This window comes from Parabacteroides sp. AF17-28, assembly GCF_003479205.1.
In the GTDB taxonomy this organism is placed as follows: Bacteria; Bacteroidota; Bacteroidia; order Bacteroidales; family Tannerellaceae; genus Parabacteroides; species Parabacteroides acidifaciens.
In genome coordinates, this window is record NZ_QUGV01000025.1 from 1 (window position 1) to 57671 (window position 57671).

Sequence of the window (57671 nt, forward strand, 5' to 3'; positions counted from 1 at the left end):
GTCGTAATTGGGGAAAACGCTCAAAAAAGAGGAAAAAGTCCCTTTTTGACGGCAAAAAAGCGGATTAACATTTGTTCGCTTTTGGAGGCCGAGCGAGAGGCAAAAATGAGGTTTTTACAATAAGCCCCGGATAATTGATAGATGAATAAGAAAAAAGAAATGAACAAATATATCTGCCAGTTGTTCCTAAAAAGCATTTAAGCGCTATACATACTAAACTAAATTTTACAATCATGGCAAAAGAAAGTGTTAAGATCCTTAAGGACAAATTAGACGTAGACAGCCTGTTGATACAGATGAACGCAGCATTATCCGAAGAATGGTTAGCTTATTACCAATATTGGATCGGTGCTCTGGTCGCAGAAGGGGCCATGCGTGCAAACGTTCAAGCAGAATTTGAAGAACACGCAAAAGAAGAGTTGGGACATGCTAAATTGTTGGCAGACCGCATTATCGAACTGGAAGGTGTTCCTGTATTAGACCCGAAAAAATGGTCTGAACTGGCCAGATGCAAATACGACATCCCGACCGACTTCGATGTTGTCAGCCTGTTAAACCAGAATGTTTCATCCGAACGTTGCGCGATCGTACGTTATCAGGAGATTGCCGAATTTACAGATGGCAAAGACTTCACTACTTGCGATATAGCCAAACACATCCTGGCTATGGAAGAAGAACATGAACAGGATTTACAAGATTACCTGCGAGATATAGCAAGAATGAAACAGTCACTCTTAGGTAAATAAACATCAACGCCTTACCGTGTCCTGATAAGCTCATCCCGTCATCTCATTCTAATCACTGGAAATCAGTTTAGTCCGAAGTTGCAGGTCAAGCCGTTATGACACGCTAAGGCGTTAACGGTTACTTTTTATTTTCAACTGATCATTGATGTTCCTGGCGCAGCAGGTCGTTCACCGTCTTAACCGGGTTGAAGGTTTCGATGGGGACTTCAACGAAGACCGTATTCCAGTCGCTCATCGCGCCGTTCCACAGGCCGGGCAGTTCCAACGCTTTCAATTCGCGGCCGTCCTTACTCTTATAGGAGATAAAGCCCGTGTTCTTGTCCACATAATCCGGCAAGTTGAATTTCTCGCCTTTATAGTTCTTCAGCGCACAAACCAGGTCTACGGGGTTGAAATGCGTGCCTTGTTCGAACATAGCTTTCTTCTCGGGATCTTTCAGGTCAACCTGCGAGCTTTCGAGGATTTGCAGGGAAACAGTTCCGTCCTGATTTACCGCCAGGAACGGACCACCGCCGGGCTCACCCACATTCTTCACCATGCCGCATACACGCAACGGGCGGTTCAGTTTGCTCTTTATATAAAGAATCAACTCGACATCTTCCAGCAACTTCGTTTCCGGATTCCTTACGCACAAGTCTTCCTGCAGGAAGTGGATCATCTCTTCCACCTGGTCGTGCGAATACTTGCCGCTGTCGATCAGTTCCAGATATTTGAAGATACGTTCCTGCAAAGAAACCAGCACGCCGGCAATCACCTTCTTGAAGATGACAGTCGAACATTTGAAGCTGTCCGGCACCACATTGTCGATATTCTTCACAAACACCACATCGGCATCGACATCATTCAGGTTTTCAATCAAAGCCCCGTGGCCGCCCGGACGGAACAACAGGTTACCGTTCTTGTCGCGGAACGGATTGTTTTCCATATCGGCAGCAACCGTATCCGTACTCGGTTTTTGGACACTGAAAGAGATATCGTATTTTACGGAGAACTTCTCTTCGTAATCGCCCGTCTTGTCAGCCACCAACTGTTCGAACAACGCCTTGTGTTCCGGCGATACCGTGAAATGGATATTCACCTCGCCGGCATTGTTCTTGGCGTACATCGCCCCTTCCGCCAGATGTTCCTCCATCGCCGTGCGGGCAGTCTGCGGATAAGAGTGGAAAAGCAACAGACCTTTCGGGAGTTGTCCGTAGTTCAGCCCTTTCGGTTCCAATAAGGTGGCGACAATCGTTTTATACTCGCCGTTCGCCATCAAAGCGGGAATATCTTTTACTTCGTTATGAATACAAGCCTTATTCAACGCATCATAGAAAGCGAATTTCTTGATTTCGTCGAAGAACTTCTTTTCAAACGCATTCTGAGGCTCGTTGTAGTCGACAGACAGGAACTCATACAGGTTCTTGAACATACGGCTTGCCGCACCGGATGCAGGCACGAACTTCACAATCTTCTTATTCTTTGCCAGATAAGCATCCCAGGCATCCATATAAGTCGCCTGTTTTTCCTGCGGGATCACCATGATTCCTTTCTCCACCGAGGCCGAAGCCGTAATTTCCAGGAACGGGAATCCTTTTACGAAGCATGCCAACTGCTCTTCGATCTGCTGCTCGCTGATGCCTTTAGCTGCCAGTAACTCTAAGTCTTTTGCGTTTAACATAGTATATCGTTTTAATGAGTTAATAATCAGATACGCGACAAAGCCCTTCCGGACTTTGTATATCGCAAATGTATAAAAATACCATTAGAATTGCGCTGATATTCGCAGAAAAACTTACTTTTACGGTATGTTTTACGGACCGCTCCCGAAAAGGCGGTAAAAAGACAGACAACTATGGATATACAACCGTTCTTTACCGAAGAGGAGAAAAAGCAGCTTTTCTGCAAGTATAAGCAACTACTACGCCATCTATACTCTTTCCTGCAAAAAGAAGACCTGAGTAAGATGAAGGAACTGATGCAGCGTGTTGTGGCCCTGGATTGTTACGGACGAGACAAAAACGGCATTAACGGCCTGTTACGCAATATCGACACGGCACTGATCGCCACCGTAGAGATCGGGCTGAAACGCACATCGGTCATCGCCCTGCTGCTTTACCGCCCGGTGCTGAAAAAGATCATTACGCTGGACGAAGTAAAGGATACGTTCGACGACGACGTCGCCCTGATCATCAGGCGGCTGCTGAAGACATCCGACCTTTACGCCCGCAACACGGCGGTCGACTCGGAGAACTTCCACAAGCTGCTCTTCTCGTTTGCCGAAGACGTACGCGTGATCCTGATTATGATTGCCGACCGCCTCTGCCTCATGCGCCTCGGCAAACAGCTCAGGAATGATGAGGACCGCAAACGGTTAGCGACGGAAGTGTCTTACCTCTATGCGCCGCTTGCCCACCGACTGGGACTTTATACGATCAAAAGCGAACTGGAAGACTTGTCGCTGAAATATACCGACCGCAAGCAATACGACTTTATCAAACGGAAGCTGAACGAGACGAAGCGTTCGCGCGATGCCTACATCGCCGAGTTCATCGCCCCGATCCAAAAGAAGTTGCAGGAAGCCGGCCTCCGGTTCGACATCAAAGGGCGCACCAAGTCTATCCATTCCATCAACAACAAGTTGAAGAAGCAGGACATCCCGTTCGAAGGCATCTACGACCTGTTTGCCATCCGCATCATCCTCGACACGCCGCTTGAAAAGGAACGTTCGGAATGCTGGCAGGTTTATTCCATCGTCACCGATATGTACCAGCCGAACCCGAAACGCATGAAGGACTGGATCTCCATCCCAAAGACAAACGGTTACGAGAGCTTGCACATCACCGTCATGGGCCCGCAGAACAAATGGGTGGAAGTGCAGATCCGCACCCGCCGCATGGACGAGATCGCCGAACGCGGCCTGGCTGCCCACTGGAAATATAAAGGCGTGAAAGAGGAGAACGGCCTGGACGAATTTCTGAACACCGTCCGCGCCGCATTGGAGACGAAGGAGAATAATCCGCTCGACCTGATGCAGGACTTCAAGATGGACCTCTACAAAGACGAAATATATGTCTTCACCCCGACCGGCGAACTGATCAAGTTAGCCAAAGGGGCGACAGTGCTCGACTTCGCTTTCGCCATCCATACCAAGTTAGGCTGCAAATGTGTCTCGGCAAAGGTAAACGGGAAGAATGTCCCTATTAAATATGTATTGAACAACGGCGACTCGGTTTCCATCGTCACCGCGCCGACCCAGACGCCGAAACGCGACTGGCTGAACATCGTCGTCACCTCCAAAGCGCGTGTGAAGATCAAACAGGCGCTCCGCGAAGAGACGGCCAAAGCGGTAGACTTTGCCAAAGAGATGCTGCAACGCCGCTTCAAGAACCGGAAGATCGATATGGACGAACCGGTCCTGATGCGTTATATCAAGAAGAAAGGTTTCAAGACCGTCACCGACTTCTACGTCGAGATTGCCGAGGAACGCCTCGACCCGAACCAGGCGATCGACGAATACCTGGAACAACTCCGCCGCGAAACGGAGATAAACGACCATACCGAAGTCCGGAGCGCCGAAGAATACATCACGACAACCGAGGCGGAAGAGATCGCCTCCAACAAGGATGTCCTGGTAATCGACAAGAACCTGACGGGCATCGAATACAAGCTGGCGAAATGCTGCAACCCGATCTACGGGGACGAAGTCTTCGGTTTCGTCTCCACGCAAGGCATCAAGATACACCGCATGGATTGCCCGAACGCACAGGAGATGTTCAGCCGTTTCGGCTACCGCATCATTCAGGCGAAATGGAGCGGCAAGGGAGATAACGGCTACATCGTAACGCTCCGCGTGATCGGCCGCGACGACATCGCGATTGTCACCAACATCACGTCCGTCATCAGCAAAGAAGCCGGCGTTTCGCTCCGCTCCCTCAACATCGACTCGGTAGACGGCATCTTCCAGGGGAACTTCACCGTCACTGTGCGCGACACTACGACGTTGAACATGCTGACCAAGAAGATCAATGCTGTAAAGGGGGTAAAGACGGTGGAGAGATTGAACTCCTGACACTTTTCCCCACAACCATTTCAACTACCTGTTCCCGCGCTTGACGCGGGATCGCAAAGGGGCAATCCCTATCAATCAGCTATTTATACTGCCGGTTCTACTGCGATCCCGCGTCAAGCGCGGGAACAGGCGTTTCTATCCTCCTATCTGTTAACTTTTTCATCCTTGCATCTTAGCTCTTTCACTTCTATCCTTTAGCACTTTCTATGTTGTCCGCAAGTTGTCCGCTTGGCGCCGAACGATCGTTCGCTTGCCGCCGGACGATCGTTCACCGCCAAGCGGACGATCGTTCACTGGGCGGCGGACGATTAATTGTATGCCAGAAAAGAGGTAATGGAATGTGATGGATGAGTTAAAATATAAGGAAGAAACGGTTAGAGGGTCGGAATAATAAACTATCTTTGTTGTAATCGGATAGCTAATTTAGAATCATGCAAGATCGACAAGACGAAATACTAATTTACCAGTCCCAGGATGGGACCATCAAAGTTGATGTTCTGTTTGAAGGAGAAACCGTATGGCTGACACAAGCACAGCTTTGTACGTTGTTCGGGAAATCCAAAGCGACAATAAGCGAACACATTAAACATATCTTTGAAGAGGGAGAACTAAATCCAGATGCAGTTGTTCGGAATTTCCGAACAACTGCCGAAGATGGAAAAGAATATAGTACTAACTTCTACAACCTTGACGTCATCATCTCCGTCGGCTACCGCGTAAAGTCACAACAAGGCACACAGTTCCGTATCTGGGCTACACAAAGGCTTCGCGAATACATTATCAAAGGCTTTGCCCTCAACGACGAGCGTTTCAAAACGGGCTCTTCCATGAATTATTTCCGGGAGTTGCTGGAACGTATCCGGGAGATCCGGCTTTCGGAACGGATGTTTTATCAGCAGATCAAAGACATTTATGCAACAAGCATTGACTACGACCCATCCGACGAAATAACGCTTTCTTTTTATAAAGAAGTACAAAACAAGCTGCTTTGGGCGGTCAGCGGAAAGACTGCGGCAGAACTGATTTACTATCGGGCAAACGCTTCGCTGCCGATGATGGGATTGACTTCCACAAGCCATCCGGACAAAGTGCTTAAATCTGACATCGCCATCGGCAAGAACTATCTGAACGAGGAAGAAATCAACATGCTAAAACTAATCGTCGAACAATTCCTTGCCTTTGCGGAGGCACAAGCGATAGCCCATAAGCCGATGTATATGAAAGACTGGGTGGAAAAGCTGAAGTTAGTCTTGACGATGAATGAGAAAAGCATTTTAGAAGATGCCGGACGCATTTCCCATCAACTGGCTGTACAAAAGGCGGAACACGAATATACCCAATATAAAGAGGTACAGCGCGCATTGGAGCATTTGAACAGCATTAAGGAATTGAATGAAGACCTTAAACGGCTAAAGGGAAAACCGGGGAAGAAATGAGGCTTTGCCCTCACTTCCCAACCGGTTTAAGTCCCATCTTCTCCGCCCTCTGAAGCATAAAAGCATGGGCGGCTTCGTGTTCGTTAGGGATCACGCCGTCGAGGATCGCGTTCTTGATCGCTTCTTTCAGCACACCGACCGGCTGCGAAGGCGGCAGGCCGAAAGTTTCCATGATCTCCTCTCCCGTTACAGGCGGCTGGAAATTGCGGACGCGGTCTTTCTCTTCGATCTCGGCGAGCTTGCTGCGGACTTTCTGGAAGTTGGCAAGGAAGCGGCGCACCTTTTCGGGGTTCTTGCTGGTGATATCGGCTTCGCAGAGCTTCATCAAGTCGTCTATGTCGTCTCCCGCATCAAACAGAAGGCGGCGGATAGCGGAATCCGTCACTTCGTCGTCCGACAAGGCAATCGGACGCATGTGCAGGCTGACCATCTTCTGAACATATTTCATCTTCTCGTTCATCGGCAGCTTCATCTTGCGGAAGATACCGGGAATCATCTTTTCCCCGATGAAATTATGGTTGTGGAACGTCCAGCCTAAACGCGGATCGAAACGTTTCGTCGCCGGTTTGGCTATGTCATGGAAAAGCGCACTCCAGCGGAGCCACAGGTTATCGGTCGTCTTGCTCAGGCGGTCGAGCACCATCAGCGTGTGGGCGAAGTTGTCTTTATGCCCGATGCCTTCTTTCGTCTCCACGCCTTTCAGGGCGCAAAGTTCCGGGAAAATCAAAGGCAACAGGCCGCAACGGTCCAGCAGGTCAAAGCCGACAGAGGGCTTGGGCGAGAGGACGATCTTATTCAATTCATCCACAATGCGCTCCTTGGAGATGATAGAGATACGCTCCTTGTTACGCTCGATCGCATCAAACGTGTCGGGATCGATAAAGAAGCCTAACTGGGTGGCGAACCGGACGGCACGCATCATGCGCAGCGGGTCGTCGCTGAATGTGATATCCGGGTCGAGCGGCGTGCGGATCAGCAGGTTATCCATATCGGTCAGCCCGTCGAACGGATCGACAAGCTCGCCGTAGCGGTCTTTGTTCAGGCAAAGGGCCAGGGCGTTGATCGTAAAGTCGCGGCGGTTCTGGTCGTCCTCGAGCGTACCGTCTTCGACAACCGGTTTGCGGCTGTCGTGCGTATAAGACTCCTTGCGTGCACCGACAAACTCCAGTTCCAGATCGCCGGCTTTCACCTGTGCCGTGCCGAAATTCTTGAATACGGAAAGGTGGGCGCCGCGTCCCAACTTCCTGGCCACTGCTTTTGCCAGTTCGATACCGCTGCCTACGGCTACAACATCGATGTCTTTGGACGGACGGCGCAGAAAAATATCCCGCACATAACCGCCTATCACATAAGCCTCAACCCCTAACTCGTCCGCCGCTTCCGAAACCAACCGGAAGGGCTTCGCTGAAATATGTTTTAATATGTCTTCTTGCTCTATATACATAAATACTATTATTTATCCTTTTCCGATAAATTGCCTGCAAAGATAATCAAATTCTTGCGGGGAGAGTAGTATATTTGCGCCCCGTTAGATACAAATAACTTATACATACATGAACACAACAGTAGCCATTATATTCGGAGGGAAATCAGCCGAACATAAAGTTTCATTAAAGTCCGCAACAAATATATTCAATGCCATAGACAGGACTAAGTTCACCCCATTATTGATCGGGATCGACAAAGCCGGCAATTGGTTCTATAACACCAGTTACGAAACCGGGAACATAGACCTGGCCAATCATGATTATTTCACAGACGCAACGCCGGTTTACCTGTCTCATTCCGCCAATGATTCCACTCATGTTGTCAGCCTCGAAGCCAACACTGTCCTAACCGGTTTTCATCTTGCATTTCCAATCATACACGGAACAAATGGAGAAGACGGAACCTTGCAAGGATTACTCAAATCCATGAATATTCCTTTTGTCGGTCCCGATGTATTAGGTTCTGCCATAGCAATGGACAAGGATGTAACCAAACGCCTGCTGAAAGCGTCCGGTATCCCTGTCGCCAACTCCTATACATTATATAAACATATACCTCTTGAACATTCATTTACTGAAATCACATCCACTTTAGGACTTCCCCTTTTCATCAAGCCGGCGAACGCAGGTTCTTCGGTAGGAGTAAGCAAAGTAACGGACGAAAATGAGTTCAAGGCTGCTTTATCGACAGCTTTTCGATATGATAATAAAATCCTGGTAGAAGAGGCCATTATAGGAAAGGAAATCGAATGTGCCGTTTCAGGCAACGAACAACTGCGCGCATCTGTTGTCGGAGAGATTGTAGCGACTAAAGATTTCTATTCTTATGACGCCAAATATATAAGTTCGTCCGGAGCCAGACTGCAAATACCTGCCGAAATAGACGAAGCTCTTTCCAATGAGATCAGAAAATGCGCAATAAAAGCCTGCGAAACAATTTGTTGCGAAGGGATGTCACGAGTCGACTTCTTCCTTACAAAAGATAATAAGTTTGTATTGAACGAGATTAACACTTTGCCCGGATTCACTGAAATCAGCATGTATCCGAAGCTCTGGGAACAAACCGGCATTTCATATACAAATCTGATAACAGAACTGATCTCATTAGCTCAGCAAAGACACAGCCGTGATTGCAGGCTTTCAATAGAAATGTAAGATCGAATCTACTCTTTTTCAGTTTTTATGTCTACTTTTGAAACGGATTAAGAGAATAAGAAATAGACAATTAAGATTTATCATAATGAAGAAGTCAGCAATCTGTATAGCACTTGCAGCCGTAACACTGACCGGTTGCAACAATGACGAAAAGAAAGCGCAGGCGCGGCTGGACAGTGCCCGGAATATGTATGAACGGAACGAACTCTTTGCCGCCAAGAGCGAGATAGACAGTATCCGCATCCTGTATCCGAAAGAATTCAAGGTTATCCGAGAAGGTCTGACCTTGATGCGCCAGGTGGAACAAAAAGAGGCGGAGCGCAACCTGGCCTTTTGCGACAGTCTGATTCCGATCCGGCAACAGGAGTTGGAAGGCCTGAAGAAAGGCTTCAACCTGGAGAAAGATTCCGCTTACAACGAGATCGGCAACTACGTCTCCAAACAGCAGACTATCGAACGTAACATCCAACGCTGTTACATCCGTTCGGGTGTAAACGAGAAAGGCGAAATGTATCTGGCAAGCGTCTATTTCGGAGCCAACCCGCTCAACCATACTGGCATCAAGCTGAGTACGAAGGACGGACTTTTCGCCGAAACTCCCGCTATCCCTTATGACGGTGGTTTGAACTACCGATTCAAGGATTTGGGAAATACAACGGAAGTTGTCACCTATCAGGGAGAGAAATGTGAAGATGCTGTCAAGTTCATCTTTGCCAACCAGAAAGAGCGTATCAAAGTGGAATATACCGGCGGCAAACCTTATGTTCTCTATATAGCCGATGCCGATAAGAAAGCAATTGCTTCGACTTATGAACTGGCAACAGTATTAAGCGACATTGAGAAACTGACGAAAGAGAAGGAAAAGGCGATCAAAAAACTGGCATATCTGGAAAAGAAACTTTCGGGCGGGGAATAAGAGTTCCCGTTCTATCATAGCCATAAAGAAAGGCGGCTCCCGTTACCGGAAGCCGCCTTTTCTATTATCGGATTACAATTCTTTACTTTACAATTACTTTATAAGTGGTATCACCTTCCACTGTTACCAGTACAATGCCTGATGTTGCCGGCATAGAGAAGTATTCGGAACTTGCTCTGCGAACACCGATTGTCTGACCCAGGATATTAGACAGCGTAATCTTTTTGCCGGAAGCATTCGTTACGATTACCTGGCCGTCACTGCTGATTACCTTAATTTCAGAAACGTTTATTTCTTCATTAGGAGTCGGAGCGGAAGCAGTTTCAACTTCAAATGCTACGTGCGGGAATTGTTCCAACACAACAAAACCATTCACCACGCCAACATACGGCTTGCCCCCATTCTTCAATTCCTTGTAGTTTTCCAAGAGATATCCACCATGCTCATTAACTTTGAAAGCAAATAAAGCCGGACTGTCTTTCATTGTCTTGATTGTGTCATTATCCTCTACGAACATCGCATACTTATCATAGTTTATCCCTGTAAAAGAAGTATCTTTTACCGACATATAATAGCGTGTTCCTGTCTCGCTACCTGAAGAGATGAGATAGAGTTGCTTGCCGGCAACCATCGTATCCGGTTCAACCCACAAACTGAAATTATCTTTTTCGTAAGTAGCTTTCGTGATCTCACTACCTTCCGTTTTCATCTGTGCAAAAAGATTAAGCGGATTCATGACCAAAGAATTACCATCAGAAACCAACCGCTTATGTCCGGCTTCGAATGTTGCATATTCGGGCGCATCTACAGGTGCTATATTCACAATTGTCTTAGTGCTCGTCAATTGCAGGTTGGAAGTGTTGACATCAATTCCTACATACTTGTTGTCAGCATCTGTTGCCATTGAATAGAATTGTCCGTTGGCATCAGACAGGAAACGGAAAGAAAGAGGAGTTGATGTCGTCGAGAACTTCAATACACCCTTTTCTTCGTCTTTAGCCACTTTACCATCCAGGAAATAGCCGCCCAATTGATAAGGAATCACCGAAACTGTATCTCCCAATTGTTTGGCTCCAGCCACTTTTACAGGTTTCATCGGGAACAATTTAAAGAGCTGCATATCTACTGCACTTCCCTTCAATATAGAATCGCTTGCATACATAAACAGTTCCGGTACACCAGGAGTTGCGGAAAAGAGGCTCAGGTAATATCCCTTATTCACCAAATCCTGTTCGGATGCGACAAACGAACCTAAATATTTATTCTTCAGATCAACATTCATCTGTTCAACTGTGATGGAATCGCTTCCAATCAAGTAAGTGTCCTCCATCCCTTGCACTGCGAAAACTTCCTTATCTAAAATCAGGTCAGAATCCGACTCACGGTCCACAATAGAATATTTGCCATTGTTTTCTTTAATATACCATTGCCCTCTCACTTGATTGACCGACGGAACACTGTCACCTCCCATAAAGGCCTTCTTTGCAACATAATACTTGCCATTGTCGGCACCCTTACTTACTTTCTTCAAGAAATAAACGCCGGAACCTGTCGGAATCGTAACAGGAGTGCCCTTTGCAACTCCAATCATAGGAAGTTTTCCCTGTATAGGCTGGGCATTTGCTCCAAACTTAGAAACAGTTAAAACCTTGGTATTACCGGTTTGAGCATAAACAACACGAACTGTATCACCCTCTGCTTCTTTAACTTTTAAATCGTCATCAAAATCAGGAGCACCTGCTACAAACATAGCAATTGAATCATTCTGCAAATTAACAACAAATTTAAAATGCTGACAAAGTTCATTCGGACGCAAAACTTTGCGAGTTGAATCCAAAGCGAACCCTGCACCAAACACATTCTGCTGATTGTTAATTGTTGTTTTGAGTGTATCAACACCTAAAAACTTCTTTACTCCATTTGAATAGGCTTCATCACCTTTCACTTGTAGAGTCATAAAACCGTTATTCCCTACAGAATTGGCTATCAAATCTTTGCCAGTAAAGATATTTCCTTCATATTTATCATCAAATATTAGTTGGAATGTGCTGAAGCCATCACCAAGATCTTGTGGAGTCATGGTCATTGTGTCAGGCTCAGTGACTGTCAGGTCCAAAGCTTCCCCAGTAAAAGCAACACTGCCATCATCATTTAAAGCTAATATCATTTTACTGCCGTCACTTAGTGAAGCACTTAAACCTCCTCCATCTGTAAACGTCCATTTATCTACTCCTGCCGCTAAAACAGGTTTAGCCTCTTGAGATGCAGCAAATGACAAAACAGCATTCGTTTTTTTATTTTTAAACTGATAAACAGTTCCTGCCGTTTCATTTATTCCTACAATTTCCCATAAAGCAGAATCACGAGCAGCTTTGTTTACATCAACAAATGAAGGGATTGCTTTTACGACAACAGAATCAGACTTATTTCCATCCAGCGACAAATACTTGTCACTACCATTTTTCAAGTAATAATAATTACCTGCAGTCCAATCTTTACTTGGATTATCATCTGCCGCATTCGCCGCAGTAAAAGTTCCTACTGTCATCAAAGCCGCAGCTAAAAGTGTAAAATGTTTATTCATATGCAAATTGTTTAATCATTCAATTACTTAACAGTGACAAAGATATAAAACTTCAGTTTCATAAGCTTATAATAAAAGCCAAAAGATACTTATCATAGGACATACTGTACAAAAACACGATTATTCATGCTATAAATAAAAAAAGCCCGTCATCGGAATGACGGGCCAGGAATTGTTTTTCTCTTATAATCAAATAATAATACTAAAGCAATGAAATAAAGTTCTAAATATCTTGTATTCATTAAATCATTAATGATTGCTTTCTTTTTTATTGATTGACAAAGATAAATCTTTTTGTTTAAAATTGCGTCTTCCCTGAAGACACCGAACCAAACCTATCGATTATTGAACAAATCCTTTTCTTTTAAGGACAAATCAGTTATTAGCCCGATGTACAGTGAGTTGCGGGAATGGGAAGTTGATACCTTCGGCATTGAATGTCTCATAAACTGCCTGATTTATCCCGAAATAAACATCCCAATAATCCGAGCTTTTCACCCACACACGGACGACAACATTCACACTGCTATCTGCCAAAGCGTGCAAAGCAACAAAAGGTGCCGGATCAGTCAAAACGCGGGAATCACGTGAAAGGATCGTTTCAATCACCTGCTTTACTTTATTATAGTCTTCCCCATAATCGACACCGAATGTCCAATCGACGCGACGGGTATCCTGCCGGCTGAAGTTCGTAACCGCTCCACTGCTCAACGAACCATTCGGGATATAAACCGTTTTATTGTCCGGCGTCGTCAATATAGTGTGAAAGATCTGTATCTCTTTGACAGTCCCTCCTATCCCTTGCGCCTCGATATAATCTCCGACTTTAAAAGGCTTGAACAGAAGAATAATCAATCCTCCCGCGAAGTTGGCCAGGTTACCGCTTAAAGCCATACCGACAGCGACACCGGCAGACGCCAGCAAAGCTGCAAACGAAGTCGTCTGAACACCTAAAGCCCCGACAACCGAGATTATCAAAAGAATAGTCAGTACGACATTCACCAGACTCCCGACAAAACTCTTTACCGAAGGCTCGATATCGCGCTTCAATAAGACTCTTTTAATCAGTTTATTCACCAGATTAATCAGTAGTCGTCCGACTATAAAAACTAAAAACGCCTTAATCAGCGTCCATCCTAATGCCGCCCCTTGGGTCATCAGGGAATTTAAAATACCTTCCACTCCATGTGAAAAGTCAATGGCTGCTAAAATCATAATTATTTATATTTATTGAATTTCTTACTATTCATACAACAATCAAACGTTCAAAAAGTATTAGAATTTGTAGCAAAGGTATAAAGTTTTTTTATTCAGACGAAGAACCGATTTAATTACGTAGTTTTGTACCCGGTCAAATAACAGATATAAACAATAGAGAATGAGGACTTTCTTGATTATTATAGGTTTGTTCCTATTTATGGGAAACAGCTTTGCACAGTCTTATGAAGAGCTGATTGAGAAAAGCTATGATTTTGTCGACAAAAATGATTTGGTATCCGCAGAAGAAAGTCTCAAAGCCGCTATGCGCAAAGAACCGGCAAACCCGCTGAATTACGCCTTGCTCACCAACTTAGGAACTATACAGCGCCGGCAGGGGAAGTTGGAGGATGCACTCATATCCTATACCTCCGCATTGAGCGGCCATACCAATAACATCACCATTCTGGAAAACCGGGCATCCCTCTATACGGAATTAGGCGAAACGGAAAAGGCTTTGAACGACTACAACACGCTGCTGATTGAAAATCCCGAGCATCAAGAAGCGCTTTATTGCCGCGGATTACTCTATATCCAACAAAAGAATTACATGTGGGCGGAACAGGACTTCGACAAGATTCTACTGATAAACGAAAAATCCGTCCGTGCCCGTCTTGGTCATGCCATTCTGGAAAAGATGCGTGGCAACTATACCGAAAGCGAACGGATCTTCAATTACCTGATCGGTGAAATGCCTCGCGACTGGGTCTTGTACGAAGGACGGGCAGACCTGTATTTTATGATGGGAAAGAATGCACGTGCCATGGCGGACATCGAAAAAGTATTTACTGAAAGCGAACCGAGTGCAGCTCTCTACGTGCTGAGAGGCAAGATTAAACTGGCACAGTACGAAAAGGAACGGGCAGCCATCGACTTTAAGAAAGCCGAATCGATGGGATATGATAAAGAGGTCATCAAAGAGTTAATGAAACTTGCCAAATAATAAATAAAAAGGACGCAGACTCTGAGAAATCTGCGTCCAATAGAAAATACTTATTTCTTTGCAATATAGTCGGCAATCCAATCGCCCACTTCGCTTGTTGAATAGGATTTTGCACCGTCGGCAATATCTTCGGTAACGAAACCTGCATCCATAGAGGCAGCAACCGCTTCACGAATCAAAGCTCCTTCTTCCATCAGGTTGAAAGCATATTCAAGCATCAGGGCACCGCTCAGAATAGTAGCCAACGGATTGGCAATGTTCTTTCCGGCAGCCTGCGGCCATGAACCATGAATCGGCTCGAATACGGAAGTATGGACGCCGATAGAAGCGGAAGGCAGCATACCTAACGAGCCGGTGATAACCGAAGCCTCATCCGTCAGAATGTCTCCGAACATGTTTTCCGTAACCATCACATCGAAGCTCTTCGGCCACTGAACCAACCGCATGGCAGCGTTGTCGACAAACATAAATTCGGTCTCCACATCCGGAAACTCCTTTGCTATTTCCTGTGCAACCTGGCGCCACAAGCGGGAAGTAGCCAAGACATTCGCCTTATCTACAACCGTCACCTTCTTACGGCGTTTCTGCGCATACTGATAAGCCAGACGAACGATACGGTCGATTTCCTCACGGCTGTAAACGCAAGTGTCATAGGCTGTATTCCCATCTTCACTCCGGCCCTGCGGACGTCCGAAGTACATGCCGCCTGTCAGTTCACGGATACACATAAAGTCCGCACCTTCCACCAGTTCGGCACGCAACGGAGATTTATGCAGCAGTGAAGGGAATGTTGTGACCGGGCGGATATTGGCAAACAGACCCAGTTTTTTGCGCATCCCCAACAGTCCCTGTTCGGGACGTACTTTGGCAGACGGATCGTTATCATATTTAGGAGAGCCGATAGCGCCGAAATAAACAGCATCGCTCTGCATGCAGAGTTCGTGCGTTTCGTCGGGATAAGGATTACCTACGGCATCAATCGCGCAGGCACCTACCAACGCTTGTTTGTAACTCAGGTCATGGCCATATTTCTGGCAAATGGCCTTAACGGCTTTCATTCCTTGCTCGATAATCTCGGGACCGATTCCGTCACCGGGGAGCAGTGCAATATTCAATTTCATATAAATAATTTATTAATTTGCGAATATGCCAATGTGCCAATGAAAAGCCAATGCACCCACTAATTGGCACATTGGCATATTGTTTATTGGCACATTCTTATTCTCTTTTAAAATAGACATATTTCGGTTCTGTGGGGACATAGCTGTCATCATCCCACAGTGTGCTTGTGATCATCAGATCGGCACTGTAACGGTTACAGGCAATAGGTACGTTATGAACGCGGCATTGGCGAAGCAACATCTGGATATCGGCTTCGTGCGGCTGTGGGTTCAGGTCGTCGATCAGGAATACGGCAAGGTCGATTTCTTTACGCACTACCATTGCTGCGATCTCAGCATCGCCACCGAGCGGCCCGGAATGCATACAGGTTATTTCCGACTGTACACCTTTTTCTTCCATAGCCTGCCGAACCAAACCTCCGGTTGTTCCGGTACATACAATGTAATGATGGGACAGAAATTCAGCATTGTGAACAGCCCATTCTACCATGTCAGCCTTACGGTTGTCGTGCGCTACAAGCGCGATTGTTAACTTCTTCATAACTTCAATAATTTATTAATTTGCAAATATGCCAATGTGCCAATGAAAAACCGATGTAACCACAAATTGGCACATTAGCACATTGATCTATTGGCACATTATTCATTGCTCTATCTTGTTCAGCATCTTCAATGTCGCCTTGATAGCTGCTTCCGTCTGGTCGGCATCGAGTCCGCGTGTCTTAAAGTCTACTCCGGCATAGTTCCAGCTGATGATAGTCTGCACGAATGCATCGGTTCGTCCGCCGGGCGGGATGGATACGGAATAGTTGGTCAGCATCGGGAATGGACGGCCCAGATCGGAATATATTTTCCGGAGGGCACGCACAAAGGCGTCATATTGCCCATCGCCGGAAGCCGATTCCTGATAGGCTTCCCCATTGATCTCTATCTTCAGGGTTGCAACAGGTTTCAGCCCCTGCGCCAAAGATAAAGAATAATTTAATATGCGGATGCGCTGATCGGCAATAGTATCATGATGAAGCACATCGCTGATGATATACGGCAGGTCTTCCGTCGTAACCATTTCCTTCTTATCGCCCAATTCGATGATCCGCTCGGTCACCTTACGCATGGAGTTTTCGTCGATGTCAATCCCCAGCGATTCGAGGTTTTTGCGGATATTTGCCTTGCCGGATGTTTTTCCGAGCGCATACTCGCGGACGCGGCCGAAGCGTTCGGGCAGCAGGTCGTTACAATAGAGATTGTTCTTGCTGTCGCCGTCGGCATGTACACCGGCACATTGCGTAAAGACATGTTCGCCGATGATCGGTTTGTTTGTGGGGATATGGACGCCGGAGAAAGTTTCCACCAGGCGACTGGCATAGTTGATCTTCTCTTCCCTGAGCGTTGTTTCCACTCCCAACTGGTCTTTCAGAACGGCAAGCACACTGCTGAGAGGAGCGTTTCCTGCACGTTCGCCCAAGCCGTTCAGCGTGGTATGAACGCCATTGATTCCGGCACGGACGGCAGAATAGACATTGGCAACGGCCAGGTCATAATCGTTGTGAGCGTGGAAATCAAACTTCAGATCCGGATAGCGGGTCACCATATCCTTGCAATAATCGTATGTATTACCGGGATTCAGGATGCCCAACGTATCGGGCAACATGAACCGGCGTACCGGCAGGTCACGAAGCGAATCGACAAACTGATAGACATATTCCGGCGAATTCTTGATACCGTTCGACCAGTCTTCCAGATAGACATTCACTCCTATCCCCCGTTCCGTCGCCAGGTTGATGACGCTGCGGATATCGGCAAAATGCTGTTCGGGAGTCTTACGCAGCTGCTCCGTCACATGCTTGTAAGAGCCTTTGCAAAGTAAGTTCACAGTCCGGCAACCGGCAGCCTCGATCCAGTTCAGCGAGACATCGCCATCGACGAAGCCGAGCACTTCGAGCTTCTGGATATTTCCGGTACGTTCCGCCCAGGAAGCCACACGCTTCACGGCCTCAAACTCGCCGTCTGAGACACGCGCAGATGCGATCTCGAGGCGGTTCACACCCAAGTCGAGCAATGCCTGGGCAATACTCAGTTTCTCATGCGCCGCAAAAGAAACTCCCGATGTCTGTTCCCCGTCACGCAGGGTGGTATCCATTATTTCTATCATAATTAATTCTATTTGTCAGTATTTACCGGACGCAGACTACGCAGATAACGCAGACTTACGCAGATTATTTATTTTTATTTATGAATATCTTCCGTTTTACTTGGGGATGAACTCCAAAATTCAACAGAAGTCCCAATTCTATTTTAGTTGCTTTCAGATAATTCAATAGTTGAGCTTCATGTTCATCGCATAACTCTTTTACAGCTTTCAACTCCAATATTATGGAATCGTTCACTATGATATCGGCGATGTACTCTCCTACTAATTTCCCTTGATAATAAACAGGAATAGGATATTGAGCTTCGCATTTAACCCCCATCTCCTGCAATTCAAAGAATAACGCGTTCTGATACACTCTCTCCAGAAAGCCATATCCTAAAGTTCGATATACTTTATAAAAAGCACCGATGATCTTATCCGTCTCTTCCTTAAATAAAAAATCTGCGTCCGTCTGCGTATTCTGCGTCATCTGCGTCCCTTTCTTTCAAATTCCTCTATCTTGGATTTATTAGACAGGAGGTAGTCGATGTCGTCGAGACCGTTGACCAGGCAATCCTTTTTGTAGGCGTTGATGTCGAAATGTTCGCTTTTGCCAGTTGCCTTGTTGGTGATCGTCTGGGCGGGCAGGTTGACTTCTACTTCTGTTTTCGGATCGGCATAGATGGAGTCGAAAAGTTCTGCCAGGAATTGTTCGCTTACAACCACCGGAAGAACAAAGTTGTTCAACTCATTGTTTTTGTGGATGTCGGCGAAGAAGCTGGAGACAACCACCCGGAAACCGTAATCGGCTATTGCCCAGGCTGCATGTTCGCGGCTGGAACCGGAACCGAAGTTTTTTCCTGCCACCAGGATCTGGCCGCCATAAGTCGGATCATTCAGGACAAACGATTCGATTTTGTTTCCCTGCTTATCATACCGCCAGTCGCGGAACAGGTTTTCGCCGAAACCTTTCTTGTCAGTCGCTTTCAGGAAACGGGCCGGGATGATCTGGTCTGTGTCCACATTCTCCAAAGGGAGTGGAACACAAGTAGATGTTATGATATTGAATTTCTGTTTCATATCTTTGATATTTTATCGTTTTACTATTTGATTTCGTACGACTACATGAACTGTCTCGGATCAGTAATCTCGCCCGTCACGGCGGCTGCGGCGGCTACCAGCGGACCGGCCAGAATCGTGCGTGCACCCGGCCCCTGACGTCCTTCGAAATTACGGTTGCTGGTCGAAACGGCATACTTACCTGCCGGGATCTTATCATCGTTCATCGCCAGACAAGCCGAGCAACCCGGTTGACGGAGTTGGAAACCAGCCTCTTCAAATATCTTATCCAGACCTTCCTCGCGTATCTGAGCATCTACCATCCAGGAGCCGGGCACCAACCAGGCAATCACATGATCCGCTTTCTTCCGGCCCTTCACGATAGAGGCAAAAGCGCGGAAGTCTTCGATACGTCCGTTCGTACAAGAACCCAGGAAGACATAGTCGATCTTCTTTCCAAGCAACGATTCACCCGGTTCGAAGCCCATATAAGCCATCGATTTCAGGAAAGAAGTCTTAGCCACTTCGCTCATGCCCTCGACAGTCGGGATATGCTGTGTGATACCCATACCCATGCCCGGATTGGTTCCATAAGTCACCATCGGCTCGATATCGGCAGCATCAAACCGGATTTCTTTATCGAAGACGGCATCATCGCCACTCTTCAGCGTCTTCCAGTAAGCGACAGCCTTCTCCCATTCTTCACCTACCGGAGCATTTTCACGTCCTTTCAGATAGGCAAAAGTCGTTTCGTCGGGGGCGATCATACCGCCACGCGCACCCATCTCGATCGAAAGGTTACACAAAGTCAAGCGTCCTTCCATCGACAGACTGCGAACAGCCGAGCCGGCATATTCCACAAAATATCCGGTAGCTCCGCTGGTCGTCACCTTCGACATAAGGTAAAGCGCCACGTCCTTTGCTGTTACGCCTTTGCCCAATGTGCCTTCCACACTGATACGCATGGTCTTCGGTTTTGCCTGCAAGATACATTGGGAAACCATCACCATCTCCACTTCGCTGGTTCCGATACCGAAAGCGACAGCTCCGACAGCTCCGTGCGTGGAGGTATGGGAGTCGCCGCAGACGATTGTCATGCCCGGCAAGGTCAGGGCGCGTTCGGGGCCGACCACATGGATGATACCGTTTCGTTCATTCAGCATTCCGTAGTGGGTCAAGCCGAAATCGGCGGCATTCCGTGCCAGCGTGTCGACCTGGTTCTTCGAGATCGGGTCTTCTATCGGTTTGTCCTGGTCGTGTGTCGGCGTGTTGTGGTCCGGCATACAATAGATACGTTCCGGGCGAAGCGGTTTCAAACCACGTGCACGCATACCGGCAAAGGCCTGCGGGCTGGTTACTTCATGACAGTAAAGTCTGTCTATGTAAAGCTGTGTGGGTCCCTCTTCGATCTTCGTGACCACGTGGGAATCCCAAATCTTGTCAAATAGTGTATTCATAATTTCTTTTATTTTACAAATTTGTTGATTGCATCGATAAATGCTTCTACCGAAGCGGCAATGATATCGGTATTGGCGGCAAAACCGTAATAACGGTTTCCTTCATATTCCACCTGCATGTGCACTTTACCCATATCGTCACTGCCCTTATTAATAGCTTGGATCAGGAATTCCTGGATAGTCATCGTGCGGTGGATAATCGATTTCACCGCTTTGATAGCCGCATCGACAGGTCCATTTCCGGAAGCAGCAGCTTCAAACTTCTCACCTGCGATATCCAGGCAAACGCTGGCAACGGATTGCAGGCCGACGCCAGATGTCACTTGCAAGTAATCTAATTTGATACGGTGCATAGCCGTACGGTCTTTGCCGGCAAGCATCAGGACGTCGTCGTCGTTGATATCTTTTTTGCGGTCGGCCAGCTTCAGGAATTCTTCATAGACCTTATCCAGCTTTTCCTGTAACAGTTCGACGCCCAAGACCTGCAGGCGATGTTTCAGGGCAGCGCGTCCGCTACGAGCGGTCAATACGATTGCATTATCGTCGATACCCACATCTTTCGGGTCGATGATTTCATAACTTTCGCGGTTCTTCAAGACACCGTCCTGGTGAATGCCGGAAGAGTGGGCGAAGGCGTTACGTCCGACGATCGCCTTGTTCGGCTGGATCGGCATATTCATCAGGCTCGACACCATGCGGCTGACACCGTATATCTTCGTCGTATTGATATTGGTGATGATTTCACGTTCCTTATGACTCTTGAAAATCATGGCGATTTCTTCTAAAGAGGTGTTACCGGCGCGTTCACCGATACCGTTCATGGTGACCTCCACCTGGCGGGCTCCGTTCAACACGCCTTGTACGGTGTTGGCGGTTGCCATTCCCAAGTCATTGTGGCAATGGGTAGAGATGACTGCCTTTTCGATACCATCTACGTGCTCCATCAGGTATTTGATTTTCGCACCATATTCGTCCGGCAAGCAATAACCGGTCGTATCGGGAATATTCACAACCGTAGCGCCAGCCTTGATAACTGCTTCTACCACACGCGCCAGATATTCGTTGTCCGTACGTCCGGCATCTTCGCAGTAGAACTCGATGTCTTCCACATACTTCTTGGCATATTTGGTTGCCGCAATGGCACGTTCCAGAATCTCTTCCTGGTTGGAGTTGAATTTATATTTAATATGATAGTCGGATGTACCGATACCCGTATGGATACGTCCGCGTTTCGCGAACTTCAGAGCTTCGGCAGCCACATCGATATCTTTTTCAACCGCACGGGTAAGCGCACAGATAGTAGGCCATGTTACGGCTTTCGATATTTCAACAACGCTATTAAAATCACCCGGGCTCGACACGGGGAAACCGGCTTCAATCACATCGACACCCAGTTCTTCCAGCGCTCTCGCAACCTGAATCTTCTCAATGCTGTTTAACTGGCAACCCGGCACCTGCTCGCCGTCGCGTAATGTAGTGTCGAAAATAAATAATCTGTCTGACATAGTTCTATCCTCTTTAATTTTATTATAACTTACTATTCCTTTAATAAAAAAAGCCTCTCTCACAAGGAAGTGAGAAAGGCTCTTTAATATCTTTATGCCCAGCAAAGCATATACAGTCTCACTTCCTATCCCGTTCCCAGAGTAGAATAATATTTAGAGAAATAATGAGACTATTTAGCATTTCCTGTTTCATGTTGTTCTTTTCGTTGTTTCTGTTTGAACGCTGCAAAGATACAGCCTTTTTCCAAACCACCAAATATAAATCGAAGTTTTTTATATATATTTTCTTATAAAACGTAAGTAAGATAAGTAAAAGCAAAATCAATTCATAACTAAATCATTGCCTCACATAAACGGAAGCCTTAATGCCGAACGGCGCTTTCTTATACGTGTCCAATGAAACCGAACGATGCAAGCTGCTGGTTGAATAGAGCGGGAAGAAAAGTTTGCCTTTGCCATAGACGCGAACAATCTCAAATCCAACCCGGATATTTCCTGCCGGAATCAAGGGAGGCGTATCGTAGGTAAACAAGACTTTTTCTTTCTTTTCCATTTTCCGGATTGTTTGGTAAATAGGCTGAACCGGCAGTAATTCCGGGTTCATCTCATCAGAAAGATGATACAGATTTATACGTACCAAAACACTGTCATACCCGCATCGAGAAATGGGTAACCGGATTTGTTCCAACAGCCCTTCCTTGTCCAATTTCACAGAAATACCGATTTCTTCCCCCAAACTGCCGATGCTATCGGTAGCCATTACACCTCCCGGCACCCGTATTCCTTTATTACTGATCCACTTTCCTTTCATGGGAGAAATAGAGACTTCCGGGAGAACCAGCAGGCTATCCTCCAATACAACGGTAACAGGCGAACCGGCAAGTTCCCGGAGGCGGGAAGAGTACTTTTTATATGCAATATGGGATATGGTCAATTGATCGTCCAACAAGGAATCCGGCACAAACAGGCAGAATTTTCCAGCCTCGTCAGACATTCCTCCAAAGCCTTTTCCCATGACACCGATATTGACAAAAGCAACAGGTTTCCCCTTTGCATCTTTAACCACACCGTTTATCTCTGTCTTATGCTCTTGCGCATTGGCAGCAAACAATGAAAACAACAGAAAGAAAAGCAGACATTTCATGATATTACTTTTTTATAGAGAATTGATCCAGTACTTTACCATCCACATCCACCACCTGTATCTTCATTTCTTTCGGATCGGCTGTCGCTTTCAGGACAGCGGTATTGGAGTTGACAATTATCGGGAACGGGGTTTGGGCCGTTGCATCCTGATGTATGAAACGGTGCAGGTGGCCGCAAAGCATCACATCGGGTTTGGCCTCACGAAGCAAAGGCATGAACTTATTTTCCACTTCCAGGTTTCCATGCCAGCCACCCATCGGCGGGATATGGGCTACGATAATCTTGAACGGAGCTTCCTTATATTCCTTGCTGTTCAGGACCTGGCGCAACCATTCGGCCTGTTCCGTCCGGTATTCGTCATAGACCGTAATGCCGGCATACTCGATATCTGAATCCGGTTTATCTTCCCCGGTATCCAGAATCACGAAACAGATCGGACCTTGCCGGAAAGTATAATAGATATTCTCCTCTTTCGGTGAGAAGTAACGTTGGAACTCGGTAGCAAAAGCACCGCGCGTTTCATGGTTACCCCGCGTGTAATACATCGGGATTTCGGAGGCAAACAATTTTACCGCCGTGTCCATAAAACCGTCGAAGATATGGTTTTCCTCGTTAAAGACAGAAACCATATCACCGTTGAAAATAAAGAAGTCAGTCTTTTTCAAATCACATTTGGAAACCAGATTGGACAGGACATCATTTTTTCCGTGTATGTCATTCACCATCGCGAACGATACGATATTATCAGCCGGATTACTTGTCTTGAAGACCAACGGCTTCTTCGAATAGACATCCGTTGAGGCATAGTTCCCGTAAATGATTTTATGGCCGATATGGCTCAATACCTCCTGTGCAAACACCCGGTAGCGATAATTGGTTCCCGGCTTAAGCCCTTTGACCCTCACCGTATGGATCGTCGAGGTATTCTTAACGCCATTGCGGGCATCGAAATAGCGGGGACGTTCCGTCGCATAGAAATCGGAACCATCATCCGGCGCTAACTCCACCCAGCCGACAGAAGGCTGATCCGACAGCCATACGATTGTCACCTCATCAGGTCCCAGATTCTGCAAATAAGGCCCGTGCACCAATTGGATCTTCGACTCGACCGCCCCCGTAAGGGAAACAGAAAGCCAAAGAAACATGATCAAGACTTGAAACTTCTTCATGATATAGATAATTTAAGTTATTCAGTTACCGAATCAAAACCTTGCTGCGTGTCCCATTATCCAAAAGCACAATATAGACACCACCCGGCAAACCGGAAATCTCACTTGTTCCGACAGCAAGGCGACCTGTACGGACCGTACGCCCGGTAATGCTGACAATACGCATTCCGACCGGTTCATCCGTTGTAATACAAATGCAGCCATCGAGCACACGGATACCACTTGAGGAATCAGTGACCTTATCGAGAGCAGTCGGATCGTCCGCCTTTTCCCAATGCGCATAAAACGTCCTGTCCGCCGTACCGATCGAGGATGGAGAAGCCAGTTCCGTCCCGCCTTCCTTCTGATCGAACCAACCGACAAACGAATATCCTTCACGGACGGGCACGTTGGCCAACGGACGGATAGTTCTGCCTGTATTGCCGTAGATCGTATCGAGGGCTGCTGCGCCTTCATAATTCAAGTCGTAAATGACAGAATAAACTTTCAAAGCGGCTTGTTCCTCCGCCGGATAAAAAGCCAGAAGAACGGGTGTCGATTTCAAGCCGGCGGCTTTTGTTCCGGACAGCGACTGACCGTAAGCATCGCCCAAGAGATCAGCAACTTTACCACTGTTGAACAAGTCGGCAGACATGGGATATAGATCGCGAACAACACTTTCATTTTTACCGACTCCAATGGTAGCGACTCCTTCTAAATAAAAACAGTTGGAAACAGAAACCGCATGTTCATAATTCTGCTTCCAATTATGGCCGCATATACCACCCACGAATGTTTCGCCTGTCGCATCTGTAGCAATGACTTGCCCCACATTATAACAATTGATGATAGAGCCTTCGCTACGGCCACATATACCACCGATACAACCGTTTTTACCTTTCACGATTCCAAGATTATAGCAATCTATATTCTTTGCCGCATCGTCATTTTCTCCGCAGATACCGCCGACATATGCACCATCGCCTTTACCTATTACCGTACCGGAGAAGTAACAGTTGCTGATAAGCGTACCGTTTTCTTCCAAATGGTCTTCGCCATCCGCCCTGCCGCAAACACCTCCGACATATTGTACGGCAGAGATATAACTGTTCACAACCCCTAAATTCCTGATTTCCGCTTTACAGGCTGTTCCACCAAAGAATCCCATCGAACCGACTTCATCCGTATCGATATAGACGCCACTGACAATATGTCCCTGCCCGTCAAAAATGCCTTCGAACTTCGGTGAGTTTCCACCATCCAGATAGATGCCGATCGGTTTCCATTGCTCCGACGGCGCATTGCCTTTTATACTTCCGTCTTCGTTCAATTCCAGATCGGAAAGTTTGATGTCCGCCGTCAATTTCCCATTTATCTTAGCTTCACCGGCAAGAACCTGGTCGCGGAACCACTTCAACTGTTCCGCATTCCCAATCTGATAATACCCGTCGACCAATTCGGGAATGGATACGTTTTGTCCCCGGACGGGTAAAGCCCCCATCAGAAGAAGGGCAGCCAAACAAATGTAAAGTATTTTTCTCATCGACAAATAGTATTTAATATTTAACCCGTTCAAATGTAGTCAAAAAACAAACACAGGGATACAAAACAAAGGGAAATTCAATTCCCAGAGCTTTGTATCCCTGTGAGATATTCATCCGAAGTTCCTTGTCCCCGCGCTTGACGCGGGGCCGCAAAAAGTATTAGTTGTTTTCCGGACGCAGTTTGCGGACAACGGCACCGGCACGCCACATTTCGCTGTTGCGCAGGGCTTCCAGTTCCTTGTTCAGACCTTCGCGATAGTCCGGTTTGCTGTTGGTGTCGATAGAACGCTGTGCTTCATTACCGGCAGCCACTTCGTTATACAGTTTTTCGAATACCGGTTTAGTTGCATCGTGGAACGGGCCCATCCAGTCCAGAGCACCACGCTGGGCGGTAGTGGAACAGTTTGCATACATCCAGTCCATACCGTTTTCTGCGAACAGCGGCATCAACGACTGAGTCAGCTCTTCCACTGTTTCGTTGAATGCTTCGGAAGGTTCGTGTCCGTGTTCGCGCAATGTCTCGTACTGAGCCAGGAGCAGACCCTGGATAGCACCCATCAGCGTACCGCGTTCGCCCGTCAGGTCGGAATACACTTCCTTCTTGAAAGTTGTTTCGAACAGGTAACCTGAACCGACGCCGATACCCAGTGCGATTACACGGTCCCATGCTTTGCCGGTTGCATCCTGGAAGATTGCATAGCTGGAGTTCAAGCCGCGTCCCTGCAAGAACATACGGCGCAGAGATGTACCGGAACCCTTCGGAGCGATCAGGATTACATCGACGTCTACGGGAGGAATGATGTTTGTACGTTCCTTGTAAGTGATTGCAAAACCGTGAGAGAAATACAACGCCTTACCCGGAGTCAGGTATTTCTTGATACGCGGCCAGCATTCGATCTGGGCGGCATCAGAAAGCAGAACCTGTATGATAGTTGCTTTTTCGCAAGCTTCTTCGATACCGAAAAGTGTCTCACCCGGTACCCAACCGTCGGCAACAGCCTTGTCATAGGTCTTGCCCGGACGCTGTCCTACGATCACGTTAAAACCATTGTCGCGCAAGTTCAAGCTCTGTCCAGGGCCCTGAACACCGTAACCGATTACTGCGATTACTTCATCTTTCAACACTTCTCTTGCTTTTTCCAACGGAAACTCTTCGCGGGTTACTACGTTTTCGTCAACACCGCCAAAATTCATTACTGCCATTTTCTTTTTACTTTAAAATGTATTTAATAATAATTCTCTATTCTCTAACTCCACGTAACGGCTGCACGGCAAATCGCCTTGCCTTCGTTACAAATTGCCATATTATATTTTTCAGAACCGGCTTCCTGCTTATGCAACATGAGTTCCATCCCATATTTGCCTTCAGCCTGGTAAGCGATTTCGAAACGTTTGATATCTTTTGTCTTAAACATCTCCAGGTCGAACAGGTCCAGGAGGTGTTCCATATATTTGATACTGTTCAGATGTCCGTTGATGTCCAGGTCGCTGTATTTGATCGAGTAAGGAACACCTTCCGACTCGCTTTCCGCAGCCGCAATCTTGCCCGGCTTCTCGATCGGACAGGAACGCTCGGTTATATAAGAACTCAGCCCTGCCACATCCAACAAGGTCGGACGGCGTGTCTCGACGTCGATAGCCGCCCAGATGGAACGGGCGTAACCGAAGGTCTTCCCGTTGCTGTCCGCCAGCTCGAAACAACGGCTGGTGAAGAGGCGGCCGACTTCGTCTATCCAGGTATATAGCGTTATAGGCTCCGACATGGCAGGATATTCAATCATCTCGATCGCCAGACGGGAAAGCACCCAGGCAGTATGCCGTTCGGACATGTCGTTGAAGCCGAATCCACGTTCGGCGGCATGAGTGGACGCCACGTGTATCAGGTAGTTTCCGATCATCGGGATCGTGACGCGTCCACGGAAATCCAACAGATATGGTTCTGTGACGAAATGAAATTCTCCTACTTTGTTTTTCTCCATAATTCTATATTTTAAGAGGGCAGGCAGACCCCGCCCCTACGTTATTGTCCGTTTCTTTCCTGCAGCTTGCGTTCCATATCGGCCAACATATCACTCAACCGCTCTACGCGGCTTTTGGTGATGGCGATACGTCCGGAACGGATAAACTGCAAGACGCCGATCGATTCGCTCAGTTCTTTGAAAAGCGCCTGCGTCTCGTCGTAATGACCGCTCTTTTCCAGCACGACACACGTCTCGTTCATCTCCAGGATACGGGCGTTGTACTTGCGGATCAGGTCCTCAACCGTGCCCATCTTGATGAACAGTTCTGTGCTCAGCTTATAAAGGGCGATCTCCTGGAAGACCAGGTCTTCATCCGTATTATAATAAGCCTTCAGGATGTCGACGCGCTTGTCGATCTGTTTCACCACCTTGTCGATCATATCCTCATCGGCAAAGGTCGTGATCGTAAACTTGTGGATACCCTGTATCGCAGACGGAGAGACGGAAAGCGTCTCGATGTTCAACTGCCGGCGCGTAAAGATAATCGTAATCTGGTTCAGAAGACCTACTGTGTTCTCTGAAAAGATAATAACGGTATATAATTTTTTTGTTGTCATAGCTTCGCCTCCTTACTTATCTCCTAATATCATGTTTGTTACGCTTGCTCCGGCAGGCACCATCGGTAATACCATACCGCAAGTCTCCACATTGGCTACCAACACATATGCGCCGTCGTGCGCGAGCATCTCGGCAATGGCATCGTCCAGCTCTTCCCGCTTGTCGACTGCCCGGCTGGCGATACCGTAAGCCTTGGCAATTGCTACGAAGTCGGGATTCTCCATCGTCGTGTTGGAATAGCGTTCGTGGAAGAACAGTTCCTGCCACTGGCGTACCATACCGAGGAAATTATTATTCAGGATGATAATCTTTACATCGAGTTTTTCCTGCATGATGGTTCCTAACTCCTGGATCGTCATCTGCATACCTCCATCGCCGGTAAAGAAGCAGACCGTACGGTCGGGTGCGCCAAACTTAGCTCCCATAGCAGCCGGAAGGCCAAAGCCCATCGTGCCGAGACCGCCGGATGTAACCACACTGCGGGTTTGTTTATATTTAAAGTAGCGGACGCCCATCATCTGGTTCTGGCCTACATCCGTCACCAGGATGGCGTCGTTGCCTGTCGCCTCGGATACTTTCCGGACCACTTCGCCCATCTTCAGCTGGCCACTGACCGGAGACAATTCTTTTTCAATCACCTTCTCGTATTCTTCCCGGGCATCCGGCTCAAATTCGGCATTCCACTCCGGACGCTTCCGTTCTTCCAACAGTTCTGTAATCATCGGGATCGTGTGTTTGGCATTACCCAGCACTTTCACGTCTACCGGAACATTCTTTCCGATTTCGGAGTTGTCGATATCCAGATGGATGATCTTGGCCTGCTTGGCATACGTATTCAGATCGCCCGTCACACGGTCGTCGAAGCGCATCCCGATGGCGATCAGGACGTCACATTCGTTCGTCTTCCGGTTCGGTCCTACATTTCCATGCATACCCAGCATACCTTTATTTAAAGGAAAATCGGAAGGCATAGCCGACAAGCCCAAGACTGTCGAACCGGCCGGTATATCGTTTTTCAGCAGGAATGCTTTCAGTTCTTCTTCAGCCCCTCCCAGCAAAACACCTTGCCCAACCAGGCAGAACGGTTTCTTTGCACTGTTGATCAGAGCGGCAGCCGTCTTAATCCGATCCCGGTTGATCTCCGGTTCCGGCTGATAGCTGCGGACAAAGTCCACCTTCTTATATTCGTAATCGACCAAACCGACTTGCGCATCTTTTGCCAGGTCAAGGACAACAGGTCCCGGACGGCCGGTAGAAGCGATATAAAAGGCACGCGAGACAGCCCAGGCGATCTCTTCCGGCCGGCGGATCTGATAAGCCCACTTCGTTATTGGCTGGGCAATACCGATCACATCGACTTCCTGGAAAGCATCCGTTCCGAGCAGCGGAGAAGGCACCTGTCCGGCTATGACTACCATAGGCGTACTGTCCATCAAAGCATCGGCAATACCGGTAATGGTATTAGTTGCGCCGGGACCGGAAGTAACCAAGGTCACTCCCACTTTGCCGGATACGCGTGCATATCCCTGGGCAGCATGCGTCGCTCCCTGTTCATGGCGGACCAGGACGTGTTTCAACTGATCTCTGTAATCATACAAGCTGTCGTAAATAGGAATTGCCTGCCCTCCCGGATAACCGAAGATAGTGTCTACTCCTTCAGCGATCAGCGTCTTCAGCAAAGCTTCCGAACCGGTTATCTTTTGTTTCTCCATATCTCTCTATTTTAGTCTGATGTTTAATCTTCTACAATTCTTACTCCCCCTTTGTCGGCCGATGAAACCATCTTGCCGTAAGCCTTTAAGGCTTTCGAGACGACTCGCTGGCGGTAAGGAGGCGTAAAGGCTTTCGTTCCGCGGGCTTCTTCCGCCTTGCGGCGTTCTGCCAATTCCGTATCGCTGACCTTCACATTGATGGTACGTTCCGGTATATCGATCTCGATGATATCGCCATCCTTTACCAGGCCGATTGCTCCGCCGGCTGCCGCTTCGGGAGACACATGGCCGATAGAAAGGCCGGATGTGCCGCCACTGAAACGTCCGTCCGTTATCAGGGCGCATTCCTTACCAAGATGGCGGCTCTTTATATAAGAGGTAGGATAAAGCATTTCCTGCATACCCGGACCGCCTTTCGGTCCTTCGTGCGTGATCACGACCACGTCACCCGAAACGACTTTTCCACCCAGGATTCCTTCACAAGCGGCATCCTGCGAATCGAAAACTTTGGCAGGGCCGGCAAATTTCCAGATACTCTCGTCCACTCCGGCGGTCTTCACCACGCAACCGTCCAACGCGATATTTCCTTTCAGGACAGCCAGGCCGCCATCTTTGGAGTAAGCATGTTCGACGTCGCGGATACATCCTCCGGCACGATCGGTATCCAGTTCTTTATAGTAAGTTTCCTGCGATCCCATCTGAATACTGAAACGATGGGCCGGGGCGCTCTTATATTTCTTGATTGCCTCATCCGTTACGTTCGGCGAAGTGATTGCGAATTTGTCTACAGCCTCGGCCAGTGTCATGCCATCCACACGTTTCACACCGCCGTCTACCAGTCCGCCCTTCAGCAACTCATTCATAATCCCCATAATACCACCGGCACGGTTTACATCCTGAACATGATAGGTATGTGTATTGGGAGCGACTTTGCAAAGGCAGGGAGTCTTGCGTGAGAGCATATCGATGTCGTCCATCGTGAAATCGGCTTCCGCTTCCTGTGCAACAGCCAACAGGTGAAGTACCGTATTGGTCGATCCGCCCATGGCGATATCCAGCGACATGGCGTTCAGGAAAGCCTGACGGGTAGCGATACTGCGGGGAAGAACCGAGTCGTCGCCATCGCGGTAATACTTATAAGCATTTTCTACAATCTGTTTGGCTGCATCGCGGAACAGCTGCGTACGGTTAGCGTGCGTAGCGACAATCGTCCCGTTACCCGGAAGCGCCAGACCGATCGCCTCGTTCAGGCAGTTCATCGAGTTTGCCGTAAACATACCGGAGCAGCAACCGCATCCGGGGCAGGCGTTCCGTTCGACCTGTGCGATCCGTTCGTCGCTCACCGATGTATCGGCCGATTCAATCATGGCATCGATCAGGTCGAGGTGGCGGTTATCCAACTCGCCGGCCTCCATTGGACCGCCGGAAACAAAGATGGTCGGGATATTAAGCCGCATGGATGCCATCAGCATACCCGGCGTGATCTTGTCGCAATTGCTGATACAAACCATCGCATCGGCCTTATGCGCATTTACCATATATTCAACGCTGTCCGCAATGATGTCGCGGGAAGGGAGCGAGTAGAGCATCCCGTCGTGCCCCATCGCGATACCGTCGTCGATGGCAATCGTATTGAACTCGGCTGCAAAGCAACCCAACTTTTCGATCTCCGCTTTCACCTGTTGCCCGATCTCGTGCAGATGCACATGTCCGGGTACAAACTGGGTAAATGAATTCACAATGGCTATAATCGGTTTGCCGAACTGCTCTTCTTTCAGGCCGTTGGCGCGCCACAAGGCACGGGCTCCGGCCATGCGTCTGCCCTCTGTGCTGTATGAACTTCTTAACGGATTCTTCATCATATTGTTTGTTTACTTTATTTTTATACATTAAAAAAGCCCTTCTCTATATGGAGAAAGGCTTAAGAAATATCTTTATACGACTTCACGACTTCTTGCACACCTTTCTCCTTACCTGCTAATGACTAGAAGGACCACCACGAGAATAATATGCAATACATTGTTCATCATCTTTTCTTATGTCTTTATTTTTTGTTTGACGCTGCAAATGTAGAACAATAATTCGTACCACCAAAGAATTTAAAAGAAAAATATCACTTTATCTTACATTTCTCAATAAAAAAGGAAGACTGGCTCATTATTTATTATCATAAGGGAGAAATCTCTGCTTGAATCAAACTTGTATAATTGTTTTTGACAAGATTGAACTGCAACTCACCGCTAAATCATCATTTACAAGTTCACTTTTTCTTAAATACGAATTTCTATTTCTTAAATATGATCCCTTCTAACTTTCAATTTTCAACTCTTAACTTTCAACTATCCGGGGGGGGCTTATTGTATAAAACGTATTTTTTTAATCCGAAAGACATCCAAAACAAAACAAATGTTAATCCACTTTTTTGACCTCAAAAAGGGACTTTTTCCTCTTTATAGGGTGTTTTCAACAATTACGACCGTCCTCTTTGCCATTACGACCGTGCTAATGTGTAGTGCACTCGGCACCTCGCGAAGATTAGCACGGTCGTAATGGCGATTTGGACGGTCATAATTAAAAAGAGGACCGTCTTTAGGGCAAAAAAGCCCCTAAATTTCCTTGCGATATTTGGAGCGCCGTCCGTTTTATTTTCAAATATTCGATTCTCCGGGAGTTAAGGTTTATCACTTTGCCGGTATTTCCGGTTTTAGGGAAACAAATTGCACGTTTTTCGGGATGACCTCGGCAGCCCGCTTTTTCCAGTGTCAGCCGGAGAGGTTAAAACCAAGAAAAGAGTCAATTCAAAATCGATCAAGATTTCGGACGAAATAGAAAAACGGTAGAAAAGGGGGGTTATTGTATAGTTTATACATATTGATCCAAGAATTATCAGGATAATTTCTTTTCTCTTGAATAATAGTAATCCGAATGTAATCCCGTGTTTCGCACATAATAACATCTTTAAGATTTTTCATGCTGCCATAAATAGGGGGATTCAAGAAATTCAAGTCTTACAATATATAACATTAATATTTTAAAGTCATGAAAGTTACAAAATTGTTGATTGCTGCACTGTTCTGTATTTGTTTTTTTCCAGCAAAGGCACAATGGCGCTTAGGTGCAGAGGCCGGTATCGACCTGTCGAGTGTGAATATCGTAACCAATCATACGCAGATTGGATCTCATGGGGGATTGACGGTGGATTATGCTTTTAAAAACCGGATCAATCTGTCTACCGGAGTCTTTCATACAATGAAAGGTGCAAATACGATTTGTGCAGACAAACTCGGATACGAACTGCTTGCCAGATTAGGATATATAGAAATTCCCTTACAGGTCGGTTATCGAATACCGGTAGCCTCCAATATCCATCTGACACCTTCTGTCGGTGCATATTTTGCCTGGGGAGTCAATGGTACGGGTGAGTTTGGAAAAAGCGCCACAGGATATAATCCCAATGAGTCTATGAACGTAACGGAATGGTCTAATCCTTTTGAGTCGCATTACTATTATACTGCTGAATCGGAAAGAAAGCTCGCTTATGCCTTCAACCGCTTCGATAGCGGATTGCGTTTCGGACTGAATGCCGAGATCGGACAAATCAGCCTGTCTTTCAACTATGACTTAGGATTAAAAGACATGTGGAAAGGATTCGAGCAGGCCGGGCTTTATAAACAGTTGAGAAACCGGAACGCAACTTTGGCAATCGGATATAAGTTTCAGCTATAACAACTATTTCCGGAATCGAACATATAGGTACAAAGAGATAATTTGTATATTTGCCCCCCGCAGACTGAAATAATAAACAAATGAAACAGTACAACTTTGACGAGGTCATCGAACGCCGGGGCACCAATTGCATCAAGTTTGATACCTTAAAGGAACGATTCGGCAATGAGAACTTGGTTCCCCTTTGGGTTGCCGACATGGATTTCCGGACACCGGACTTTATAGTCGATGCTATCAGGAAACGTTGCGAACACGAGATCTTCGGATATACATACGGATCGGACTCTTACTATAATAGTATTATCGAATGGGTGCATTATAAACATAACTGGAAAATACAGCGTGAATGGCTTAGCTACATTCCCGGCATTGTAAAGGGAATCGGTTTCGTCCTTCAGTGTTTCACCCAACCGGGCGACAAAGTGATTATCCAGCCACCGGTTTACCATCCGTTCCGTATCGTTCCGGAAAGCATGCACCGCGAAGTGGTGTACAACCCGCTGAAAATGGTGGATGGCGTCTATGAAATGGATTTCGACAACCTGGAATCGGTGATAGACGACCGGTGTAAAGTCTTGATCCTTTGCAATCCTCATAATCCGGGCGGCATTGTCTGGAAAAAGGATATGCTGGTCCGGTTAGCCGAGATTTGTGCCAAACATCATATTTTGGTTATTTCGGATGAGATCCATGCAGAGATGGCCTATCCGCAATATACGCACCATCCGTTTGCAACGGTTTCCGAAGCGGCAGCCAATTGCAGCATCACCTTTATGGCACCGAGCAAGACCTTCAATATTGCCGGTATCGTAACCTCCTATTCAATCGTTCCCAATGCCGGGATACGGGAGCAGTTCTACTCCTTTATGGAAGCCGGCGAGTTCGGCGACGGAACAATCTTCGCTTATACGGCAACGGAAGCAGCCTATACTTACGGTGCGGAATGGTTACAGCAGATGCGGATGTACATAACGGAAAATGTACGTTTCGTGGATGATTACCTGAAAGCCAACCTGCCGAAAATAAAAGCATATCCTCCGCAAGCATCTTTCCTTATCTGGCTGGATTGCCGCGACTTGAAACTGAGCCAGCCGGAGCTGGTCAGCCTCTTCGAGGAAAAAGCCGGCCTGTTGCTGAACGACGGAAGTATGTTCGGTCCCGGCGGCGAAGGTTTTATGCGTCTGAACATCGGTTGCCCGCGTTCAGTCCTGAAAACGGCTCTGGAAGCGTTGAAGAAAGCAATCGGTAAGAAATAAAAATTCAACCGAACGCAGATAACGCAAAGTAACGCTCGTCTGTGTCATCTGCGTCCGGTAAATGCTGACTTTTGGCACACCGCCTCATTCATTCTCCCCAGATAATCACAACGGATGATCATGTCCGAAACGGTCCATGCATCTTTGGCAAACCGGAGTTCCTCATCCGAAACATCCCCCGCATCTCCTACCACTTTGTAATTCGGATCAATGGCAAAAGCCTTTTTGTCGGGGTCCAGAATGCTGCGTCCCAATCCTTTCCAGGCATAATTATCCAGCCCGAGAAGAGACAGCAGTGTCGGATAAATATCAACCTGCCCCATCACTTTTTCATAGCGCATGCCCACCGGTGAGTTTATTATAATCAAAGGAGTAAACTGCTGATCCGAGACAATGCCTTTCCCCGCTTTCGTATCACAGAGCATACTCCGTGCATCGGCAAGGCCTTCATGGTCACCGGTTACGACAACCATCGTATTATTCAATATCCCCGACTGTTTTAAACGCTCGATAAAAAGACCGATTGCCCTGTCCGTGTAATTCGCCATCGTCATGTAATCATTCATCCGCTGAGGGATCTCAGCGGAAAAAAATATATTTTTTAATTCTTTCGGTAGAATAAACGGGTTGTGGCCGGAATAGGTCACACATTGCAGGAACGTATGTCCATCTTTGTTCCATACAACCTCATCTTCAATCTTATCGGCACACTGGCGGAAGAAAGAGACATCTCCTAATTTTTTATGAGGTCCGACACGCTCATCAAGGATAAAGCTTTGTTTATCCAACAGTTGGTCATAGCCAAACATCGGAGCGACAATATTCTGGTTCCAGACAATCCTTTTATCAACCGTAAGCCCGTAAGCCCGTGCTCCCGGATATTTTTCTTTAAACGCCTTAACGACAGAAGGGTAATAAGAAGAGGGAAACTTAGTGCTATAGGCACCGTTCGCAATCGGTAACAGCCCCGTATCGAACAGAAGTTGGGCATCGATCGAACGGCCTCCTTTTACCTGTGTCAGGACATAAGGCGCATATAGCGTGGTCGAGTCTTTCAACAATTTATTCAGATAGGGGGTTATTTCATTGCCTTCCACCGTCTTTTCCAACACCCAACTTTCCAGAGATTCGGCTAAAATCAAAATACAATTATCGCGTACCTCGATCTCAATCGGTAACGGTTTCCAGGCCGGTTTATCCGCCAACCAGGTATTGATATGCTTCTCTATTTCGGGCGTGTACACCACCTGTTCGCGTAAATAATCATAATAAAGCGAACCGAAAACAGTGTACATAGGAGTCCCGCAAGTATGCATATTGGCATTTTGAAGGGATTCGAAAGCTGCTTTATATCCCCTCTTCATTTCGATCAACCCGAACGAGAGCAGGCCGGTAACCAGAATCAGGAGGAAATAACGCAGCGGGAACCGACTTCCCGGAACTTCCGCACTTTCATTCCGACCGTATTTCCACCATACAAATCCGGCAAACAGAGTGGAAAGAGGGAAAAACAGATCCGTCCACCGCGAAGCATCACAGACACTTGCTGTGAAATCTTTCAGATTCCCGGCCAGCATATAGCTGCTTAAAGGGATAGCCGTAAAATAAGTCCGGAAATACATCAGGTTAGTAACCAATAACAAATCGACCAGTACAAAAATAGCAAGCGTCGTCTTAACCGCCCGGAAACAGACAAGAGGCAATAATAAAACCAATGTCACCAATACAGCATCCAGATAGGTTTCAATCCTTGAGCAAGAGGCAAAGGTCGTCTGCAGGCACCACAGAAAATCAAAAAAGAAGAATTTAGCGACTAAGCAAATGAAAAAAAGATACAGTACTTTACTGTAAAGTCTATTACCAAACATAAGTAAACACTTTAATTAGACAACACCCATATAACAATGTTTGAGACGGCAAAGATAACTATATTCTATCTTAATTCCATCTCAAAACATTACATATCTTTATTTTTCAAAGATTAAGAACACAAAATCGGAAATTATGCGTAAATTTGTCATCGTTTTATTTATCACAAAAACAATTTTATAATGAAAATTACAGCAAATAAGTTCGTTGCAGTTACTTACGACCTGAACGTAGGCGAAGGCGAAGAACGCGAATTGATGGAAAGAGCAACAGCCGAAATGCCTCTGAAATTTATCTTCGGCACAGGCGCTATGCTCCCCGCTTTTGAAGACGCTCTGAAAGACCTGGAAGTAGGCAACAAATTTAACTTCTCTATAGCTCCGGCTGATGCATACGGCGAGTATGTGGAGGAACACGTTTTGGACCTGCCGAAGAATATTTTCGAAGTGGACGGCAAGTTCGACTCGGAAATGATCAAAGAAGGCAACACGGTTCCGATGATGGATTCAAACGGTAACCGCATGAACGGTTCTGTTTTAGAAGTGAAAGACGATGTAGTCGTAATGGACTTCAATCATCCGTTGGCAGGCGAAACACTGCATTTCAGCGGTGATGTTATCGATGTACACGAACCGACAGCCGAAGAAATAGCAGCTCTTTCTGCTCCGGCAGGAGGATGCGGTTGCGGATGCGACGATTGCGGAAGCGATTGTGGAGACCACAATCATGATGGTGGATGTGGATGCGGCGGTTGCCACTAATATAAGGTGAATACGTTCGGAAACATATACAGACTGACCTCTTTCGGAGAATCGCACGGTCCCGGAATCGGAGGCGTGATTGACGGATGCCCGGCCGGGATCGAGCTGGACACGGCTTTTATCCAAAGCGAACTGAACCGCCGTAAGCCGGGACAGTCCAAGATCACAACTCCACGTAAGGAAGACGACGAAGTACAGTTTCTTTCCGGCATTTATGAAGGGAAGACGACTGGTACTCCGATCGGCTTTATCATCTGGAACAAGAATCAGCATTCGTCGGACTACGACAATATGAAGAGCGTCTACCGCCCTTCACATGCCGATTATACCTATCAGACAAAATACGGGATCCGTGATCCCCGGGGCGGCGGACGTTCGTCGGCACGCGAGACAATCGCGCGTTGTGTTGCTGGTGCAATCGCCAAGTTAGCACTCCGCCAGAAAGGGATCAGCATCCAGGCTTATACTTCCCAGGTAGGAAACATCAAGCTGGAAGGTTCTTATGCGAATTATGATCTCAGTAAGGTGGAAGATACGGCCGTACGATGTCCCGACGCGGCAACAGCGGCCGAAATGGAAGCACTGATAGCAGAAGTCAAATCCAAAGGCGATACGATCGGCGGTGTCATCACATGTGTAGCCAAAGGGGTTCCCGTAGGGCTGGGCGAACCGGTTTTCGGGAAACTGCATGCAGCGTTAGGACATGCCATGCTGACGATCAATGCCGTAAAAGGTTTTGAGTATGGCGATGGTTTCGATGCTGCCTTATACCGGGGATCGGAACGAAATGACCGTTTCTTTAACGACAACGGGCATATCAACACCCGCACCAACCATTCCGGTGGAATCCAGGGAGGTATCTCGAACGGACAGGATATTTACTTCCGCGTCGCCTTCAAATCGGTTGCCACGATCCTGATGGAACAGGAAACGGTTAATATGGATGGCGAAGATACGATATTAAAGGCTCGTGGCCGCCATGACCCGTGCGTCTTGCCACGTGCAGTGCCTATCGTCGAATCGATGACTGCGATGACATTACTGGATTATCTGTTGCTACAAAAGACAAGGGAATAATAATGTGCCAATTATTCAATGTGCCAATATGCCAATGAAAACAGCAATCGTTTGTATTATAATTGGCACATTGGCATATTTGCACATTGATACATTATTATTCATGATGGTACGGTTCATTATTTAGGATCGTCATCGCCCGATAAATCTGTTCGACAAAAATCAAACGAATCATCTGGTGGGAAAAGGTCATTTTACTCAATGATATTTTCTCGGCAGATGCTTTGTAAACAGCCTCACTGAAACCATACGGGCCACCGACGACAAAGACCAACCGCTTCGGAACGGTATGCATCTTCTTTTCGAGATACGCGGAAAACTGCATAGATGTAAACTCTTTTCCTTTTTCATCCAACAAAACCAAATAATCTCCGGGTTGCAACGCCTTCAGTATCAGTTCTCCCTCCTTCTCTTTCTGCTGCGGTTCGGACAGGTTCTTGACGTTCTTGATGTCGGGAATCACTTCCAGTTCAAAGGGGATATAATGGACCAGACGGTTCTTATATTCATTGATCGCTTCTACAAAATAGCCGGCATCCGTCTTACCTATCACAATTAGCGCAATTTTCATTCGTTTACATTTTAGAGATTGAAGGCGCTAAATTACAGGAAAAAATACATACCTTTGCATGATAGTACTCATAAAAAGAGGAGATAGCTTATGAAACGATTATTTCTTACGTTGGCATTGGTTCTCTCGGTTCTGAGTGTGATGGCTGCCGATATCGCTCCGATTTCGAATGCTTTCAAGGGAGGCAACGCCTCGTCGCTCAGCGGATCAATGGACAAGGAAGTCGACATGGCCCTACCGGGTTCGTCCAAAAAGTGCAACGCAAACGATGCTGTTTCAATGCTGAATGCCTTCTTCGGAAGTCATAAACCGACAGGATTCACAGTCGTGCATCATGCTGATAAAAAAGAGAATGGTTTCTTTGTCGGCAAACTGCCTACCGCATCCGGTGAATACCGCGTAAACGTGACCTACCGGGCGGAAGGAGACAAAGCGATTATACAATCTGTCAGAATAGAATAATAAAGGATATGAATTTAAAAGAAACAAAAGAACAACTGATTGCGGAACTGATCCGCCTGGCATTTGCAGAAGATATAGGTGATGGCGACCATACAACGCTGTGTTGTATCCCGGCAACGGAAATGGGTAAAAGCCAACTGATCGTAAAAGAAGACGGTGTATTGGCCGGTGTCGAAATGGCTGAACGCATCTTCCGGGCTTTCGATCCAGATTTGAAAATGACGACGTTTATACAGGACGGGACTGAAGTGAAGAAAGGCGATATTGCTTTCGTCGTAGAAGGAAAAGTGCAGTCTCTCTTGCAGACCGAACGCCTGATGCTGAACGTGATGCAACGCATGAGCGGTATCGCAACGACTACACGCAAATACGTAAAAGCGCTGGAAGGCACGAAAACACGCGTGTTGGATACGCGTAAAACGACTCCGGGTCTGCGCATGATCGAAAAGGAAGCGGTTAAAATCGGCGGCGGTGTAAATCATCGTATCGGTTTGTTCGACATGATTCTGCTGAAAGATAACCATGTGGATTTTGCCGGAGGCATCGAAGCGGCGATCACACGTTGTCATCAATATCTGAAAGAGAAGAACAAGGATCTGAAGATCGAAATCGAAGTCCGTAACTTCGACGAATTGCAGGAAGCCATGCGTGTCGGCGGCATCGACCGCATCATGCTGGACAACTTCAATATCGAGAATACGAAGAAAGCTGTCGAAATGGTTGCCGGTCGTTACGAGCTGGAATCTTCCGGCGGTATCACCTTTGCCACACTTCGCGACTATGCGGAATGCGGTGTCGACTATATCTCGGTCGGAGCACTGACCCACTCCGTCAAGGGTCTGGATATGAGCTTCAAGGCTTGCTAAAAAATAAAAGAGGAGGCGGATGATTAACTTGTCCGCCTTTTTTATATCTTTGGGGCATTATTAACAATCAAAATAATTAACTATGAGCAAAATACCTGCAAAACAAGTTTATTACACTAAAAAGACTTCGCTAAGAAAGAATCGAAGACTATTAAAAGCAATCTATTTAGAAATCAGTAAATATGGCCTCGATTTATCTAAGTTAGTCTTCGCCGGTGTTATTTTAGTAAACATCATGAGCCTTGATGTCAATAAATTCTTTATTTTTGTTCTTGGAACTATTGCGGTTACGTTATTGGCTTGTATTAGTTTTATCTTATTTATAAAAGGAAAGGAGTAAATTATGACTTTTATCTATTTATGTAGTACGATTATTATTTTTGGAGGTGCATTCCTTATCTTTTTACTCACTCCGAAAGGGAAAAGATGGCTTAATGGAGATTGATTATCATCACAGCTGTTAAGGGCGAGCGAACCCCGCCCTTATAAGATACGTTTTACGACATTGTTATCTAATAGGTATTGCTGCCCGCTTTCGGGACATACGGCAATACCTTTTTCGTTGAAATCGAGACGATGGCCGTATTCGCTTACCCAGCCGATCTGAACGGACGGATTACCGACAACCAAGGCATAAGGGGAAATATCTTTGGTTACAACAGCCCCTGCACCGATCATAGCATATTCACCGATAGAATGGCCACAAACGATGGTTGCATTCGCTCCGACAGTCGCCCCTTTGCCGATATGGGTTTTCTGATATTGGTTCTTGCGAACGACGGCACTACGAGGATTGATCACATTGGTGAATACGCAACTGGGACCTAAAAAGACATCGTCTTCACACGTCACTCCGGTATAAACGGATACGTTATTCTGGACTTTCACATTATTCCCGAGAACCACTTCCGGCGAGATCACTACATTCTGTCCGATGTTACAGTCCTGCCCGATCGTACAACCGGACATGATATGCGAGAAATGCCAGATACGGGTATTATCACCGATCGTGCATCCGGGGTCGATAACCGCTGTTTCGTGTGCCTGATAAGCTGCCATTTATTTATAGATTAAGAAGATTGTCGGTTTCTTACTCAGATCGGGCACTTTACCGGCCCATTCCTTTACCGGACGCGTGTGGATATATTCATCCTCACAGGTTATGTTCGATGCAATACAAAGTTTAGTGGACGGGCGACAGGTACGAATCAGCTCTTCCGCCAGCTTGTTGTTGCGGTAAGGCGTTTCGATGAACAACTGCGTCTGGTTCTCCGAATAGATACGGCCTTCCAGTTTCTTGATCGTGTTGGTCCGTTCCGAAGCGTCGATCGGCAGATAGCCGTGAAAAGCGAAGCTCTGGCCGTTAAAGCCGGACCCCATAACCGACATCAGGATGGAAGACGGTCCCACTAACGGGACCACTTTGTAGCCCTTCCGTTGTGCAATCGCCACAACATCCGCACCCGGATCGGCAACAGCCGGACACCCCGCCTCCGAAATCACGCCGACCGATTCACCTTTTGCCAAAGGGGCCAGATAACCGGCCACATCTTCGGATGAGGTATGCTTGTTCAATTCGTAAAAAGTCAGGTCGTCTATCACGATAGACGGCTCCATCTTCTTCAGGAAACGACGTGCCGTACGCACATTCTCCACAATAAAATGGCGGATGGAAAGGATCACTTCGCGGTTGTATTCGGGAAGAACCCGGCGGTGTTCAACGTCGCCAAGCGTAACCGGTATGAGGTAAAGAGATGCTTGCATAATTCATAAATCGGATATGCCGGACCGATGACCGTTTTTTATTCGATACAAAAATAGTACTTTTGTGCCAAACAAGCAGAATAAGATGGCACTTCCTATAGATTTTATCACACGTACCCGCGCATTACTGGGAAATGAGTTCGACAGGTTAGAGGCTGCGTTAGGGGCCGACGTCCCCGTCAGTATCCGTATAAACGAGAAGAAAGGGACACCTGCTCCCCAAGCAGGAGCGCCGGACAACCGGGTTGCCTGGTGCGAAACGGGCTATTACCTACCGGAACGGTTGTCGTTCACATTCGACCCGCTGTTCCACGCCGGAGCCTACTACGTGCAGGAAGCCTCCTCCATGTTCCTCGAACAGGCGATACGGAATTATGTAAAAGCGCCGGTCCGGTGCCTCGACCTGTGTGCCGCTCCGGGTGGAAAATCGACACACCTGCTCAGCCTGCTGCCGGAAGGAAGCCTGCTTGTCAGCAACGAAGTGATCCGCAGCCGGAGTAACATCCTGGCTGAAAACATCGCCAAATGGGGAAACCCGAACAGCATTGTCACCAATAACGATCCGGAGGAGATCGGCCGTCTTACGCATCTGTTCGACGTGATCGTCACCGACGTGCCCTGCTCTGGCGAGGGTATGTTCCGCAAAGACACCGACAGTACAGGCGAGTGGAGCGTGGCCAACGTCGAACTCTGTGCCGGACGCCAGCGCCGTATCATCCATGACATCTGGAACGCCTTGAAACCGGGCGGCCTGCTGGTCTACAGCACCTGCACCTACAATACCGAAGAGGACGAGGAAAACATACATTATATAATTGAGGAATTAGGCGCCGAAGCCCTGTCCATTCCGGTGAAAGAAGAATGGCAAACGACCGGCCCGCTCAAATACGATCACCCGGTCTACCGCTTTTTCCCGCACAAGACTAAAGGCGAAGGCTTCTTCCTGGCCGTCCTCCGGAAAGCCGAAGGGGAAACGGAAGAGATACGGTTCAAAAGTAAAAACAAAAAGGAGAAAGGGAAAGCCGTACCGGCCACGCCCGAAGCTGTCAAATCGTATCTATCGGATGCCGACCTGTTTTCATCCGAATGGAACGGCAATTTCCTCCGGATGCATCCCGAATCCGTCCGACAGGTTTATCCGCTGCTCCGCGAACACCTGCGCATCCTCTCCGCCGGCATCTGCATCGGCGAAGCCAAAGGAAAAGACTTCATCCCTGCCCAAGAGCTGGCGCTCAGTACCGCTTTGCATCCGGACGCCTTCCCTTCGGTCGAGCTGGACTGGGACAACGCGATCCGGTATCTGAAAAAAGAAGCCCTTCTCCTGCCCGATGATACGGAAAAAGGCTACGTATTACTTCGCTATAAAGGATTCCCCCTCGGCTTCGCCAAGCATCTCGGCAACCGGGCCAACAACCTTTACCCGCAGGAATGGCGCATCCGCACCAGCTATATACCGGAGAAGGTGACGACGTTGTTATGAAGAATGATTCATTTTTTGACAGATATGAACGATTTCAACATGCTTGAAATCTATACTGCAGCGGCCACATGCCGACACAAACATTAACACCTTGTATTTGTATATGTCCCTTAACTTTACTTTATTTGCTCTCTCAATTTTCTGAAACAGATTAATAAATTTATGGAGAAAAAACATCAGTACCAAGGATTAACCAAACAAGAAGTAGAAGAAAGCAGGCGCCTTCATGGCGAAAACATCCTTACCCCACCGGAGAAAGCCTCCTTGTGGAGCCAATTCATCGAAAAGTTTAATGACCCGATTATAAAGATTCTGCTGGTAGCCTGGCTACTGTCGATGATTATAGCAGGCGTTCATTGCTGGGGACCGGAAGCGAAAGGCTTTACGGCATTCCTCGAACCGATCGGCATTTTCTTTGCCATCATGCTGGCGTCTTGCGTCGGTTTCTTTTTTGAAGTGAAAGCGAACAAGGCTTTTGACGTGTTGAATACAGTCAACGACGATATCTTTGTGAAGGTGATTCGCGAAGGGAATATCTGCCAGGTTCCGCGAAAAGAGGTGGTTGTCGGTGATATCGTCGTGTTGGAAACAGGCGAAGAAGTACCCGCCGACGGACACCTGCTGGAAGCGATCTCCCTGCAAATTAACGAATCGACACTGACCGGCGAACCGGTTATCAGCAAAACGACAAACGAAGCGGACTTCGACGAAGAGGCGACCTATCCTTCCAATGTGGTGATGCGCGGAACGACTGTCGTTGACGGGCACGGCGTAATGGAAGTTGAAAAAGTAGGCGATGAAACCGGATATGGGAAAGTATATGAAGGCTCGCAGATAGAAAACAATATCGACACGCCGTTGCAGATCCAGCTGGCCGGACTGGCGAAAGTGATCAGCAAAGCGGGTTATACGATTGCGGCCATCACTTTTATAGCGCTGCTGACAAAGCTTTTGCTGGCTTCATCCGGAATGCCGGTCATGGACCTGATTGCCCATATCCTGAATATATTCATGGTTGCGGTTACGTTGATCGTCGTATCCGTGCCGGAAGGGCTGCCGATGAGTGTGACCCTCAGCCTGGCGCTCAGCATGAACCGTATGCTGAAAACAAACAACCTGGTCCGCAAGATGCATGCTTGCGAAACAATGGGGGCAACGACTGTTATCTGCACCGATAAAACAGGGACGCTTACCCAAAACCAGATGCAGGTGTACCAGACGAATTTCTATAACCTGAAAGACCAGAAGTTAGAGGACGACGAGCTGAGTAATCTGATTAAGGAAGGCATATCGGTCAACTCGACCGCTTACCTCGACTTCTCGGACGAGAAAATAAAGACATTGGGGAATCCGACCGAAGCAGCCCTGCTGTTATGGCTGAACGGCCAGCACCAGAATTACCTGGAAATAAGGGAAAACGCACGGGTGGTGGATCAGTTGACCTTCTCCACCGAACGGAAATATATGGCGACAGTCGTACAATCGCCTTTATTGGGCAAGCGGGTACTGTATGTCAAAGGCGCACCGGAAATCGTGCTGGCTAACAGCAACCGGGTGGCGATCGACGGAACCTATAAAACAGTCGAGGCTTGCCGGACCGGTATTGAACAGCAATTACTGGACTACCAGAACCAGGCAATGCGCACGTTGGGATTTGCCTACCAGATACTCGAGGACGGACAGGATGCGGCGTTCTTCGCCGACGGCCGATTGCATAACACAGACCTCACCTATTTGGGAATCGTCGCCATCTCCGACCCCGTGCGTGCAGATGTGCCGGCAGCCGTACAAAGCTGTCTGGATGCAGGCATCGACATTAAGATCGTAACCGGCGACACGCCGGGAACGGCTAAAGAGATCGGACGCCAGATCGGTATCTGGAAGCCTGAAGATACGGAACGTAACTGGATCACCGGACCAGGCTTCGAAGCCTTGACGGATGAGGAGGCATTGGATCGGGTACTCAACCTGAAAATCATGTGCCGCGCCCGCCCCACCGACAAACAGCGCCTCGTGCAGTTGCTGCAACAGAAAGGGGCCGTAGTCGCCGTAACGGGTGACGGGACCAACGACGCGCCTGCCCTGAAAGCGGCACAAGTGGGCTTGTCTATGGGAGACGGGACATCTGTCGCAAAAGAAGCAAGCGATATTACCATCCTGGATAACTCGTTCAGCAGCATTACCCGTGCGGTGATGTGGGGACGTTCTTTATACCGGAATATCCAGAAGTTCCTGTTGTTCCAGCTGACCATCAATGTGGCAGCTTGTCTGATCGTACTGTTGGGCTCGTTACTCGGAACCGAATCGCCGCTTACCATCACACAGATGCTTTGGGTGAACCTGATCATGGATACATTCGCGGCCGGAGCATTGGCATCGTTACCGCCTAACGAACGGGTCATGAAAGACAAACCTCGTCGGAGCGGAAAGAATGGAGACTTTATCATCACTCGCCCGATGGCCTACAATATATTCGGTGTCGGACTGGCATTCGTCATTGTACTGATGGGGATTCTGCTTTATTTCCACGCACAAGACGGACTGACACCGCACGACCTGTCCTGGTTCTTTAGCTTCTTCGTGATGCTCCAATTCTGGAATATGTTCAACGCAAAAGCATTTATGGAAGGCAGTTCGGCATTTGCCAACCTGAAAGAGAGCAAGAGCTTCCTGCTGGTCGCACTGCTCATCATCATCGGACAATACCTGATTGTTACTTTCGGAGGCGAAATGTTCAGCGTTATCCCGTTGTCCTTAAAAGACTGGGGAGTTATCATCGGTTCAACTTCACTGGTTCTCTGGGTCGGGGAAATCGGACGATGGATAGGAAGGCTAAAGAAAAGATAAACGAAATATTCGGATGAAGGATATAAATCGTTGCAAATAACTTGGTCACATAAAGGATTATCTTTACTTTTGCTTGGACAGAAAAATTAAGAACAAAAAATATGAAGATAACAATAGACAACGGGAAAGAAACAGTCATCAGTCTTTCCGGCGAATTGGATACATTGACCTCCGTCGATCTTGAAAAAGAGATCGCGCCTATCCTGCACGGAGAGGCAGAGGCAGTCGTTCTGAACGGGGCGGAACTGACCTACATCAGTAGTGCCGGCCTTCGCCTGCTCCTCACGCTGCAAAAAGGGATGAAAGCCAAAGGGGGAACTTTCCGGTTAAAGAATATCCAGAAAGACATCATGGATATACTGAACATCACCGGGTTCTCATCCATTCTCACGATCGAATAACAAGCGTCCCTATCCCGGCAGATGACAAACACGCTAATTATAAAAAACGAACTGGAGCAGTTAACCCGTCTATACGCGTTTCTGGACCGGCAAGCTGTTGCTTACGGGCTGGAAGAACTACAATTGATGCAGGTCAAGCTGGCACTTGAAGAAGCTGTGACGAACGTCATCCTGTACGCCTATCCGGATAAGAAGGATCAGGATATCCGCATCGATATGAGCTACGAAAACAAACGGCTGACAATCGTCATAACAGATACCGGCACGGATTTCAATCCGCTGGAAAGACAGGAACCGGATCTGACACTTTCGCTGGAAGAGCGCCCGATAGGCGGACTCGGAATCTATCTTGTCAAACAACTGATGACGGAGGTCACCTACAGTCGTTCAGCAGGAAAGAATATACTTACAATGACAAAAGACATGCATTGATATGGCAGATTTCGACATTAAAGAAATAGCATCACTCAAAGTGAGGCTGCAAATTGTAGAGAAGCTTGTATTAGTCGACTGGATATTGATTATCCTGTCGATGTATTACGACTGGGGAGGATGGATCGCCACCTTGATCGTTGCCCAATTCATCCTGTATATCTACAAGGGGAAACTGCGCAAACAGCTGAAACAAAAAGAGTATCTCGCCAAAGTCGTGGAAGAACGGACAATCGAGCTCCGCATCCAGCGCGACCAGGTGCTGAACGAATCCAAAAAACTGTCCGATGCCCTCGATGCCTTAGCTAAGGCGCAAGACGAGCTGGTCCGCAAAGAGAAACTGGCGACGGTCGGACAATTGACGAAAGGTCTGGTTGACCGTATCCTGAACCCGATCAACTACATCAATAACTTTGCCGGGCTTTCCGCCGGTATGATCAAGGACCTGAAGTCGAATATCACAAACGAACGGGAAACCATGTCTAAAGAGAATTATGACGACACGATCGAGATTCTTGACATGATCAACAGTAACCTCCAGAAGATAAACGAACATGGTTGCAACACGGTCCGGATCGTCAAGGCAATGGAAGAACTGCTGAAAGACCGGCATGGCGACGTCACTTCCACCGACATCGGAAACCTCTGCAAGGTAAATGTAGATGTGATCAACAAGTTATTCAAGGAAGACATTGAAAAGAATAAGATAGAGATCGAGCTTCTGTGCCCGGAAGAGCCGGTAATGGCGGAGATCAACATCGAACAAATGAACAAAGTAATGCTCAGCTTGCTCAAAAACAGCGTATATGCATTGCTGAAGAAGTTGCAGAAGCAGGAATTCTCTCCGCTCATCACCATCCAGGTGGAAAAACGGCTGAACGGAACGGTTTTCCTCTCTATCCGCGACAACGGTATCGGTATCGAAGACAGCATAAAAGCCCGGATATTCGAACCGTTCTTTACCACGAAGCCCACCGCCGAAGCGGCCGGTGTCGGCTTATACCTCTGCCGGGAAGTGATCCTGAACCATCAGGGCTCTATCATTGTAAAGAGCGAGAAGGATAACTTTACCGAATTTATGATTACGATTCCTATCTACCAAAAGAGCAACGACAATGGATGATAACAGTAGAAATGAGTTAGAACGTCTGAGAAAACAGATCAGCCAGCAGGAAAAGATGGCATCACTCGGACTGTTGAGCGCCGGTATCGCACACGAGATACAGAACCCGCTTAACTTTGTGATCAATTTCAGCAAACTATCGCGCAAGTTGTTGGAAGATATGGAAGATGTTCTGGATGAACTGGAGAGCAAACTGCCGGAAGATGCAGACGATGAAATCCGGGAAATCATGGACGACCTGAAAGAAAACATGGTCAAGATCGAGGATAACGGGAACCGGGCTTCAAGCATTGTCCGGGGCATCCTGCTCTATTCACGCGGAAAAGACGATGAATATATCCCGACCAATCTCTGCCAGTTGACAAAAGAATATGTCTGGCTATCCTACCATGCTGTGCGTGCCAACAACAAGAGTTTCAATGTTGCCATCAAAGAGGAATATGACGAGACACTTCCGCCGGTCAAAGTGATCCCGCAAGATTTCAGTCGCGCGGTCCTCAACCTGATGAACAATGCCTGCTATGCTGTGTTCAGCAAATCAAAAGGCGTCACGGAAAACCCTTACAGCCCGACAATCCAGGTCAGCCTGAAGAAAGACGGAGACCAGGTACGCCTCGTGATCGAAGACAACGGGTCCGGCATTACCCAAGAGGTAAAGGAGAAGCTCTACACCCCGTTCTTCACTACCAAACCGGTAGGCGAAGGAACCGGACTCGGCCTCTCCATCACCAAATCAATCATCGAACAAAAACACAACGGAACAATCGAGATGGAATCCGAACCGGACAAGTTCACCCGTTTCACCATCACGATTCCGATTCAATAATCAGAGAAACAATGCTGCTATGGCTATAAAAATATTAAGTGTAGACGACGAACTGGACCTGGAAATACTGCTTACCCAATATTTCCGTCGCAAGATAAAGAAGGGCGAATATGAATTCCACTTCGCCCACAACGGACTGGAAGCGCTCCAGATGCTGCTTGCCACACCGGACTTCGATGTGATCCTGAGTGACATCAATATGCCGGAGATGGACGGACTGACGTTGCTCACGAAGATTAACGAGATGCGTAACCCGGCCCTCAAATGTATTATGGTATCGGCTTACGGCGATATGGAAAACATCCGTAGCGCGATGAACCAGGGAGCGTTCGACTTCACTACGAAGCCGATCAACCTGGAAGACCTCGAACGGACGATCGAAAAGGCGGCCGAACAGATCGCTTTCATCAAACAGGCGCAAAAGGAACACACGCAGTTGGAATCCATCCAGAACGACCTACATGTCGCCCAGGAGATCCAACAGACAATCCTGCCTAAGACATTCCCCCCGTTCCCGGAGCTGAAATCATTCGACCTGTATGCCTATATGAATGCGGCCAAATATGTGGGAGGCGATTTCTACGATTTCTTCCGCATCGGGCAAGACCGTTTGGGCTTTGTCATTGCCGACGTATCGGGTAAAGGCGTTCCGGCCGCTATCTTCATGGCGATCAGCCGGACGGTTATACGCGCCATCGCCCTCACTGAAAATTCGGCATCGATGTGCATGCAGCGTTCCAACGCCATACTCTGCCAGGAAAGTGTGAACGATATGTTTGTCACCGTTTTTTACGGTATCCTGAATATCCGGACAGGTGTTGTCACGTATTGCAATGCCGGGCACAATCCACCTGTTCTGATGAAAAAAGACGGTTCCGTGTCCAAAGTCCCGACAACTAACGATCTGGTATTGGGTGCTATCGGAGATGTCAGCTATCATGAGAAGGAATTACGGCTGTCTCCGGGCGATAACCTGTTCCTCTATACCGACGGGGTGACAGAGGCCATGAACACGAAGCACGAACAGTACAGCGAACAACGCCTGCTCGAAAACTGCCGCTCATTGGCGGGGAAAGACCCGAAAGAGGTTGTAGAAAAAATAACCGAAACAGTTGGCGAATTTGTTGTTGGCGCGATCCAATCGGACGATATCACATTGCTTTCGATTGCCTACAAGGGATAAGAAAGTTAATGCTAAAAGCAAAATAGCCCGGCTTTCTTTTGAGAGCCGGGCTATTCTATTATCTAATGTATAGGAATTCTTATTTCAGCAACGCATCACGGATACCCATAATCTCTGCATTTGCAGCTCTGGCTTCCTGAATAGAGTTAACCTTTTCTTTCAACGGAGAGATTGTTTCGCCCAACTGTTTCAGATCAGGATAATAAGCGGCCAAATCTGCAACCACTTCTTCCAACATGCTGACACGTTTTTCCATATTTGCGGAAAGACCTGCAGAAGTAGCATCACCCTGTACAACCAACGTCGGGTTAGCGATCAGGCAAGCATATTCGGCAGAAGCAGCGCCCAACATTTCAACTTCGGCATCTATCTTGTTTTCAGCAGCCATCTTGTCGATGATCTGGTTTTCCTGTTCTTTCAGGAAAGACTGCATTTGTTCTTTAGTAGCATCTTTCGGAGCCTGTTCCTTCAGGATATCCAATACGAAAGATACATTCAGGTCTGTAGCTAACTTGGCAATCACGGCTTCAACCTCAGCAGTCGGCTGGCCAACAGCTTTCAATACGTTATAATCAGCCATGTACATACCCAATGCACGGGCTTTCTGTGTCGGAGTGCTCAATTCGGCAGCCTTGCTAACCGGCACCATGTATTTAACATCACCAACATTTACTTTTACTTCACCTGTAGAAAGGCGATAAGGAATTTCCGAATCCGGCATGTCCTTCAACAATTGAATTGTCTCCTGTTTCAACTCTTCAGTCAACAGGTCTTTCGGAGCCTTACCTGCTATAACAGCAGCTTCTTCAGTCTTTTCGGCTTCCTCGTTTGTTTTTTTGGCTCCGTTGCAGGAAGTCATTCCAAACACTAATGCTGCTACGGCGAGCATGCTTAATACACTCTTTTTCATATTGTATAATTTAATAATTTATTACTCTCGAACCTCAAAATTCGTCCCGTTTCAGGAAACGTCCCGGAAACTCTGCGAATATAGCGATAATCGCCAATAATGCAAAGAAACCTATAACCAATAAATTAAATTTATAAGTAGAAATATGATATCCGGCCCAATTTTTCTCATGACTGTAGAAGGCGGCACGCCCCCAGGCGTTATCCGGCTCCACATAAACCGTCCCGATCAGCGGGTAGATACGGTGGTTCGTTTCCTTATACATATGGCGGCTTCCGGTACCCATTACCAGGTCTTCGATTGCCGTATTATGATGGGCTTTCTTCAACTCCGTCAGCCATTCGGCTCCGTTTTCCCGGCTCCGTTCCTGCTGTACCTGATCGAGATAAGCCGTAAAATTATGCGCCCGCTCATGCAGGGCGGCATCGACTTTATCCAGGTAAGAGAGATAATCCTCATTCGCGGCACGGGGAGCGATACGGGCGGCACGGCTTAATACGACGAGTTCATTCTCTACGGTTTTCCGCTTATCCGGATCATCCTTCCCGGCAAGCTGTTCAGCCAGGCTGCGTACTTCCGGGGAATGCACGTTCTCATAATACTGGGCCAGGTATTTTTCCTTTTCGATCGGGAAGTACGGGCCGTTGTAAGCATTATCCCGGAACTGCTCGACCATTAATGCCTCGAAAGCCCAACGGGAAGGGATCACCTCTCCGATCAACGGCACGATATTCTCATCCGAGGCGCGGGTGTTCAGGTCGTCAAACTTAATAACCAGGCCGCAAAGCAATATCTGCGGGATCAACAGAAGTGGGATCGTAATATAAATGGCAACCACCGAACTCATTGTCTGAGACAGGATCAACCCCGTCAGGTTTGCCAGGAAAGAGGTTGCCCACAAAATAGTCCACCACGTCAGAAACATTTCGCCTCCCACTCCGATAATCGCATTCCCCACCAAGATAAACAATAAGGATTGCAGTCCGGAAACGGTCAGCAGATAAACCATCTTGGATGTCAGATAACTGCTCCGGCTCAACCGGAGGAAATGTTCCCGCTTCAGGATCGTCCGGTCTTTTATGATCTCCTCGGCACTGATACTAAGCCCCATAAAAGTGACAACGATCACCGACATGAAAATATAGGAAACAAAATTCTTATTGGCAAGCAACGTATATTCATCCCCGTCCATATAGCGGGTCAGCATTGCGACGATCAAGGCCAGCAAAGGGGCTTCCAACAGTGTGATAGCTAAATACGGTTTATTCGTCAGCTTCGTACGGATATTCCGTTCCAGAAAGATCAGAAACTGTTTGCACCAGGAAGGTTTCTTTTGCTGGTTTTCCGGCAAAGCCTCTTCCTTTACAGCCGGAAAGACGGGACGGGAATTCAGATATTCCTCGTGCCATTCCTCCGGTGTGAATTTCCGGATATTCGTCTGGTTCCCCGAATCGTCGATCTTCTTGGAATCGATGATATTCAGGATCAGTTCGGGATTGACATTTCCGCAGGCACTGCATACGCTGATATCGGGATCGGTATATTTGGCCGCCTGCTTGAAATAGGTAATGGCTTCGATCGGGTTCCCGTCATAAATCGGATAACCGCCTCTGTCCAACAGCCATAGCCGGTCGAACAATTTATATATTTCAGATGAAGGTTGATGGATATTCACGACCACCAACTTTCCCCGGTGTGTCTGCTCTTTCAGCAACATAATGACTTTCTCGGAATCGGACGATGACAGGCCCGAAGTCGGCTCATCGAGGTACAGGATGGCCGGTTCGCGTATCAGCTCGAGCGCGATGTTCAGGCGTTTCCGCTGGCCGCCGCTGATCGTCTTACGGATCGGGGAACCTACTTCCAGGTCTTTTATTTCTTCCAGGTCCAGCTCCTTCAACACCTTCTCCACACGCTCCCCGATCTCTTTATCCGATAAACGAGCAAAACAGAGACGAGCCGTGTATAACAGATTCTGGTAGACGGTCAGCTCCTCGATCAACAAATCGTCCTGCGGCACGAAACCGATCAACTGACGCGCTTCCGGCGAATCGAGCGGATGGCCGTTCACGGTAATCGTTCCCCGGTCGGGACGGATATTCCCGTTCATAATACCCAACAGCGTAGACTTCCCAACACCGCTACCTCCCATAATGGCAACAAGTTGTCCGGATTCAAGGTTGAAAGAGAAATTATGCAATCCGTTATGGCTATTCTTAAAAGTAAAATCAATATCACGCCCGGCCAGATGGATCACTTCCTTACGCTCGTTCTTATTAAAAACGGTCAGCAGGTCACTGTAGTAGACAGGCAGGAACAGCGGTCCTTTCAACACACTGCTGTGCTGCCAGGCGTAGAACATATCCGGCGAAAGCGGAATATCGTTCATGAACACCTGCCCGCTTCCGTGATAAGTAAAAATCTGCTTGTCAAAGCGGCGGATAAAGAAGACACGGATAAAACCTTCCATGCCTTTCCGCACGATATGGTTACCGGTCGCCTCCTCTTCCCCGCTGATGGTCAGCAAAGACGAAGAAGGTTTGCCCGTAATGAAAGCGAGCGAGTCGTCGAACTCCTTCTGCGGAATCGCAAAAATATCGGCAACCAGGCGGAACAGTTCCAGGTGATTCTCCGCCTCTTCGCTGTTCGTATAGGCAAACTCCACAAAGCGGATCAAAAGAAGCAACTGCTCTTCCGCACGCAATTTCACTTTCATCTGCTCGCAGATATTACGGACAATCTGCTCCTTGTCAAGCACAAAGAGCGAATCGTCGTACATCTCGCGCAACGCATTATAAAGTTCGATATATTCTTTATGGGAACGTACTCCGAAGTGACTGGACAGATACGAATGAACGGCACGACTTGCCTGCTCCCTTTCAATCCGCACGGAGGAAGCAAAAATAGCAAATAGATTTAATAAGCCGTTTAATATGGTCTCATTCATTTATTTCGTCAGTGTAAGATGAATTCGAAGCAAAGATAAGTAGAAAATTTGAATGGTAGAGCAGAACGGCGCAAGACAGTTGTGAATAAATGGTTTAAGGCAAAAAGGGGAATAGAGAGCGAAGCCAACGGAAACCACATAAAAAGCCAAATGAAACCGGAGTTATGTTACCATCCCGTTACTTTTATCCCGGTGAGGTGGATGATAGACAATATGCTGATAAACAAGGGAAGAATGGAATTTACGCTTGCAAATGCAGGCGTTTTTTTGAAACGATGAAATATCTCATGAAAAAAGAGGTTTGCCCGGTTTGATTGCGCTGATTGGCTACGTTTTGCATATCTTCTTACAGCTCTACAATGAATAATTTTGTTCACTAAAAATTAGTAGAGTTATGAGGTCAACTTTTAAGGGTGCAAATGTATGGATGACGGCAGCGGAAATCACCGACCTGTTCAATGTGGGAGGCGCACAAGTGAACAACGCCATCAAAAAGATACATCTGCTGAAAAAGCATTGTATGATTCAAAAGGCGAGATATAGTATCCATTGTTCCGCCTTTTGATAAGGATTTTCTAGATATTAATAATATCTTTGTATTATGAGAAAAGTATTTTATTTAGTCTTATCACTTGTAATTGCAAGTTGCACCTCTAATAAGGAACTGCAAGAGAAACTGGCATTTATTGATGTCACCAAAGAATATCCCGAAAAGAAAATTGAGCTCACCGATATTGCGGATGTCTCTTATCTGTACCTCAATTCAAAAAATGATGATTATCTCTATAAAGGTAGCATTGATTATGTAACCGAAAACAATATTATTGTTATAGACCGCTCTCAGAACAGCGTGCTGTTTTTCTCAAAAGAGGGAAATCCCAAATCACATTTTAACCGTAGGGGACAAGGATCGGAAGAATACAGAGATGCATATTCACTAATGTATGACGAAGCAAATGATGAAGTGTTTGTTTCGCCCGACTTTAGCGATCATATTATGGTCTATTCATCATTGGGTGAATTCAAAAGGAAAATAAATTTACCTCAGACGAATGTTAACGGACAAATGGCTTTGTTTGACGATGTGTCCATATTGGTGTATGATAACACGAAATTGTGGAAATCTATCATACAAAGCAATGCCCCAGATATAGTACAAACCATTGATTCAGCTTTCTTTCTTATTTCCAAATTGGATGGTACAGTGCTGGATTATATCTCACTACCAAACAAAAATATAGATCTGAGTTATACAGATTTGAACAGTGTATTTACTAGTCAGGTGAGTTACGGACGTGTGAGAAAGTCGGCGGACGGATTACTTTTATACAATCCTGAATCCGACACCGTTTTTCATTACAGCAAAGAAAAGCATTTAACTCCATATATGTACAAAAAACCAATATTGAGCAGTCAAACCCCAATGACGGTTATGGATATCTGTATGGATGCGGGAAAATATCAGTTTATGGCGGTTTACCCTTATCGGGAAACAGGGAAATCTCCGACACCAAAGTATTATATGCGCAACAAAGCAACAGGAGAACTGTTTCGCCAAAAAATAACTCTTTCCGATTTTGAAGGAAAAGAGTTGTATATCAATCCCCGGCTTTTAAATTATTATGAACATGCATACCACTTTGAACTGGATTTTGCTGAACTCGAAGAAGCATATTACAAAAACAAGCTCAGTGGTAAACTCAAAGAACTGGTTGCTTCACTTCTTGAAGATGAGGAAAGTAATAATGTTTTTGTGTTTGCGGATTTTTATTGATAAAAACACACCTTTTGGGGTTGTTTTCAATATTGGGTGAATTATAAAAAGAATTCCAAAGATTTCCCATATCGTGGGGGAAGTGTACTAAATGAGGCAATATGGCGTGTTGTCCTACTTTAAACAGTGTTTCCGTCTTGCTATCAGTCAGAAGAGTTCCTTGCCATATATTCTGTTGTTTGAGGATTAAATAGTTGTCTGAATAATCTCTATTAGGTATTGCGGATTTACTTCGCTGAAGCAATAAGAGATAAACTACTGTCTTGCCGTATCGTTTCATAAGGCTGTTATCTGCTGTCATAATTGTATTATTAAAGGGTGAGTAACCAAATGATTAAACCGAAAAAAGCAACCACCGAAGCCAAAACGATGATGCAAAGCGCAGAATATCAAAGAAGTTACATTGTCGCTAAATCATTACCAACAATTATCTACCTTTCTACTACATACTATCATTCAGACAGATACAAGTTTTTTAATTATCCTGATACAAAGATAATAAAGATTTAAAGGAATATTTCATTGTTTTGCATCTAAACGATTACTTTCTTCCGTCTAATAGATGAGATTTGTAAGAATGTTTAATTTAAAAGTATAAGATTATGATCAATCATTTAATCCCGATTATTGTTTTGACAGTTCCCTTTATCTTCGTTATCTTTATGGTCTGGATAAAAAGCAATGAAAATCAGAAGCGTAACCAACTGAAAGCTGAACTATACGTGAAAGCACTCGAAAAAGGAGAAAAGTTCCCGGAGGACTTGATCAAAGAGCCGAGTAAGAAGTTCAAATCACTCAAGACAGCGATTCTCCTGATCTCGGTTGGTATCGGCATCTCGATCTTTCAACTGTTCAACTCCAATATGGCAAATACATTCCAAAGTCTGTCTGTCGGCCTGATCCCCCTTATGCTCGGAATCGGTTTTCTGATTATCCATGTTATCTGGGAAAAACACGGAATAGAAGATGAAGATTGACACCCTACTTGTTTCAAAAGTTATCTTGCTGGGTGACCGGAAAGCATTCAACCGGTTGGTTGAAGCCTACCAGTCGCCTGTGCGACGCTTCTTCTTCAACCTGACGGGTGGAGACGAAGAACTGAGCAAAGACCTGGCGCAGGATACTTTTATGAAAGCATGGCTCAACATCGGTTCCTTCCGTTCCATCTCCACCTTTTCGACTTGGCTCTACCGGATTGCGTACAATACGTTTTATGATTATATTCGTAGCCGGAAGCTTTCAGCAGAGCTGGATGTGGAAACATTGGGCGACATCTTGCCAGCCGGCAGCCAGGATAAAGATTTGGGAATTGATTTCACTCGTGCACTTTTACTTCTGCGTGCCGATGAACGGACAGTCGTACTTCTGTTCTACATGGAAGACAAATCAGTCGAAACAATTGCCGGAATCATGAGCATA

General features: G+C 47.0%; 49 protein-coding genes (1 of these 49 running past the window's edge). 24 read left to right on the forward strand and 25 right to left on the reverse strand.

The features are described 5' to 3' along the window. Positions 1 to 233: 233 nt before the first annotated feature. Entirely contained in the window at positions 234 to 746 is a 513-nt protein-coding gene (locus tag DWW90_RS15905) for a ferritin-like domain-containing protein (protein ID WP_115501406.1), read from the forward strand. A 139-nt stretch (positions 747 to 885) separates the two neighbouring features. Here DWW90_RS15905 and DWW90_RS15910 read toward each other — a convergent pair whose 3' ends face one another. Beyond that, positions 886 to 2406, reverse strand: coding sequence for a DUF4301 family protein (locus tag DWW90_RS15910; RefSeq protein ID WP_122345675.1), 1521 nt, complete (start codon positions 2404 to 2406; stop codon positions 886 to 888). Between the two features lie 174 nt (positions 2407 to 2580). Between DWW90_RS15910 and DWW90_RS15915 the strand changes: the two genes are divergently transcribed. Beyond that, on the forward strand, positions 2581 to 4797 hold the full coding sequence (locus DWW90_RS15915; RefSeq protein ID WP_122345676.1) for a bifunctional (p)ppGpp synthetase/guanosine-3',5'-bis(diphosphate) 3'-pyrophosphohydrolase: 2217 nt from the start codon (positions 2581 to 2583) through the stop codon (positions 4795 to 4797). A 431-nt stretch (positions 4798 to 5228) separates the two neighbouring features. After that, positions 5229 to 6233 (forward strand): virulence RhuM family protein, encoded by a 1005-nt coding sequence (locus tag DWW90_RS15920; protein ID WP_122345677.1) that lies wholly within the window; start codon positions 5229 to 5231, stop codon positions 6231 to 6233. A 10-nt stretch (positions 6234 to 6243) separates the two neighbouring features. On the opposite strand, the gene DWW90_RS15925 is transcribed toward DWW90_RS15920, so the two are convergent. After that, positions 6244 to 7677 carry a CCA tRNA nucleotidyltransferase gene (locus DWW90_RS15925; protein ID WP_115500116.1) on the reverse strand — a complete coding sequence of 478 codons (1434 nt, stop codon included), beginning with the start codon at positions 7675 to 7677 and terminating at the stop codon, positions 6244 to 6246. Positions 7678 to 7786: 109 nt separating this feature from the next. Here DWW90_RS15925 and ddlA point away from each other — a divergent pair, with 109 nt between their 5' ends. Further along, entirely contained in the window at positions 7787 to 8875 is a 1089-nt protein-coding gene (gene ddlA / locus DWW90_RS15930) for a D-alanine--D-alanine ligase (RefSeq protein WP_122345678.1), read from the forward strand. An 85-nt stretch (positions 8876 to 8960) separates the two neighbouring features. After that, positions 8961 to 9791 (forward strand): hypothetical protein, encoded by an 831-nt coding sequence (locus tag DWW90_RS15935; protein ID WP_122345679.1) that lies wholly within the window; start codon positions 8961 to 8963, stop codon positions 9789 to 9791. An 82-nt stretch (positions 9792 to 9873) separates the two neighbouring features. Here the strand turns inward: DWW90_RS15935 and DWW90_RS15940 are convergent, their stop codons facing one another. Continuing rightward, positions 9874 to 12375, reverse strand: coding sequence for a DUF6383 domain-containing protein (locus DWW90_RS15940; RefSeq protein WP_115500118.1), 2502 nt, complete (start codon positions 12373 to 12375; stop codon positions 9874 to 9876). Between the two features lie 375 nt (positions 12376 to 12750). Next, positions 12751 to 13533 carry a mechanosensitive ion channel family protein gene (locus tag DWW90_RS15945; RefSeq protein WP_233547782.1) on the reverse strand — a complete coding sequence of 261 codons (783 nt, stop codon included), beginning with the start codon at positions 13531 to 13533 and terminating at the stop codon, positions 12751 to 12753. 220 nt (positions 13534 to 13753) lie between these two features. Here DWW90_RS15945 and DWW90_RS15950 point away from each other — a divergent pair, with 220 nt between their 5' ends. Then, positions 13754 to 14575, forward strand: coding sequence for a tetratricopeptide repeat protein (locus DWW90_RS15950; RefSeq protein WP_115500120.1), 822 nt, complete (start codon positions 13754 to 13756; stop codon positions 14573 to 14575). 50 nt (positions 14576 to 14625) lie between these two features. Here the strand turns inward: DWW90_RS15950 and leuB are convergent, their stop codons facing one another. The 15 genes from leuB to ilvD form a co-directional block, all read right to left on the reverse strand. After that, positions 14626 to 15696: a 3-isopropylmalate dehydrogenase gene (leuB, locus tag DWW90_RS15955; protein ID WP_115500121.1), complete on the reverse strand. Its 1071-nt coding sequence runs from the start codon at positions 15694 to 15696 to the stop codon at positions 14626 to 14628. A 97-nt stretch (positions 15697 to 15793) separates the two neighbouring features. Continuing rightward, a complete protein-coding gene (locus tag DWW90_RS15960) occupies positions 15794 to 16237 on the reverse strand; it encodes a methylglyoxal synthase (RefSeq protein WP_115500122.1) in 444 nt (147 codons plus the stop codon). Positions 16238 to 16339: 102 nt separating this feature from the next. Continuing rightward, on the reverse strand, positions 16340 to 17848 hold the full coding sequence (locus DWW90_RS15965; protein WP_199659198.1) for an alpha-isopropylmalate synthase regulatory domain-containing protein: 1509 nt from the start codon (positions 17846 to 17848) through the stop codon (positions 16340 to 16342). Positions 17849 to 17912: 64 nt separating this feature from the next. Further along, the gene (locus DWW90_RS15970) at positions 17913 to 18317 is read right to left on the reverse strand and encodes a GxxExxY protein (RefSeq protein ID WP_122345680.1); all 405 of its coding nucleotides are present in this window, start codon (positions 18315 to 18317) and stop codon (positions 17913 to 17915) included. Continuing rightward, the gene (gene leuD, locus DWW90_RS15975) at positions 18314 to 18907 is read right to left on the reverse strand and encodes a 3-isopropylmalate dehydratase small subunit (protein WP_122345681.1); all 594 of its coding nucleotides are present in this window, start codon (positions 18905 to 18907) and stop codon (positions 18314 to 18316) included. The genes DWW90_RS15970 and leuD overlap by 4 nt, the downstream gene beginning before the upstream one ends. Positions 18908 to 18948: 41 nt before the next feature. Further along, complete coding sequence (leuC, locus tag DWW90_RS15980) at positions 18949 to 20343, reverse strand: 3-isopropylmalate dehydratase large subunit (RefSeq protein ID WP_122345682.1); 1395 nt, start codon at positions 20341 to 20343, stop codon at positions 18949 to 18951. Positions 20344 to 20351: 8 nt separating this feature from the next. Beyond that, positions 20352 to 21848: a 2-isopropylmalate synthase gene (locus tag DWW90_RS15985; RefSeq protein WP_122345683.1), complete on the reverse strand. Its 1497-nt coding sequence runs from the start codon at positions 21846 to 21848 to the stop codon at positions 20352 to 20354. A 337-nt stretch (positions 21849 to 22185) separates the two neighbouring features. Further along, the gene (locus DWW90_RS15995; RefSeq protein ID WP_122345685.1) at positions 22186 to 22992 is read right to left on the reverse strand and encodes a carboxypeptidase-like regulatory domain-containing protein; all 807 of its coding nucleotides are present in this window, start codon (positions 22990 to 22992) and stop codon (positions 22186 to 22188) included. A 4-nt stretch (positions 22993 to 22996) separates the two neighbouring features. Then, a complete protein-coding gene (locus DWW90_RS16000; RefSeq protein ID WP_122345686.1) occupies positions 22997 to 24163 on the reverse strand; it encodes a metallophosphoesterase in 1167 nt (388 codons plus the stop codon). Between the two features lie 25 nt (positions 24164 to 24188). Continuing rightward, positions 24189 to 25685, reverse strand: coding sequence for an InlB B-repeat-containing protein (locus DWW90_RS16005; RefSeq protein WP_122345687.1), 1497 nt, complete (start codon positions 25683 to 25685; stop codon positions 24189 to 24191). A 160-nt stretch (positions 25686 to 25845) separates the two neighbouring features. Continuing rightward, positions 25846 to 26889 (reverse strand): ketol-acid reductoisomerase, encoded by a 1044-nt coding sequence (ilvC, locus tag DWW90_RS16010; protein ID WP_122345688.1) that lies wholly within the window; start codon positions 26887 to 26889, stop codon positions 25846 to 25848. Between the two features lie 44 nt (positions 26890 to 26933). Beyond that, entirely contained in the window at positions 26934 to 27665 is a 732-nt protein-coding gene (locus DWW90_RS16015) for an acyl-[acyl-carrier-protein] thioesterase (RefSeq protein ID WP_122345689.1), read from the reverse strand. A 41-nt stretch (positions 27666 to 27706) separates the two neighbouring features. Further along, positions 27707 to 28264, reverse strand: a complete 558-nt coding sequence (gene ilvN / locus DWW90_RS16020; RefSeq protein ID WP_115500131.1) for an acetolactate synthase small subunit — start codon at positions 28262 to 28264, stop codon at positions 27707 to 27709. Positions 28265 to 28276: 12 nt separating this feature from the next. Further along, positions 28277 to 29977, reverse strand: coding sequence for a biosynthetic-type acetolactate synthase large subunit (gene ilvB, locus DWW90_RS16025; RefSeq protein WP_122345690.1), 1701 nt, complete (start codon positions 29975 to 29977; stop codon positions 28277 to 28279). 23 nt (positions 29978 to 30000) lie between these two features. Next, complete coding sequence (ilvD, locus tag DWW90_RS16030) at positions 30001 to 31836, reverse strand: dihydroxy-acid dehydratase (protein ID WP_122345721.1); 1836 nt, start codon at positions 31834 to 31836, stop codon at positions 30001 to 30003. 1180 nt (positions 31837 to 33016) lie between these two features. Between ilvD and DWW90_RS16035 the strand changes: the two genes are divergently transcribed. Then, a complete protein-coding gene (locus tag DWW90_RS16035) occupies positions 33017 to 33703 on the forward strand; it encodes an outer membrane beta-barrel protein (RefSeq protein ID WP_122345691.1) in 687 nt (228 codons plus the stop codon). Between the two features lie 80 nt (positions 33704 to 33783). Further along, entirely contained in the window at positions 33784 to 34959 is a 1176-nt protein-coding gene (locus DWW90_RS16040; RefSeq protein WP_122345692.1) for a MalY/PatB family protein, read from the forward strand. A gap of 44 nt (positions 34960 to 35003) precedes the next feature. Here DWW90_RS16040 and DWW90_RS16045 read toward each other — a convergent pair whose 3' ends face one another. Next, complete coding sequence (locus tag DWW90_RS16045; RefSeq protein WP_122345693.1) at positions 35004 to 36827, reverse strand: LTA synthase family protein; 1824 nt, start codon at positions 36825 to 36827, stop codon at positions 35004 to 35006. A 183-nt stretch (positions 36828 to 37010) separates the two neighbouring features. Between DWW90_RS16045 and DWW90_RS16050 the strand changes: the two genes are divergently transcribed. Next, positions 37011 to 37589, forward strand: a complete 579-nt coding sequence (locus DWW90_RS16050; RefSeq protein WP_115500138.1) for a peptidylprolyl isomerase — start codon at positions 37011 to 37013, stop codon at positions 37587 to 37589. Positions 37590 to 37595: 6 nt separating this feature from the next. Further along, positions 37596 to 38666, forward strand: a complete 1071-nt coding sequence (gene aroC / locus DWW90_RS16055; RefSeq protein ID WP_122345694.1) for a chorismate synthase — start codon at positions 37596 to 37598, stop codon at positions 38664 to 38666. Between the two features lie 97 nt (positions 38667 to 38763). Here aroC and rlmH read toward each other — a convergent pair whose 3' ends face one another. Further along, entirely contained in the window at positions 38764 to 39237 is a 474-nt protein-coding gene (gene rlmH, locus DWW90_RS16060; protein WP_122345695.1) for a 23S rRNA (pseudouridine(1915)-N(3))-methyltransferase RlmH, read from the reverse strand. A 90-nt stretch (positions 39238 to 39327) separates the two neighbouring features. Here rlmH and DWW90_RS16065 point away from each other — a divergent pair, with 90 nt between their 5' ends. The 3 genes from DWW90_RS16065 to DWW90_RS21030 all read left to right on the forward strand — a co-directional run bounded on the left by DWW90_RS16065 (position 39328) and on the right by DWW90_RS21030 (position 40905). Beyond that, positions 39328 to 39699, forward strand: coding sequence for a DUF4783 domain-containing protein (locus tag DWW90_RS16065; RefSeq protein WP_115500141.1), 372 nt, complete (start codon positions 39328 to 39330; stop codon positions 39697 to 39699). 8 nt (positions 39700 to 39707) lie between these two features. Then, positions 39708 to 40565 (forward strand): carboxylating nicotinate-nucleotide diphosphorylase, encoded by an 858-nt coding sequence (gene nadC, locus DWW90_RS16070; protein WP_122333576.1) that lies wholly within the window; start codon positions 39708 to 39710, stop codon positions 40563 to 40565. Between the two features lie 82 nt (positions 40566 to 40647). Then, positions 40648 to 40905 carry a DUF6722 family protein gene (locus tag DWW90_RS21030; protein ID WP_222940356.1) on the forward strand — a complete coding sequence of 86 codons (258 nt, stop codon included), beginning with the start codon at positions 40648 to 40650 and terminating at the stop codon, positions 40903 to 40905. 143 nt (positions 40906 to 41048) lie between these two features. On the opposite strand, the gene DWW90_RS16080 is transcribed toward DWW90_RS21030, so the two are convergent. Then, positions 41049 to 41624, reverse strand: a complete 576-nt coding sequence (locus DWW90_RS16080) for an acyltransferase (RefSeq protein ID WP_122345696.1) — start codon at positions 41622 to 41624, stop codon at positions 41049 to 41051. Further along, positions 41625 to 42329, reverse strand: a complete 705-nt coding sequence (locus DWW90_RS16085) for an SAM-dependent methyltransferase (RefSeq protein ID WP_122345697.1) — start codon at positions 42327 to 42329, stop codon at positions 41625 to 41627. Positions 42330 to 42414: 85 nt separating this feature from the next. Here DWW90_RS16085 and DWW90_RS16090 point away from each other — a divergent pair, with 85 nt between their 5' ends. The 7 genes from DWW90_RS16090 (at position 42415) to DWW90_RS16125 (ending at position 50621) form a co-directional block, all read left to right on the forward strand. Next, complete coding sequence (locus tag DWW90_RS16090) at positions 42415 to 43809, forward strand: rRNA cytosine-C5-methyltransferase (protein ID WP_122345698.1); 1395 nt, start codon at positions 42415 to 42417, stop codon at positions 43807 to 43809. A 162-nt stretch (positions 43810 to 43971) separates the two neighbouring features. Further along, positions 43972 to 46656, forward strand: coding sequence for a calcium-translocating P-type ATPase, PMCA-type (locus DWW90_RS16100; protein WP_122345700.1), 2685 nt, complete (start codon positions 43972 to 43974; stop codon positions 46654 to 46656). Between the two features lie 101 nt (positions 46657 to 46757). Next, positions 46758 to 47057 (forward strand): STAS domain-containing protein, encoded by a 300-nt coding sequence (locus DWW90_RS16105; RefSeq protein WP_115500147.1) that lies wholly within the window; start codon positions 46758 to 46760, stop codon positions 47055 to 47057. A 21-nt stretch (positions 47058 to 47078) separates the two neighbouring features. After that, complete coding sequence (locus DWW90_RS16110; RefSeq protein ID WP_122333572.1) at positions 47079 to 47489, forward strand: ATP-binding protein; 411 nt, start codon at positions 47079 to 47081, stop codon at positions 47487 to 47489. Position 47490: 1 nt separating this feature from the next. Continuing rightward, entirely contained in the window at positions 47491 to 48612 is a 1122-nt protein-coding gene (locus DWW90_RS16115; RefSeq protein ID WP_122345701.1) for a sensor histidine kinase, read from the forward strand. After that, positions 48605 to 49438, forward strand: a complete 834-nt coding sequence (locus DWW90_RS16120; RefSeq protein ID WP_122345702.1) for a sensor histidine kinase — start codon at positions 48605 to 48607, stop codon at positions 49436 to 49438. Before DWW90_RS16115 ends, DWW90_RS16120 begins: the two co-directional genes overlap by 8 nt. A 19-nt stretch (positions 49439 to 49457) precedes the next feature. Then, a complete protein-coding gene (locus DWW90_RS16125) occupies positions 49458 to 50621 on the forward strand; it encodes a PP2C family protein-serine/threonine phosphatase (RefSeq protein WP_115500151.1) in 1164 nt (387 codons plus the stop codon). A gap of 79 nt (positions 50622 to 50700) precedes the next feature. Here DWW90_RS16125 and DWW90_RS16130 read toward each other — a convergent pair whose 3' ends face one another. Together DWW90_RS16130 and DWW90_RS16135 are read right to left on the reverse strand one after the other, a co-directional pair. Next, complete coding sequence (locus DWW90_RS16130) at positions 50701 to 51531, reverse strand: hypothetical protein (protein WP_115500152.1); 831 nt, start codon at positions 51529 to 51531, stop codon at positions 50701 to 50703. Between the two features lie 34 nt (positions 51532 to 51565). Beyond that, positions 51566 to 54478, reverse strand: coding sequence for an ATP-binding cassette domain-containing protein (locus tag DWW90_RS16135; RefSeq protein ID WP_122345703.1), 2913 nt, complete (start codon positions 54476 to 54478; stop codon positions 51566 to 51568). 394 nt (positions 54479 to 54872) lie between these two features. Between DWW90_RS16135 and DWW90_RS20530 the strand changes: the two genes are divergently transcribed. The 4 genes from DWW90_RS20530 to DWW90_RS16160 form a co-directional block, all read left to right on the forward strand. After that, positions 54873 to 55043, forward strand: coding sequence for a hypothetical protein (locus DWW90_RS20530; RefSeq protein WP_158582854.1), 171 nt, complete (start codon positions 54873 to 54875; stop codon positions 55041 to 55043). 36 nt (positions 55044 to 55079) lie between these two features. Then, positions 55080 to 56252 (forward strand): 6-bladed beta-propeller, encoded by a 1173-nt coding sequence (locus DWW90_RS16145; RefSeq protein WP_122345705.1) that lies wholly within the window; start codon positions 55080 to 55082, stop codon positions 56250 to 56252. Positions 56253 to 56854: 602 nt separating this feature from the next. Next, positions 56855 to 57229, forward strand: coding sequence for a DUF6249 domain-containing protein (locus tag DWW90_RS16155; RefSeq protein ID WP_115500154.1), 375 nt, complete (start codon positions 56855 to 56857; stop codon positions 57227 to 57229). Then, positions 57219 to 57671: the 5' portion of an RNA polymerase sigma factor gene (locus tag DWW90_RS16160; RefSeq protein ID WP_122345707.1), read on the forward strand. 84 nt of this gene lie beyond the right edge of the window; the window shows 453 of its 537 coding nt (coding positions 1-453); the start codon lies at positions 57219 to 57221; its stop codon lies beyond the right edge, outside the window. The genes DWW90_RS16155 and DWW90_RS16160 overlap by 11 nt, the downstream gene beginning before the upstream one ends.

What these genes read in the sequence shown, in the direction of transcription:
- DWW90_RS16040 (WP_122345692.1), top strand. Translation starts at nt 33,784, where the DNA reads ATGAAACAGTACAACTTTGACGAGGTCATCGAACGCCGGGGCACCAAT.
- DWW90_RS16145 (WP_122345705.1), top strand. Translation starts at nt 55,080, where the DNA reads ATGAGAAAAGTATTTTATTTAGTCTTATCACTTGTAATTGCAAGTTGC.
- DWW90_RS16050 (WP_115500138.1), top strand. Translation starts at nt 37,011, where the DNA reads ATGAAAATTACAGCAAATAAGTTCGTTGCAGTTACTTACGACCTGAAC.
- leuB (WP_115500121.1), bottom strand. Translation starts at nt 15,696, where the DNA reads ATGAAATTGAATATTGCACTGCTCCCCGGTGACGGAATCGGTCCCGAG.
- DWW90_RS15945 (WP_233547782.1), bottom strand. Translation starts at nt 13,533, where the DNA reads ATGACCCAAGGGGCGGCATTAGGATGGACGCTGATTAAGGCGTTTTTA.
- DWW90_RS15970 (WP_122345680.1), bottom strand. Translation starts at nt 18,317, where the DNA reads ATGACGCAGAATACGCAGACGGACGCAGATTTTTTATTTAAGGAAGAG.
- DWW90_RS15960 (WP_115500122.1), bottom strand. Translation starts at nt 16,237, where the DNA reads ATGAAGAAGTTAACAATCGCGCTTGTAGCGCACGACAACCGTAAGGCT.
- DWW90_RS16130 (WP_115500152.1), bottom strand. Translation starts at nt 51,531, where the DNA reads ATGAAAAAGAGTGTATTAAGCATGCTCGCCGTAGCAGCATTAGTGTTT.
- DWW90_RS16125 (WP_115500151.1), top strand. Translation starts at nt 49,458, where the DNA reads ATGGCTATAAAAATATTAAGTGTAGACGACGAACTGGACCTGGAAATA.
- rlmH (WP_122345695.1), bottom strand. Translation starts at nt 39,237, where the DNA reads ATGAAAATTGCGCTAATTGTGATAGGTAAGACGGATGCCGGCTATTTT.
- DWW90_RS16035 (WP_122345691.1), top strand. Translation starts at nt 33,017, where the DNA reads ATGAAAGTTACAAAATTGTTGATTGCTGCACTGTTCTGTATTTGTTTT.
- DWW90_RS15920 (WP_122345677.1), top strand. Translation starts at nt 5,229, where the DNA reads ATGCAAGATCGACAAGACGAAATACTAATTTACCAGTCCCAGGATGGG.
- DWW90_RS16120 (WP_122345702.1), top strand. Translation starts at nt 48,605, where the DNA reads ATGGATGATAACAGTAGAAATGAGTTAGAACGTCTGAGAAAACAGATC.
- DWW90_RS16065 (WP_115500141.1), top strand. Translation starts at nt 39,328, where the DNA reads ATGAAACGATTATTTCTTACGTTGGCATTGGTTCTCTCGGTTCTGAGT.
- DWW90_RS16155 (WP_115500154.1), top strand. Translation starts at nt 56,855, where the DNA reads ATGATCAATCATTTAATCCCGATTATTGTTTTGACAGTTCCCTTTATC.
- DWW90_RS15965 (WP_199659198.1), bottom strand. Translation starts at nt 17,848, where the DNA reads ATGATAGAAATAATGGATACCACCCTGCGTGACGGGGAACAGACATCG.
- ilvD (WP_122345721.1), bottom strand. Translation starts at nt 31,836, where the DNA reads ATGAAGAATCCGTTAAGAAGTTCATACAGCACAGAGGGCAGACGCATG.
- DWW90_RS15910 (WP_122345675.1), bottom strand. Translation starts at nt 2,406, where the DNA reads ATGTTAAACGCAAAAGACTTAGAGTTACTGGCAGCTAAAGGCATCAGC.
- DWW90_RS15985 (WP_122345683.1), bottom strand. Translation starts at nt 21,848, where the DNA reads ATGTCAGACAGATTATTTATTTTCGACACTACATTACGCGACGGCGAG.
- DWW90_RS16090 (WP_122345698.1), top strand. Translation starts at nt 42,415, where the DNA reads ATGGCACTTCCTATAGATTTTATCACACGTACCCGCGCATTACTGGGA.
- DWW90_RS15950 (WP_115500120.1), top strand. Translation starts at nt 13,754, where the DNA reads ATGAGGACTTTCTTGATTATTATAGGTTTGTTCCTATTTATGGGAAAC.
- ddlA (WP_122345678.1), top strand. Translation starts at nt 7,787, where the DNA reads ATGAACACAACAGTAGCCATTATATTCGGAGGGAAATCAGCCGAACAT.
- DWW90_RS16085 (WP_122345697.1), bottom strand. Translation starts at nt 42,329, where the DNA reads ATGCAAGCATCTCTTTACCTCATACCGGTTACGCTTGGCGACGTTGAA.
- ilvN (WP_115500131.1), bottom strand. Translation starts at nt 28,264, where the DNA reads ATGACAACAAAAAAATTATATACCGTTATTATCTTTTCAGAGAACACA.
- leuC (WP_122345682.1), bottom strand. Translation starts at nt 20,343, where the DNA reads ATGAATACACTATTTGACAAGATTTGGGATTCCCACGTGGTCACGAAG.
- DWW90_RS16105 (WP_115500147.1), top strand. Translation starts at nt 46,758, where the DNA reads ATGAAGATAACAATAGACAACGGGAAAGAAACAGTCATCAGTCTTTCC.
- DWW90_RS15935 (WP_122345679.1), top strand. Translation starts at nt 8,961, where the DNA reads ATGAAGAAGTCAGCAATCTGTATAGCACTTGCAGCCGTAACACTGACC.
- DWW90_RS16045 (WP_122345693.1), bottom strand. Translation starts at nt 36,827, where the DNA reads ATGTTTGGTAATAGACTTTACAGTAAAGTACTGTATCTTTTTTTCATT.
- DWW90_RS16115 (WP_122345701.1), top strand. Translation starts at nt 47,491, where the DNA reads ATGGCAGATTTCGACATTAAAGAAATAGCATCACTCAAAGTGAGGCTG.
- DWW90_RS15915 (WP_122345676.1), top strand. Translation starts at nt 2,581, where the DNA reads ATGGATATACAACCGTTCTTTACCGAAGAGGAGAAAAAGCAGCTTTTC.
- DWW90_RS16100 (WP_122345700.1), top strand. Translation starts at nt 43,972, where the DNA reads ATGGAGAAAAAACATCAGTACCAAGGATTAACCAAACAAGAAGTAGAA.
- DWW90_RS16080 (WP_122345696.1), bottom strand. Translation starts at nt 41,624, where the DNA reads ATGGCAGCTTATCAGGCACACGAAACAGCGGTTATCGACCCCGGATGC.
- ilvC (WP_122345688.1), bottom strand. Translation starts at nt 26,889, where the DNA reads ATGGCAGTAATGAATTTTGGCGGTGTTGACGAAAACGTAGTAACCCGC.
- DWW90_RS15995 (WP_122345685.1), bottom strand. Translation starts at nt 22,992, where the DNA reads ATGAAATGTCTGCTTTTCTTTCTGTTGTTTTCATTGTTTGCTGCCAAT.
- DWW90_RS16110 (WP_122333572.1), top strand. Translation starts at nt 47,079, where the DNA reads ATGACAAACACGCTAATTATAAAAAACGAACTGGAGCAGTTAACCCGT.
- DWW90_RS15925 (WP_115500116.1), bottom strand. Translation starts at nt 7,677, where the DNA reads ATGTATATAGAGCAAGAAGACATATTAAAACATATTTCAGCGAAGCCC.
- DWW90_RS16135 (WP_122345703.1), bottom strand. Translation starts at nt 54,478, where the DNA reads ATGAATGAGACCATATTAAACGGCTTATTAAATCTATTTGCTATTTTT.
- DWW90_RS21030 (WP_222940356.1), top strand. Translation starts at nt 40,648, where the DNA reads ATGAGCAAAATACCTGCAAAACAAGTTTATTACACTAAAAAGACTTCG.
- ilvB (WP_122345690.1), bottom strand. Translation starts at nt 29,977, where the DNA reads ATGGAGAAACAAAAGATAACCGGTTCGGAAGCTTTGCTGAAGACGCTG.
- DWW90_RS15905 (WP_115501406.1), top strand. Translation starts at nt 234, where the DNA reads ATGGCAAAAGAAAGTGTTAAGATCCTTAAGGACAAATTAGACGTAGAC.
- DWW90_RS16015 (WP_122345689.1), bottom strand. Translation starts at nt 27,665, where the DNA reads ATGGAGAAAAACAAAGTAGGAGAATTTCATTTCGTCACAGAACCATAT.
- DWW90_RS20530 (WP_158582854.1), top strand. Translation starts at nt 54,873, where the DNA reads ATGAGGTCAACTTTTAAGGGTGCAAATGTATGGATGACGGCAGCGGAA.
- nadC (WP_122333576.1), top strand. Translation starts at nt 39,708, where the DNA reads ATGAATTTAAAAGAAACAAAAGAACAACTGATTGCGGAACTGATCCGC.
- DWW90_RS16000 (WP_122345686.1), bottom strand. Translation starts at nt 24,163, where the DNA reads ATGAAGAAGTTTCAAGTCTTGATCATGTTTCTTTGGCTTTCTGTTTCC.
- DWW90_RS15940 (WP_115500118.1), bottom strand. Translation starts at nt 12,375, where the DNA reads ATGAATAAACATTTTACACTTTTAGCTGCGGCTTTGATGACAGTAGGA.
- DWW90_RS16005 (WP_122345687.1), bottom strand. Translation starts at nt 25,685, where the DNA reads ATGAGAAAAATACTTTACATTTGTTTGGCTGCCCTTCTTCTGATGGGG.
- leuD (WP_122345681.1), bottom strand. Translation starts at nt 18,907, where the DNA reads ATGAAACAGAAATTCAATATCATAACATCTACTTGTGTTCCACTCCCT.